The 41379-nt window shown below is 54.7% G+C and carries 39 protein-coding genes, 1 tRNA gene and 3 pseudogenes (1 of these 43 only partly in view); 21 read left to right on the forward strand and 22 right to left on the reverse strand.

What is annotated here, in order from left to right; genetic code table 11:
- Window positions 1-846: the 5' portion of a D-erythronate dehydrogenase gene (denD, locus tag AC2FFF_RS15220; protein ID WP_142634764.1), read on the reverse strand. It extends 123 nt beyond the left edge of the window; the window shows 846 of its 969 coding nt (coding positions 1-846); it begins with the start codon at window positions 844-846; its stop codon lies off the left edge, out of view.
- The gene (locus AC2FFF_RS15225; protein WP_142634762.1) at window positions 843-1727 is read right to left on the reverse strand and encodes an NAD(P)-dependent oxidoreductase; all 885 of its coding nucleotides are present in this window, start codon (window positions 1725-1727) and stop codon (window positions 843-845) included. Before AC2FFF_RS15225 ends, denD begins: the two co-directional genes overlap by 4 nt.
- 190 nt (window positions 1728-1917) lie before the next feature.
- Here AC2FFF_RS15225 and AC2FFF_RS15230 point away from each other — a divergent pair, with 190 nt between their 5' ends.
- From AC2FFF_RS15230 to AC2FFF_RS15250, 5 genes are read left to right on the forward strand one after another with little or no spacing between them, the layout of a single operon-like run.
- Complete coding sequence (locus AC2FFF_RS15230; protein ID WP_142634760.1) at window positions 1918-2676, forward strand: SDR family oxidoreductase; 759 nt, start codon at window positions 1918-1920, stop codon at window positions 2674-2676.
- Window positions 2673-4469, forward strand: coding sequence for an IlvD/Edd family dehydratase (locus AC2FFF_RS15235; RefSeq protein ID WP_496882989.1), 1797 nt, complete (start codon window positions 2673-2675; stop codon window positions 4467-4469). Before AC2FFF_RS15230 ends, AC2FFF_RS15235 begins: the two co-directional genes overlap by 4 nt.
- An 11-nt stretch (window positions 4470-4480) precedes the next feature.
- Window positions 4481-5329, forward strand: a complete 849-nt coding sequence (locus tag AC2FFF_RS15240) for a fumarylacetoacetate hydrolase family protein (RefSeq protein WP_281994835.1) — start codon at window positions 4481-4483, stop codon at window positions 5327-5329.
- Window positions 5322-6245 carry a 2-hydroxyacid dehydrogenase gene (locus AC2FFF_RS15245; protein WP_496751063.1) on the forward strand — a complete coding sequence of 308 codons (924 nt, stop codon included), beginning with the start codon at window positions 5322-5324 and terminating at the stop codon, window positions 6243-6245. The genes AC2FFF_RS15240 and AC2FFF_RS15245 overlap by 8 nt, the downstream gene beginning before the upstream one ends.
- Window positions 6246-6261: 16 nt before the next feature.
- Window positions 6262-6852, forward strand: coding sequence for a LysE family translocator (locus AC2FFF_RS15250; protein WP_271946164.1), 591 nt, complete (start codon window positions 6262-6264; stop codon window positions 6850-6852).
- Between the two features lie 47 nt (window positions 6853-6899).
- Here the strand turns inward: AC2FFF_RS15250 and AC2FFF_RS15255 are convergent, their stop codons facing one another.
- Window positions 6900-7667 carry an SDR family oxidoreductase gene (locus tag AC2FFF_RS15255; RefSeq protein WP_142634750.1) on the reverse strand — a complete coding sequence of 256 codons (768 nt, stop codon included), beginning with the start codon at window positions 7665-7667 and terminating at the stop codon, window positions 6900-6902.
- A 69-nt stretch (window positions 7668-7736) separates the two neighbouring features.
- On the opposite strand from AC2FFF_RS15255, the gene AC2FFF_RS15260 reads away from it, so the two are divergent.
- The 3 genes and pseudogenes from AC2FFF_RS15260 (at window position 7737) to AC2FFF_RS15270 (ending at window position 10385) form a co-directional block, all read left to right on the forward strand.
- Window positions 7737-8795, forward strand: a complete 1059-nt coding sequence (locus AC2FFF_RS15260; RefSeq protein ID WP_496751034.1) for an L-idonate 5-dehydrogenase — start codon at window positions 7737-7739, stop codon at window positions 8793-8795.
- 4 nt (window positions 8796-8799) lie between these two features.
- Window positions 8800-9609 carry a phytanoyl-CoA dioxygenase family protein gene (locus AC2FFF_RS15265; protein WP_246097144.1) on the forward strand — a complete coding sequence of 270 codons (810 nt, stop codon included), beginning with the start codon at window positions 8800-8802 and terminating at the stop codon, window positions 9607-9609.
- A 68-nt stretch (window positions 9610-9677) separates the two neighbouring features.
- Window positions 9678-10385, forward strand: a pseudogene (locus tag AC2FFF_RS15270) (IS6 family transposase).
- A gap of 318 nt (window positions 10386-10703) precedes the next feature.
- Here the strand turns inward: AC2FFF_RS15270 and AC2FFF_RS15275 are convergent.
- On the reverse strand, window positions 10704-11138 hold the full coding sequence (locus AC2FFF_RS15275) for a hypothetical protein (protein WP_271946172.1): 435 nt from the start codon (window positions 11136-11138) through the stop codon (window positions 10704-10706).
- Between the two features lie 181 nt (window positions 11139-11319).
- Between AC2FFF_RS15275 and AC2FFF_RS15280 the strand changes: the two are divergent.
- Window positions 11320-11755 (forward strand): annotated as a pseudogene (locus AC2FFF_RS15280) (transposase); the annotation flags it as partial.
- On the opposite strand, the gene AC2FFF_RS15285 reads toward AC2FFF_RS15280, so the two are convergent.
- The 9 genes from AC2FFF_RS15285 to AC2FFF_RS15325 form a co-directional block, all read right to left on the reverse strand.
- Window positions 11746-12867: a Gfo/Idh/MocA family protein gene (locus AC2FFF_RS15285; RefSeq protein WP_271946175.1), complete on the reverse strand. Its 1122-nt coding sequence runs from the start codon at window positions 12865-12867 to the stop codon at window positions 11746-11748. The pseudogene AC2FFF_RS15280 and the gene AC2FFF_RS15285 overlap by 10 nt on opposite strands.
- Complete coding sequence (locus AC2FFF_RS15290; RefSeq protein WP_281972360.1) at window positions 12864-13940, reverse strand: Gfo/Idh/MocA family protein; 1077 nt, start codon at window positions 13938-13940, stop codon at window positions 12864-12866. The genes AC2FFF_RS15285 and AC2FFF_RS15290 overlap by 4 nt, the downstream gene beginning before the upstream one ends.
- Before the next feature lie 12 nt (window positions 13941-13952).
- The gene (locus AC2FFF_RS15295; RefSeq protein ID WP_281972359.1) at window positions 13953-14960 is read right to left on the reverse strand and encodes an ABC transporter permease; all 1008 of its coding nucleotides are present in this window, start codon (window positions 14958-14960) and stop codon (window positions 13953-13955) included.
- Window positions 14957-15820: an ABC transporter permease gene (locus AC2FFF_RS15300; RefSeq protein ID WP_281972358.1), complete on the reverse strand. Its 864-nt coding sequence runs from the start codon at window positions 15818-15820 to the stop codon at window positions 14957-14959. The genes AC2FFF_RS15295 and AC2FFF_RS15300 overlap by 4 nt, the downstream gene beginning before the upstream one ends.
- Before the next feature lie 74 nt (window positions 15821-15894).
- A complete protein-coding gene (locus tag AC2FFF_RS15305; protein WP_142634736.1) occupies window positions 15895-17379 on the reverse strand; it encodes a sugar ABC transporter ATP-binding protein in 1485 nt (494 codons plus the stop codon).
- 73 nt (window positions 17380-17452) lie between these two features.
- Entirely contained in the window at window positions 17453-18490 is a 1038-nt protein-coding gene (locus tag AC2FFF_RS15310) for an ABC transporter substrate-binding protein (protein WP_142634734.1), read from the reverse strand.
- Window positions 18491-18535: 45 nt separating this feature from the next.
- Window positions 18536-19450 (reverse strand): sugar phosphate isomerase/epimerase family protein, encoded by a 915-nt coding sequence (locus AC2FFF_RS15315; RefSeq protein WP_281972357.1) that lies wholly within the window; start codon window positions 19448-19450, stop codon window positions 18536-18538.
- Window positions 19451-19460: 10 nt separating this feature from the next.
- Window positions 19461-20615, reverse strand: coding sequence for a Gfo/Idh/MocA family protein (locus tag AC2FFF_RS15320; protein ID WP_281972356.1), 1155 nt, complete (start codon window positions 20613-20615; stop codon window positions 19461-19463).
- Between the two features lie 12 nt (window positions 20616-20627).
- On the reverse strand, window positions 20628-21356 hold the full coding sequence (locus tag AC2FFF_RS15325; RefSeq protein ID WP_281972355.1) for an SDR family NAD(P)-dependent oxidoreductase: 729 nt from the start codon (window positions 21354-21356) through the stop codon (window positions 20628-20630).
- A 177-nt stretch (window positions 21357-21533) separates the two neighbouring features.
- On the opposite strand from AC2FFF_RS15325, the gene AC2FFF_RS15330 reads away from it, so the two are divergent.
- The 5 genes and pseudogenes from AC2FFF_RS15330 to AC2FFF_RS15350 all read left to right on the forward strand — a co-directional run bounded on the left by AC2FFF_RS15330 (window position 21534) and on the right by AC2FFF_RS15350 (window position 25832).
- The gene (locus AC2FFF_RS15330) at window positions 21534-22562 is read left to right on the forward strand and encodes a LacI family DNA-binding transcriptional regulator (protein ID WP_281972354.1); all 1029 of its coding nucleotides are present in this window, start codon (window positions 21534-21536) and stop codon (window positions 22560-22562) included.
- 76 nt (window positions 22563-22638) lie between these two features.
- A complete protein-coding gene (locus tag AC2FFF_RS15335; RefSeq protein WP_281972353.1) occupies window positions 22639-23799 on the forward strand; it encodes a fatty acid desaturase family protein in 1161 nt (386 codons plus the stop codon).
- The gene (locus AC2FFF_RS15340; protein WP_281972352.1) at window positions 23799-24110 is read left to right on the forward strand and encodes a MocE family 2Fe-2S type ferredoxin; all 312 of its coding nucleotides are present in this window, start codon (window positions 23799-23801) and stop codon (window positions 24108-24110) included. The genes AC2FFF_RS15335 and AC2FFF_RS15340 overlap by 1 nt, the downstream gene beginning before the upstream one ends.
- Before the next feature lie 22 nt (window positions 24111-24132).
- Window positions 24133-25182, forward strand: coding sequence for a hypothetical protein (locus AC2FFF_RS15345; RefSeq protein ID WP_282021392.1), 1050 nt, complete (start codon window positions 24133-24135; stop codon window positions 25180-25182).
- A 105-nt stretch (window positions 25183-25287) separates the two neighbouring features.
- A pseudogene (locus AC2FFF_RS15350) lies at window positions 25288-25832 on the forward strand (DDE-type integrase/transposase/recombinase).
- A gap of 217 nt (window positions 25833-26049) precedes the next feature.
- Here AC2FFF_RS15350 and AC2FFF_RS15355 read toward each other — a convergent pair.
- From AC2FFF_RS15355 to AC2FFF_RS15390, 8 genes are all read right to left on the reverse strand, one after another.
- On the reverse strand, window positions 26050-27147 hold the full coding sequence (locus tag AC2FFF_RS15355) for a M56 family metallopeptidase (RefSeq protein WP_281972350.1): 1098 nt from the start codon (window positions 27145-27147) through the stop codon (window positions 26050-26052).
- Window positions 27134-27529: a BlaI/MecI/CopY family transcriptional regulator gene (locus tag AC2FFF_RS15360; protein WP_142634715.1), complete on the reverse strand. Its 396-nt coding sequence runs from the start codon at window positions 27527-27529 to the stop codon at window positions 27134-27136. The genes AC2FFF_RS15355 and AC2FFF_RS15360 overlap by 14 nt, the downstream gene beginning before the upstream one ends.
- Window positions 27530-27594: 65 nt before the next feature.
- Window positions 27595-27999 (reverse strand): DUF2160 domain-containing protein, encoded by a 405-nt coding sequence (locus tag AC2FFF_RS15365; RefSeq protein WP_281972348.1) that lies wholly within the window; start codon window positions 27997-27999, stop codon window positions 27595-27597.
- Between the two features lie 8 nt (window positions 28000-28007).
- Window positions 28008-28805: a carbohydrate ABC transporter permease gene (locus AC2FFF_RS15370; RefSeq protein WP_142634711.1), complete on the reverse strand. Its 798-nt coding sequence runs from the start codon at window positions 28803-28805 to the stop codon at window positions 28008-28010.
- The gene (locus AC2FFF_RS15375) at window positions 28802-29665 is read right to left on the reverse strand and encodes a carbohydrate ABC transporter permease (RefSeq protein WP_142634709.1); all 864 of its coding nucleotides are present in this window, start codon (window positions 29663-29665) and stop codon (window positions 28802-28804) included. The genes AC2FFF_RS15370 and AC2FFF_RS15375 overlap by 4 nt, the downstream gene beginning before the upstream one ends.
- Entirely contained in the window at window positions 29662-30738 is a 1077-nt protein-coding gene (locus AC2FFF_RS15380) for an ABC transporter ATP-binding protein (RefSeq protein ID WP_271946215.1), read from the reverse strand. Before AC2FFF_RS15380 ends, AC2FFF_RS15375 begins: the two co-directional genes overlap by 4 nt.
- Window position 30739: 1 nt before the next feature.
- Window positions 30740-31789 carry an ABC transporter ATP-binding protein gene (locus tag AC2FFF_RS15385; protein WP_281972347.1) on the reverse strand — a complete coding sequence of 350 codons (1050 nt, stop codon included), beginning with the start codon at window positions 31787-31789 and terminating at the stop codon, window positions 30740-30742.
- 62 nt (window positions 31790-31851) lie between these two features.
- Window positions 31852-33591, reverse strand: a complete 1740-nt coding sequence (locus AC2FFF_RS15390) for an ABC transporter substrate-binding protein (protein WP_271946219.1) — start codon at window positions 33589-33591, stop codon at window positions 31852-31854.
- A gap of 319 nt (window positions 33592-33910) precedes the next feature.
- Here AC2FFF_RS15390 and AC2FFF_RS15395 point away from each other — a divergent pair, with 319 nt between their 5' ends.
- From AC2FFF_RS15395 to AC2FFF_RS15425, 7 genes are read left to right on the forward strand one after another with little or no spacing between them, the layout of a single operon-like run.
- Window positions 33911-35272: a V-type ATP synthase subunit B gene (locus tag AC2FFF_RS15395; RefSeq protein WP_281972346.1), complete on the forward strand. Its 1362-nt coding sequence runs from the start codon at window positions 33911-33913 to the stop codon at window positions 35270-35272.
- A complete protein-coding gene (locus AC2FFF_RS15400) occupies window positions 35250-35855 on the forward strand; it encodes a V-type ATP synthase subunit D (protein WP_281972345.1) in 606 nt (201 codons plus the stop codon). Before AC2FFF_RS15395 ends, AC2FFF_RS15400 begins: the two co-directional genes overlap by 23 nt.
- The gene (locus AC2FFF_RS15405) at window positions 35852-37648 is read left to right on the forward strand and encodes a V-type ATP synthase subunit I (RefSeq protein ID WP_281972344.1); all 1797 of its coding nucleotides are present in this window, start codon (window positions 35852-35854) and stop codon (window positions 37646-37648) included. The genes AC2FFF_RS15400 and AC2FFF_RS15405 overlap by 4 nt, the downstream gene beginning before the upstream one ends.
- Window positions 37645-38088 carry an ATP synthase subunit C gene (locus AC2FFF_RS15410; RefSeq protein ID WP_281972343.1) on the forward strand — a complete coding sequence of 148 codons (444 nt, stop codon included), beginning with the start codon at window positions 37645-37647 and terminating at the stop codon, window positions 38086-38088. Before AC2FFF_RS15405 ends, AC2FFF_RS15410 begins: the two co-directional genes overlap by 4 nt.
- Window positions 38088-38765, forward strand: a complete 678-nt coding sequence (locus AC2FFF_RS15415; RefSeq protein WP_281972342.1) for a hypothetical protein — start codon at window positions 38088-38090, stop codon at window positions 38763-38765. Before AC2FFF_RS15410 ends, AC2FFF_RS15415 begins: the two co-directional genes overlap by 1 nt.
- 1 nt (window position 38766) lies before the next feature.
- The gene (locus AC2FFF_RS15420) at window positions 38767-39459 is read left to right on the forward strand and encodes a hypothetical protein (protein WP_281972341.1); all 693 of its coding nucleotides are present in this window, start codon (window positions 38767-38769) and stop codon (window positions 39457-39459) included.
- Window positions 39456-41297 carry a V-type ATP synthase subunit A gene (locus AC2FFF_RS15425; protein WP_281972340.1) on the forward strand — a complete coding sequence of 614 codons (1842 nt, stop codon included), beginning with the start codon at window positions 39456-39458 and terminating at the stop codon, window positions 41295-41297. The genes AC2FFF_RS15420 and AC2FFF_RS15425 overlap by 4 nt, the downstream gene beginning before the upstream one ends.
- A gap of 5 nt (window positions 41298-41302) precedes the next feature.
- Here AC2FFF_RS15425 and AC2FFF_RS15430 read toward each other — a convergent pair.
- Window positions 41303-41377: transfer RNA gene (locus AC2FFF_RS15430), tRNA-Glu, on the reverse strand.
- Window positions 41378-41379 lie beyond the last annotated feature (2 nt).

The raw sequence follows: 41379 nt of genomic DNA on the forward strand, positions 1-41379 counted from the left end.
TTCGATTGCCTCGTCGGGTTCTCGCCTGATGAGGCCAACTGCATCTTGACCGGCCACATCGCGCAGCGCTTCGATTTGTTCGGCGACGGTGCAACTTACGCCCGGCATGTTTAATGCGCGTCTGTCATTCAAAAGCTGCGTGTCCAGTGTTGCTGCTTGGGTCAAAAAAGTCGCAGCGGCGCGGGGGCTGGCGTGCCAGTGGCGAACAGTTACGGCAACTGGTAAGACAGCCTCATCCCCATTCAGTGGCTCTCGGATTATACCTGAAAAGAAGGAAGAAGCGGCAGCGTTGGCCTTGCCCGGGCGTACACACAAAGTGGGCAAGCGCAAGGAAATACCGTCGATGTATCCTTTCCTGCTGAAATCCGTGATCATCAACTCAGACGCTGCTTTCTGCGCTCCGTAACTGGTCAAAGGTGCCGAGAGGAACTCATCGCCAATCTTTTCAGGGAACGGTGCTCCGAAAACTGCTATGGACGAGGCAAAAACCAGACGAGGCGTGTACTCGCCTCCTGATGCCGCGTGTTCATCTCTGAGTGCATTCAGCAGTGCCCAGGTCGCCATAAGGTTGACATCCCAGCCCAACGCAAAGTCTTTCTCAGCTTGGCCTGAAACGATAGCTGCAAGGTGGAATATGACGACCGGGCGCTGAGCTGCAACAGACTTGGCGATGCCTGGCGCAGTCAAGTTCCCCACAATTTGCTTACCTGGCGCACTGTCGAGCGGGAACGAGAGATCGAACAGTGAGATTTGGGCTTCTGGTCCAAAAGTTTCTTGGGTCGAAATTCTATGAGCCAGTTTCTGGCCCAGCATTCCTCCACCGCCTAACACAAGGATCCTCGTCACAGCATCCCGTTCCGTTTTTTAAGTTCCAAATACAAGGCCGAATGATCCAGCTCAGCCCCATCCATTTCGTTTATCAAATATTCGAAACGGTCGCGCACAGATTGGGTGCTGGGTAGCTCAACGCGAAGGCTGCGCGCTTCCTCTAGTGTGTTGTCCAAATCCTTTATTTGAAACTTAGACAAACCTCCGGGTACAAAATTTCCGTCAGACATGCGTTCGCCATGTTGTTGCAAAATAATGCTATCCGCAAAGCCCCCCTTCAGCGCGGCCCTCAACGCGGTTGGGTCTGCACCGCCTTGCTGAGCCAGTAGTGTCGCTTCGGCGACAGCAGATATTGTCACAGCGACAATTGTTTGATTGGCCAATTTGCACAATTGACCGGAACCACTTGGGCCAACATGCACAGGCCGGCCTATTGCTGTCAGAACCGGTCGCACGCGCTCCATAACGTCCTTATCACCACCGACCATGATCGCAAGGGTGCCAGCTTCGGCACCTTTGGTGCCACCGGAAACCGGGGCGTCCAGATGCTGCACCCCCATCGAGGATAATTGCGCGGATTGCTCTCTGGCGTGTTCGGGTTTAGCGCTGGACATATCAATCCAGATCATCCCCGGTTTGAGTTGTTCGCGGAAAGCCTCGTCAGAAAGTAGCGCGCCGGTCGCGTACCCATCCGACAGCATGGTTACTATTACGTCTGCACCCGAAACCGCCAGCGGGGCAGTTTCCGCCAATGTCGCGCCTTCTGCCGTCAACGGTTTTGCCTTTTTCAAGCTGCGGTTCCATACGGTTAGCGGAAATTCGGCGCGCAAAATATTCCTCGCCATAGGAGCGCCCATCAGGCCGGTTCCCAATAGAGCTACTTTGAACTGCTTGCTCATAATCCTCTGTCCTTCCGAAGGTGCGCCACGCATGGTTATGGCCAAACCAAAATCTCTGTCATACGCTAACGGCTCTGGGCCCACATGCCAGAAGTCGTTGCAAATCCGCCAAGGTTTCTCTGCTTCTCGCTTGATCTGTGGGACGAAGTAACACTTGTCCAGTCGCCACTTTTAGGGTCGGAAAATATATATGTCAGAGAGACTTAAGGGAAAAAACGTCCTGGTCACAGCCGCCGCGCAAGGGATCGGACTTGCAAGCGTAATTGCGATGGCAAGAGAGGGTGCGAAAGTCTATGCGACGGATATTAACCCTGGAAATTTAAATTTGATTCGCGATCAGAATCACGAAAATCTCGAAATTTTCGAGATGGATGTGACGAATAATGACAGTATTCATCATGGGGTCGCGCGAGCGAAGCCGGACGTTTTGTTCAACTGCGCCGGGTTCGTGCATCACGGAACGATTCTGGATGCGACCGATGAAGAATGGGACTTCGCCATGGACCTTAATGTGCGCTCAATGGTGCGCACGACAAAGGCTGTATTGCCGGGGATGCTAGAGCGCGGAGGAGGCTCGATAATCAATATGTCTTCCGCACTGGGTTCCATAATCGGTGCGCCAAATCGTTGTGTATATGGAACGACAAAGGCTGCTGTTGTTGGGCTGACTAAATCAGTAGCCGTGGACTTCATAACACAAGGAATTCGGTGCAATTGCATTTGTCCGGGAACAGTCGACAGTCCCAGCTGGCGTGACCGCGTAGATGCGTTGGGAGAGCAACTGGGCAGCAGAGAAGAAGCCCTTGCACAATTTGTGGCGCGTCAGCCTATGGGGCGTGTGGCGAAGGCAGAAGAGATTGCCGCATTGGTCGTCTATCTGGCGAGCGATGAAAGTGCATTCACCACAGGACACACGCACATAATTGACGGGGGTTGGTCAGGCCAATGACAAAAGTATCAAAAAACGATTTGCGATCTCGCAAGTGGTTCATGAATTCTGAGAACCTTGAGATGACTGCATTGTATCTGGAAAGATACCTGAATTACGGTTTGACCCGTGAGGAACTGCAATCAGGCAAACCGATCATTGGCATTGCCCAGACCGGCAGTGATTTGAGCCCCTGCAACCGGCATCATATCGAATTGTCCAAACGTGTTCGCGATGGAATCATCGCCGCCGGGGGAACGTGCATCGAAATACCGGTCCATCCGATACAAGAGACCGGTAAACGGCCAACGGCCTCACTCGACCGCAACCTGGCTTATCTGTCCTTGGTTGAGAGTCTATTTGGGTATCCGATTGATGGCGTTGTTCTCAACATTGGTTGCGACAAGACCACGCCCGCACTTCTTATGGCCGCTGCGACTGTCAACATCCCGGCGATCGCCCTGTCGGTCGGCCCCATGCTCAACGGTTGGTGGAAAGGTGAGCGCGCCGGATCAGGAACGGTTATTTGGAAAGCGCGCGAAGACCTTGCGGCTGATGAAATCGACACCGATGAGTTCATGGAGATCGCAGCCGCCGCGGCACCTTCGGTGGGTTATTGCAATACGATGGGGACAGCAACGACCATGAATTCGCTTGCTGAAGCCTTGGGAATGCAATTGCCGGGATCAGCAGCCATACCTGCCCCGTATCGAGAGCGCGGTCAAATCAGTTATGAAACAGGTAGACGCATTGTGGACATGGTCTGGGAGGATTTACGCCCCAGCGATGTGATGACACGTCAGGCTTTTGAGAATGCGATTGTCATAAACTCGGCGATTGGCGGATCGACGAACGCGCCGATTCACCTGAATGCAATCGCCCGGCATCTTGGTATTCCATTGAACAACGATGACTGGCAGAAACTTGGCCACGAAGTTCCTCTGTTGGTTAACATGCAGCCTGCGGGCAAATATCTGGGCGAAGATTACCAGCAGGCCGGGGGTGTTCCCGCCGTTGTCGGAGAGCTTCTTGATGCTGGATTGCTGCCGCATCCCGATGCGATAACGGTGAACGGTAAGACGATGGGCAATAACTGCTCGACGCGCCGGTCTCAGAATAGCGACGTAATCAAGCCTGTCAGTAGCCCGGTTAAGCAACAGGCGGGGTTCATCAATCTCTCGGGCAACTTGTTCGAGAGTGCGATTATGAAGACATCTGTGATCTCACAGGCATTTCGAGAGACCTACCTGTCGAACCCGGATGATCCTAATGCATTCGAGGGCAGGGCGGTTGTGTTTGATGGGCCCGAGGATTTTCACCATCGGATCGATGATCCCGCAGAAAAAATAGACGCAAACTGTATTCTGATTATGCGCGGAGCAGGACCAAGAGGGTACCCAGGTGCCGCAGAGGTCGTGAACATGCGACCACCTGCATATTTGTTGAAACAAGGCATCGAAGCCCTTCCTTGCATCGGTGATGGCCGGCAATCCGGCACATCAGGAAGCCCGTCTATCCTGAATGCTTCACCCGAAGCAGCAGAGGGCGGTGGGTTGGCCTTGGTGCGAACTGGCGACCGACTGCGCATCGATCTAGGTAAAGGCACAGCAGATATGCTGGTTTCGCTTGAAGAACTGCATGAACGCGCTCGCGATCTGGAGGCAAAAGGTGGGTATTCAATGCCGCCCAACCAATCCCCGTGGCAGGAAATATTTCGCGAAAAAGTAGATCGGTTGGATCGCGGTATGACGCTCAAAGGTGCAGAAAACTACCGCGATATTGCGCGAGGCTTCATGCCACGCGACAATCACTAAAAGGAAAAGAAATGAAACTAGTTCGTTACGGAGCCGAGGGCTCGGAAAAGCCTGCCCTGGTCGACTCTGAGGGGCATTTGCGGGATCTGTCCGCTCACATCAATGATATCACCGGCGAGATTTTAGATGACGGAACTCTTGATAGTCTGCGCTCATTAGATCCGAGTAACCTGCCAATTGTGGAGGGTGATCCTCGTATCGCACAGTGTGTCGGTGACATCGGTAAATTTCTTTGCATCGGATTGAACTACTCGGACCATGCTGCAGAAACCGGCGCAGATATTCCCGAGCATCCGATCCTTTTTTTCAAGGCAAACTCAGCCGTCATAGGTGCCTATGACGATGTTGTTATGCCGCGGGGGTCTACACATACCGACTGGGAATGCGAACTAGGGGTCGTCATCGGTAAGACGGCCAAATACGTTTCCAAGGCCGACGCACTCGAATATGTTGCGGGCTATTGCATCGTAAATGACGTGTCGGAAAGGCATTTTCAAACTCAACTGACCGGTCAATGGACCAAAGGAAAATCGTGCGACACATTTGGCCCTACCGGCCCGTGGCTAGTGACCCGGGATGAGGTGCCTGATCCTCAAAGCCTTGGAATGTCACTGGATGTAAACGGTCAGCGCATGCAAACCGGGAATACTGCTACGATGATCTTTTCCGTTACCGAGATCATAGAGCATCTAAGCCAACTATTCACACTGCACCCCGGTGACGTAATTTCAACTGGAACACCGCCCGGTGTTGGAATGGGGATCAAACCGGAGCCAATTTATCTGAAAAAAGGCGACGTCATGGAGCTTCGCATCGATGGGCTTGGTGTTCAGCGGCAAAAGGTTGGTCAAGATGACTGACTTGTTGCAAATCGGAGGGATCACTGAACGGATGCGAGAGCGCCTGTCCGCAGTGTTCGACATTCATCAATTGGACAATTTCAACGCTGAAAGTGTTACGCATATTGTAACGAACGGACATGATGGTGTTCCCCATGACCTGATGACATCACTCAGTAACCTGAAGATGATCAGTGTCTATGGGGTCGGTTACGACGCTGTCGACGCAAATGCTGCGGTTGAGCGTGGGATTGTTGTTACGCACACACCCAATGTTTTGAACAAAGAAGTCGCTACCACCGCCGTTCTGCTGTTTCTGTCATGTTATCGAGAGCTCATACGTGACGATGATTACGTTCGGTCCGGACGGTGGGAAGTTGAAGGTAATGCCCCTTTGACGCGATCAGCGGACAATCAAAAGATAGGCATTCTTGGTCTTGGTCGCATTGGTCAGGCGATCGTTGATAAGTTGGAGCCGTGGGCCCCCGAAATTTCTTATCACACCCGCAATCAAAAGGATGTCCCGTACCCGTATTTCGACAATTTGGTTGAAATGGCAGAACATGTGGACGTCCTCATATGCATCACGCCCGGCGGTCCTTCGACCAACAAGTTGGTCAACGCTGAGGTGCTGCACGCGTTGGGGGCAGGCGGCACTCTGATAAACGTTAGTCGAGGTTCGATCGTCGACGAAACTGCCCTCATTAATGCATTGCAAAACGGTGAGCTCGGGTGGGCAGGGCTTGATGTTTTCGAGGACGAACCGCGTGTTCCAAAAGCATTGCGCGAGCTGTCCAATGTCGTTCTGCTCCCTCACGCTGGTAGCGCGACTATTGAGACGCGTGCAGCTATGGGTGACCTAACTGTCGACAATCTCCTGCAACACCTTAAGGACGGATCGGTGATCACAGCTGTGCCGGAATGCAGAGATCTGTAAAAGGCCAATCTGAACAGTGTTTGAATTTGCCGTTGCGGTTTTCTTTCTGTTGATTACGCCTGGCCCAGGTGTTTTGACAACTGCGGGTATTGGATCAGCATTTGGTTTTCGAGCTGGGCTCGCTTTTGTGGCCGGTTTGATGCTGGGCGGGTTCATCAACATGATGTTGGTTGTTTCTGGAGTCGCTGCAGTAGCTTTGGCTATACCGGTACTTAGAACTTTGCTGCTATTTGCCTCTGTCGGGTATTTGGGATTTCTCGCCTGGCGTATTGCAAGCGCTGGCTCAAAGGTCGGGTTTTCCCCCGCGGTCTCGCCACTTGGGTTTGCGAACGGGCTGACACTTCAGTTCATTAATCCCAAGGCTTACGTGGTCGGCACTGCATTGTTTTCAGGGTTTGCCTTTATGCCCGATGCGCCCGTTTGGGAGGTCGTCATAAAAATCGTAGTATTCAATATGATTTGGGTGCCAGTTCACATGATCTGGCTGGGTGCTGGCGCAAAGCTGGGCAGCCTTGATTTAAGTGAGAGTTCACATCAAAGGATCAACTTTGCGATGGCGGCTTCATTGATGGTTGTTGTGGTGATTGCTTTGGCGTCGGCGCTTTAAACGAAACCTGCGTCAGTCGTACCTAGCAGACGGTTGAAAGACACAAATCAAAGTGACGCCGTTATTCCGCCATCAACGTAGAGAGTATGTCCATTGACGAAACTGGATGCAGGGGAGGCAAGGAATATGGCGGCGCCGACAAGTTCTTCTACATTGCCCCAGCGACCGGCTGGGGTGCGTTTCTCAAGCCATGCACTGAACTCTGGGTCAGCAACCAATGCGGCGTTCAAAGGTGTATCGAAATATCCAGGCGCAATGGCATTGCAGTTTAGACCATATTTAGCCCAATCAGTTGCCATTCCCTTTGTAAGGTTGGTCACGGCGCCTTTTGTCGCCGTGTAAGGCGCAATACCCGGTCTTGCTAATGCGGATTGAACCGAAGCAATGTTAATGATCTTGCCTGACTTTCTTTCAATCATGTGCCGTGCCACAGCCTGACCGACGTGAAAGACGGACGCAACATTTGTCTGTAGTAGGCGCTCGAACGCTTCAGCGGGGAAATCCTGTAACTCCGTCCTGTGTTGCATTCCGGCGTTGTTTATCAGGATGTCTATGGGGCCGACATTGTCTTCAAAGTTGTCCACGGCAGATCGGACACCTTCATGATCGGTTACATCGAACGAAAGTTCACGTACCGAGGCGCCTGTTTCCCTCAACTCGGATGCTGCTGCCGCTAGCTTCGCGGTGTCGCGCCCGTTCAAAACGACCTGAGCACCGGCGGCAGCCAAGCCACGGGCCAACGCAAATCCAATGCCTTGGCTAGAGCCTGTTACTAGTGCGCGTGTTCCCTTTAGGTTGAACATTTCAAGCGTCATGCAAAAACCCCTTGGTTGTCAGCACCGACTATCCGTATCTTTTGGCAATCTGTATAGGGAGTCTGTGCAATGTCTTCGGCCAGTGTTGCTGTTGTTATCCATGCCGCAAAAGATCTGAGGTTGGAAAACCGAGACGTACACGATGTGGGGCCAGACGAAGTCTTGATTGCCATGCGCGCGGGTGGGATTTGCGGATCTGACCTGCATTACTACAACCACGGTGGTTTCGGTGCGATAAAGTTGCGTCAACCGATGGTACTTGGACACGAAGTCGCCGGGGAAATCGTGAAAGTTGGGTCAAGTGTGCAGGGGGTGCACTCAGGTCAACTCGTTGCAGTTTCTCCATCCCGCCCTTGCCAAGCCTGCATTTATTGTCTGAACAGGCAGCAAAACCACTGTCTTGATATGAAGTTCTATGGCAGCGCGATGCCGTTCCCGCATATCCAAGGCGCTTTTCAAAGCAAACTCGTGGCAAAAGCAGGTCAATGTGTTCCGGCAGATGGGTTGAGCCCCGCGCAGGCCGCTATGGCCGAACCTCTGGCGGTCTGTTTGCACGCGATTAAACAAGCTGGGAGCCTCTTAGGTAAAACGGTACTTATCACGGGATGCGGTCCGATCGGCTGCCTCACGATCTTGGCAGCACGTCGTTCAGGGGCGGCCAGAATAGTGGCAACCGATATCTCGGACCAGACCCTCGCTTTGGCGCGTGAATGCGGGGCAGACGATGCCATCAACACTTACGCCGATCCGCAAAAACTGGAGACGTTTGAAAAGGACAAGGGCCAGATTGATGTCCAACTGGAGTGTTCCGGGGCTCAATCTGCTCTGGCTTCTGGAGTCGCATGCTTGCGACCGGGTGGAACATTGGTTCAGCTTGGTCTGGGCGGAGATATGACAGTGCCGATGCAAGCGTTGACTGCAAAAGAGATAGTGCTTCGCGGGTCTTTCCGTTTCCATTCCGAGTTCTCAGTCGCGGTCGAGATGATGCGAAGCGGACTAATAAACGTCGACCAGTTGGTGACGCATACCTTCGAAGTTGGCGAGGTTGTCACTGCCTTTGAGGTCGCGTCTGATCGAAGCCAGTCAATGAAGGTACAGTTAACGTTTCCGGAAAATGACGATGGATAGACGAATGCGTGATACTGCAAAGGCTTATGAAAGAGACGGTTTCGTAGCGCCGCTGGATATCCTGACAGCTTCCGAGGTCCAAACGCTGCGCGATGGTTTTGAGAAAGCAGAGCGCATTCTCAGAGACGACCCGGAGAAACTCAAGCTTCTATATTCTTATCCGGACAGGCTAATACCATCATTCGATGCACTTCTTCGCCATCCGAAGCTGATTGAGGCTGCTTCAACAGTGTTGGGGCCGGACCTCATGGTTTGGAGCGGAGCACTTTTCGTAAAAGAAGCGCGATCATCAAAGATAGTCTCGTGGCACCAAGACTTGACCTATTGGGGTTTGGATGATGCTGAAGAGGTAACCTGTTGGGTTGCGATTTCAGAAGCGTCTGAGCAAAGCGGGTGTATGAGGTTTGTTCCTGGCAGCCATAAAAGCCGTATCGTGCCTCACGTGGACACCTTCAGCGAAAACAACCTGTTGTCACGAGGGCAGGAAATCGCAGTCGATGTGAAGGAAAAAGATGCGGTCGCTGCCGAATTGCGTGCGGGGCAGGCATCCATGCATCACGGGCATCTCTTTCACGCATCAGGGCCCAATAACACAGACGATAGACGCATTGGTGCGGCGTTGCGTTTCATAAAGCCCTCAATGAAACAGCAAAACGGCGTGAAGACTTTGGTTGCGCTAGTCGCAGGCCGAGATGATTATGGGCATTTTTTAGTTGCGCCCTCCCCTCAGGGTTTTTTGCATGAGAACGATTTCGATTTGTGTCAAAGGGATGCAGATCGCAAGAAACAAATACTCTTCGCGGGAGTGAAGTGACACCCCTGGCAGGTCTTGTCAGAAGAACTTTGCTTGAGCGGGGCAGGGCGGTTGCGTGGTTTTTGCACATGACCAAACCTGCCTCTTTTAAAAACTTCAAGACCAGTCCCGATATCATCCGCCTTGCTGTGATGCTGTATATTCGATTTCCGCTCTCGCTTCGGAATGTCGAAGATCTGCTGCATGAACGAGGCATCGACGTGAACCACGAAACTGTCCGGTATTGGTGGAACAGGTTCGGCCCGATGTTTGCTGCTGAGATAAGGCGGAAGCGAGTCCAGCAACTGCGGGCATTTTCGAAATGGAAGTGGCACGTGGACGAAGTTTTTGTGAAGGTGAATGGCAAAAGGTACTACCTCTGGCGGGCCGTAGATCATGAAGGCGAGGTGCTGGAAGCCGTTGTCACCAAGCGCCGAAACAAAGCTGCAGCACTGAAATTCCTCAGGAAACTGATGAAGCGGCACGGTTGCGCCGAAGAGATCGTCACAGATCGCTTCGCTTCCTACAAGGCTGCGCTCAGAGAAATGGGCGCGCTCGAAAAACAACAGACGGGCAGGTGGCTCAACAACCGCGTAGAGAATTCGCATCTTCCGTTTCGACGACGCGAACGCGCGACGCAACGGTTCAGGCGCATGCGAAGTTTACAGAAATTCGCTGCCGTTCATTCTTCCGTCTAAAACCACTTCAACCAAGAAAGATCGCTCACCAGCCGAGACACCTTCAAGCTGACCCGCGCCGCCGCTCTTAGCGAGTGGCGTCAACTTTGTTCCGGATAAGAATTGCGGATCCCGCGGCACACTGAGACTGGTTCGAATTAGTCTGGCAGCACCGCCACTCATACCTGTCTCACTTCAGTTGTGTTCTCTGACCCGGAATTGAGTCGCAATTCCCGCGAGTTGGCGCATGCGCTTTCAATCAGAGACGGAGCAAACCGTACACTCAGAACGCAATTCAGGCCTCAGTCTCAGTGGCGCATTTTGGCGGGGTCGCTTTGGGAGGGATTTCCCTGATACCCGGCAATTTACAGGGAATTTTCGTGAGATGGGTCTGGAACCCAGAGTTTCTCCGCTCAGAAATGTATGTTTTTCAGAGGTCTATGCTGCAAATTCCCAAAAAGGTGGAGCAGGGAATTGTTCCCACGGATCAAGGAGGGCGAACCCTGTATCTGGGAGGCCGGTTCTTGAGGTGTCAAAAGTCGAACGACATTCCTGTTCGGCCCAATCAATTGCGTGGGTAACGCTGACCAGACGCTTGAGTGTGAGTTCGGGCGGCTGGGTGCTGTCGAGAATCGTGGCCTGAATCTTCGGTGAGAGAAAGGCAGTCAGGTCGCAACTCCCGATGAAGCGAGAGAAATCCTGGACTTGAATGGAGGGGACCGCGTCGCGTTTTGAGGATAGGATGACTGACATCAACTCCCATCGAGCAACATTTTTTTGGATTTCTGAAAACCCTAAGGAGATCGAACCATGCGAGTGAGTGTTTTGACATTCAGCGCGCTTCTTACAGGATTTACTGCCGTTCAAGCTCATGCTCAGAACGCGGCTGAGGACATCACCAATCTTTTGCTCAGCAACCGGTCTGGAGACTGCGCGGACTATGCTGGAGTATATTCTGCTTCAGTGGAAGACATCACGCGACAACAACAATTTAGGCCCATTGATTTCCGTTTGGCTGCGTGAATCATCGCGCTCAAATGAGCGGTGCACATGTCTGATCGGGCGCACCAAGGGCGGCATGAACACAAAGTTGCATGCGGTTTGTGACAGATGAGCCCTTTTGCGCTATTGGTTCAAGCACAATGGCGAATGAAGCCCCTGGGATCTGTCTGTCACTGCCGGATAGGTCAGCAACTACATTAGCGCGAGGGCATTGGTCAGCAGCCCGCCGAATGTCGAATGGTTGCTGGGTGAGCGCGGATATGATGCCGATTGGTTCAGAGAAGCGTTGAAAGACAAAGGGATACGCGCGTGCATCCCAGGCCGCAAACAGCGCAAGACAACTGTCCGATACGACAAGTGCCGCTACAAACGTCGCAATCGGATTGAGATCATGTTTGGCAGATTGAAGGACTGGCGACGCGGTTCGACAGGTGTCTCAAGTCTTCCTCTCAGAAATCGCTCTCGCCGCTTTGGTCATCTATTCGCTATGTGTCCTGAGCCTAATGCTTCCTATCTCGACCTCCCTTTTGCGTTTAGACGAAGCAACCGCGGCGAGAACGATGGCCAATGATTTTAGGTTGGTTCTTGCAGATGTTGAGGGCTCTCGGTCGTCTTCAATTGAACAAAGAAGCTCCCCCATGGCGCCACGAAACCCGTCGTTGAACCATTGTCCTTCGAGTGCAGGCCGCGCAATGCCATGCGCTGTCTCAAGTGTCACAGATTGCGTCGACAGATCCGGTCCAACTGATGTCAGGCTACCGGTCGTACCTGCAACGTATGTTGTATCGCGAGGCCCAAAGGGAACGCCCCCGTCAAAAACCAGGCTTGCTTGGCCTTGGTCCAAACGAACCAGAGCCTGCGACATCAGAGGCACTTTGTTGGCCTGGCCGCGTGCAGATGTAGCAGTTGCAAAGACGCTTTCTGCTCTATCTCCGACAAGAGACGCAAGAAAGTCGAACCAGTGAATTCCAAAGTCGTAAAGTATCAGCTGGTCGATTTCGTCAAACGGGGTACCTGCAGTCCAGCTGTGATCCCAGTGAATTGAGATATGGGCCGACAGAACATCACCGATCAATCCGGCTGAAACCGCCTCACGCATCCAGGACAGGTGCGGGGCCCAACGACCGTTCTGGTTTACCGCTAGTTTAACGCCTTGATCATCTGCCAGCTTCACAAGGTCATTACCTAGATCGAGGTCGGTAACAAAAGGCTTCTGGCTGAGCACGTGTTTGCCTGCTTGCAGGGCAGCTCTGATGATTGGCACTCGATGTTCGGGGTGCAGCGTGACATCGACAACGTCGATCTCGCTATCGGCAAGAAGCGCCTCCCAGTCATCTTCGATGCGTGCAGAGGGGCAGTATTCAGCAGCTTTCTCTTCAGCCTTTGAGCGCGTACGGTTCCAGATTGCGGCGACGTCCCAGCCTGCTGTTCGGTAGGCATCAAGATGGCTTGCAGAAATCCCACCCGTACCAATAACCCCGATCCGGGGTTCATAGCGTCGAGGCATTGGTGGAAGATACTGCAGATCCGGCGCATCGATTTCGTGCAGATGAGCAGATTTTAGTGCGTACTGGTCTGAATTGGCACTGTCTGAGGTCATGCGAGTAACCGAAGTGTTCGTTTTTCATATGCCGAGCGGAGCGCTGTATCGACGATCCGTTGCGCTGTCAGGCAAAGTGCTGGATCCAGTGGCCCTTTGACCGGGACTTCTCTGGATATGCAGTCAAGGACATACTCAATCGCATTTCGTTCACCTAACGGTAGCGGAGTCACTGGTATCTCGTGCCGGTCAGGTCGTGTGCGGGTTTGAATCGTTATGTGATCGGCATAATCGGGCGATGAAATGGTGCCGTCTGTGCCCACAAAGACGAATCCGCAAGTTGGTTGAGGTTGCGTTGTCCACGGGTCGGTGAAGGTGCCCCAGCGCGTTTCCATTTTTGAGAGCCCGGTTTCATAACGGCAAACGGCAATGGCGTGTTGATCGACCTCAATCCCCGGTGTCTCATCGACTGTGCATGTCACCTCGATCGGCTCCTCGCCCCCCATATACCAGGTTCCAAGCGTCGCGCCGTAGCCAAGGTAATCCAACAGCGACCCACCGCCCGATGCACGCTTATACCACCATGAGTTCGGTTTCTGACGCTCAACCTCGTCCGGGGTGACTTCGACCTTGTCGGCCAGATGGTACAGAGGTCCGCGATTTCCGTCGTAGAAATGCACTTCGTGCAGGTCGCCGATCATCCCGTCATCAATCAACCGTTTGGCCGTCACATGGCTTTCGACCCATCGCAAAGGCCAGTTGATGATCAACTGCTTGTCGGTCCTATCCATTGCAGCCATCATGCGGCGCGCATCATCAGAAGATGCGGCAAAGGGCTTTTCGACAAAAACATGCAGGTCGTAAGAGGCCAGACGTTCGGTATATTCCGCATGCTGAGCCGTTGCCACACAAAGAATTGCCATGTCGTAGGGTCCCGCAGCCATGCATGTGTCGAAGTCGGTAAAGATCCGATCTTCGGGAACGCTGAAGGCCGTTGCCGCTGCCTTCATCTTGTCCCAATCAGGATCGAATATACCGGCGATTTCAGCGTCTGGATGATCGTGCACCATCCGAAGCAAGTCACCCATATGCATGTGATCGAAACTGATGCCGACGATCCGGAATTTGGCCATTGGAAACTCCCTTTAGCGCGTGCCGGTGATCCTGACGTAGAGTGCGGTAACTGCAAGAATGATCAGCCCAAACAGGGCCGTGCGCGCACCTTCCGGCATTTGCATCAATGTTAGCATAGTATCCAGCACACGCAGAATAAGTGCGCCCACAATCGCACCTGCGAAACTGCCACGACCTCCGAAGATTGATGTGCCGCCGATCACCGCCGCAGCGACAGAGGGTAACAATAAGGGGTTGGCAAGGCTCAGCGAAGTTTGACGGATCATGCCGAGATAGAGCAAGCCAGCCAGCGCAGCGATCAAACTTGAAAGCACGTAGAGCCCCAGATAGACCTGCCATGCTCGGACCCCGGACAGCTTAGCGGCCTGCTCATTAGAGCCTAGGGCGAACAGCAGCCGACCAAATCCTGTATAGCGCATCAGCCACAGGATAAAGAGCGCAAACGGGATGAATACAAAAAGGCCGTTCGGCATTCCAGCGGTGCGGCCGGTTCCGAGCCAGGCAAGGAAGGCGGGAATTTCGGTGCCAGCATTGATAACGAGGCGTTGATAGACCTGAAGACATCCGGTGGCGATTAACCCTGTTCCTAGGGTCATGATCAATGGATGGACCCGGACCAATCCCACGCCGATGCCATTTACAACGCCCACAACTAGGCCAGCTGACAGCGCGATCAATACTGCAGGTGTCACGCCCCAAATCGCACTAAGTGTTGCGCAAACGAAGGCTGACACGGTGGCAACTACCCCGACCGAGAGATCAATTCCTGCGGTTAGCATTGTCAGCACCTGACAAGCCGCAAGCATCGCCAATGGAATTGCGAACTTGATCAGGTTGCCAACCCAAAAGGTTGAAATCAGCCCATCCCGACCTGCTCGGACCGGGGTAACGATACCTGGCCGCAATACTTCCAGCACAGCGATCATCAGGACAAGGAAGACCAATAGCGGAATAATTGGGTTGTCGCGCAGATAACGGCCAAAGCGGACCATCGGTGGATCTATGGTGTCCATGCTCATCGGCGGGCTCCCTTTAGTGAAGCCGCCGTGCCCAACATAACGACGAGAACCATAATTGTGCCTTCGATAATCGTGGTCACGTTTGGATCGACGGCCAGCAATGTCAGGATCGTCCGAATGATCCGCAAAATGAACACCGCGATGATCGGCCCAAGCAGACCGCCTTTGCCACCGCCCAGCACGACACCGCCCAGAACTACGGCCGCGACCGAGGCCATAAGATATGGCCCCGGTACCGGCTCTCCAATCCCGGTCAGCGCAGCGAGGCTTAGACCGCCCATGGCACAAAACAGCCCGCATAGCGCATAGGCTGCTATCTTTGTTCTTCCCACTGAAACACCAGAACGGAAGGCGGCAAGCTCGTCTGATCCGGTGGCGTAAATCGAGAGCCCGAGTTTGGAGCGCCGGATCGGCAACCAGACAACAGCGATGCCAAAGGCAACGATGAGCAATGCCTTAGGCAGCCCGTCGAATAGAAACTGACCGCGTATTGCCTGTTCCAGCCAATCTGCAGTCGCGCCGCCCGGTGTCTCAAGTATCAACAGCGCGACGCCTTCCCAGACAAACAGCATGGCGAGTGTCACAACGATGTCGGGCACGCGCGTTACAACGATCAAAAGACCATTGATCAACCCCATCAAAAACCCGACCCCCAACACGATAAACAAGGCCGGTACACCGGCCATGCGCTCCATCAGAACGGCTGCAGTCACAGCACAGACCGCCATCATAGACGCAACAGACAGGTCGATACCGCCGACAATTACGACGATGGCCATACCGGCGGTTGCGAAAGCAAAGGGCAGGGCGGCGCGGGCAATACTCTCCAGTCCTGACGCACCGAAAGTTGGCTGTATCAATTTTGTGATGGTCAAAAGGACCATGAGAAGAATCGCTAACCCCATGACCCATGCGTGTTTTCGGATGGCCACGCTCACGCCGCGCCCTCCGTCTCGGTCAGGCCATAGGCCGCACGCATCAGTGTTTGTTCATCCGCGTCAGCGGCATCAATCACATCAACCACACGACCGTTGAAGATTACGACCGCGCGGTCACAGGCAAGTGGGATTTCTTCCAACTCGGACGTGTAGAATAGAACCGCCGCTCCTTGATCTGCCAACTCACGGACAAGCGGGTAAATCTGGCGTTTTGTGCGCACATCGATGCCACGGGTCGGATCGAATAGAAGCAGGGTTTCGACACCTGTCGCGAGCCAGCGACCAATGGTGACTTTCTGTTGGTTGCCACCTGAAAGCCTTTGCACCTCGCCCTGCGCGCGTGTGTCGATCTGCAGTTTCTCGACCGCATAAGCGACCCGATCGCGCTCATGCCGCAGTTTTATTGGTCCCCAGTTCTTGAGCCGGGCAGAAAATGGCAGAGCGATGTTTTCTTTAACTGACCTTTGCGCCAGCAGAGCGTCTGAACGATCGCCCGGAACGAAAGTTATCCCGACGGCAATGGCGTCGGCGGGGTGGGCGAAGTTTACGGGCTTTCCATCAACTTCCATCGATCCTGAAGACGGGCGATCAAAGCCCGCCAGAACCTCAAACAGTTCATCCTGCCCCTGACCCTCAAGCGCGACCACCCCTAGGACCTCGCCGGGGAATAAGTCGAACGAAACATCCGAAAAACTGGGCTCAAAAGCCAGTGACTTAATGCTCAGGCGCGGTGTCTTAGCCTGTGGTTTATTTGCTCGAAGGATCTGACGTGTTCCAATGTCAATCTTCTGACCCAGCATCAATTCGACCACGCGTTCTTCTACGCCGGGTTCAATGTCGAGATCTCCGACAGACATGCCATCCCGCAACACAGTGGCCCGATCGCACAGTTCCGAAATCTCGGTGAAACGGTGAGAAACATAGATCACACCCATCCCGTCATTTGCTTTGCGCCTTACGGTCTTCAATACGCGTTCAACCAGATCCGTCGGCAGCGCCGCGGTCATTTCGTCCAGCAAGAGGACATCTGGTTCAACAGCCAGCGCGCGCGCCAGATCAAGGATGCGCAGTGTAGCAAGTGGCAGGTCGCCAATCATTGCCGATAGTTTCAGACCTTCGATACCAAGTTCTGTAACCCAGTTTTGAAACTGATCGACAGGTGTGTCTGTCAGCCGAAGATTGTCGGATACGTCGAGATCAGGAATGAGTGAGGGTTCTTGATAAACCGGCACCAAACCGGAACGGCGCGCCTCGGCGGGGCTTCCGACAAACGCTTGTTTGCCTCTGATCAATACCTGTCCAGTGTCGGGTTTAAGGGCACCGGTAATGATCTTGACGAAAGTGGACTTGCCAGCACCATTTGCGCCCATCAAGGCGACGATCTCGCCTTCGGCAACCGTGAGGTGCGCATTGGTCAACGCCCGTACGGCGCCAAAACTTTTGGCCACGTCAGACGCGTCGAGAAGTGGTGTGCTGCTCATGGAAGTCCTTGAATGCCGAGTGGGTTGGATTTGCCTTCCGCCCAGCTAAAGGCGGAAGGCCAGTCAATTCGGATCAGCCCTCGCCGGGTCCCTTACAGTCGATAATTTGTTCCATCGTGTAATCGGTCCAGCCGGGAACGGTCACTGATACGGGCCACTCTGGGTCAAGGTTAGGATTCTGAGCCGCTGTGATCGTTTCACGGCCTGCGTCCGTCGCATTCTCCCAAAGCACAGGATCTACAAGAACGGTTTTGTTCTCAGGTGCCTTGCCGTTAAGAATGTCGACAGCAAGAGCAATGCCTGCGCCGCCGACTGAGCCAGGATTTGTCACGGCCGCGCCGTTCAATCCCTCAACCTCGGTCAGATATTGAACAAATCCTGCGTTGTCTGCGCCGACGATCGGCACCAAAGGTGCCCCGGATTCGGTGAACGCATCGACGATTACGTTGTCGATGCCGCTGGTCCAGACACCGTCAAACGGGATGCCGGTGGCCAGGTAATCAAAGATCTGTTGCTTACCCTGGTCTTGCTGCCAGCCGGTGAAAACTTCATGCACCACATTGATATCGGGGTGTTCTGCCAACGCGCGTTTAAAGCCGTTGTCGCGGTCAGTATCGGCTGAGACGCCAGCAATGCCTCGCATATAGACAACGTCACCTTTGCCACCGAGCTGTTCAAATAACCACTTGGCGCCAAGATAGGCGTATTCTTCTTGATTGTTCGAAAGAATGTAGGCGCCTTCAGCCGAAACACCGGCATCCACGGCAACAATGACGATATCTTGCGCCATTGCTTTTTCCAGTGCCGAATTCAAAGCATCCGGGTTGGATGGGTTCAGCACGATGGCGTCTACACCCGCTTCGATGAGGTTGTTGATGTCTTCCAGTTGCCCGGCTGAATCAGTGTTGCGATGCGCGACGATCAGGTTTGTCACATCGGCTTCGACCAGAGCTTGGGCACGCATGGCGCAAATCATCTGTTCGCGCCAGCCATTGCCTTGAACGGTGTTGGACACTCCGATTGTGTATTGCTTGTGCCCGTCAGCCATCGCCACAGTTGAAAGAGACGCTGAAACTGCAAGAGCAGCAACACCATAAAGTAGGTTCTTCATTTTAGTTTCCTCCCAGTTTTAGTCATTTCAAATTTGATAATTTCTTCACTTGATGAATGGTGACAGGACATCCCGGGCCAGCAGAAAACCCCGCTTGACCTTTTCGTCAGTCCCTTCGAACAACCTGTCTTCATGTTCGATAATGATCGGACCGTCGTAACCGGCGCGGTACAGGCCGGAAAAGAAACCGGACCAATCCACATCGCCCAGCCCGCAAAGCCGTGGGATTTGCCATCCCATGCCGGTAGACATCACACCGTTGTCATAAAGCCCGTCCTCATCAACCATCACGTCTTTGGCATGGACATGAGCCATGTGAGGACCGAACTCCTTGATGAACCGTGTCTGATCGATGAACTGCCAGATCAGATGTGAAGGATCGAAGTTCATGCCAACCGCATCGCCCCATTCTTCAAAAATCCGCCGCCAGATTCTTGGCGAGTAAGCAATGTTGTGACCCCCGGGCCATTCGTCATAGCTGAAGATCATCGGGCAGTTCTCAAAGCACAGACGCACACCAGAGTTTTGTGCATGCTTCACGATCGGATCGAAAATTTCAGTGGCACGCTCCCAGTTCGCGTCTAGATGCAGAGTGCGATCTCCGCCGACGAATGTGTTGACAACTTTGATGCCCATAACACCGGCGGCGGTGATTACTTTGTTAAGATGTCCAATAACTTCAACCCGATGCTCTTCATCGGCGTGGAGCGGATTGGGATAGTACCCCAGACCCGAAATCTCGACCCCCTGATCGCCGAGTTGCCCAACAATTTCAGTGCCCTGATCCGCAGAAAGGCCATCTACGTTGATGTGGCTGGTTCCCGCATAGCGCCGTTGTTCGCCACCTGACGATGGCCAGCAGGCGACCTCCATCGCCGAAAACCCATTGGAACCGGCCCAGGCCGCCACCTCAGTCAATTGAGAGTTTTCGAATGGTGCAGTCAGTAAGCCCAGTTTCATGTCATCGCCCTCAAATCTCGCTCAAATCGACCCAGCGGCTCTCACTCGCCGACTTCACGACTGCATCGCAGAACTGCATCTCGTAGTGGCCGTCCTCAAATGTGGCCCATGTGCTGCCTTGTTGCCGCCCGCCCGCGATGACGTCGGCATAAACCGCCCGGAAAAAGTTGAAGAATGAATCTGCGAACCCTTCGACATGCCCGGGCGGCAAGGTGGCGGCTGCGATCCCCGGACTGTTCATCAAGGTGAAGTCACGCATCAGGGTCTGGTTGGGCGCGTCACGATGCCCAATGAACAGATGATCAGGAGTTTCACTGTCCCAAGCCGCACTGGCATTTGCTCCGGCGATGTCCCATTGCAACGAGTTCTTTCGACCCATGTTCACCTGGGATGTGCTCATCACGGCCCGCGCTCCGTTCTCATATCGGATAAGGATCATCGCAGCATCGTCGGTGTCGATATGCACAGTTTCGGTTTCGCCGGTTCCGCTGGTAAATGTCTCAACCGGGCCAAGAGGTTTCTGGCGTTCCGGAAGGAAGGTTGTCAGCTCAGCAAAGACAGAGGTCGCCTTCAACCCGGTGACGAAGCTGGTCAGGTCAACCCAGTGCGTTCCGATGTCACCAACTGATCGCAGCGCGCCGCCCATTTCGCTTTCTAGCCGCCAGTTCCAGTCGCTAGGTTTGGCAAGCCAGTCCTGATGGTAGTGCCCGGTAACAAAACGGATATCACCCAGATCCCCGGCCATTACCATGCCGTGGGCTTGTTGGTTCAGCGGATAAAAGCGAATGTTGTAACAAACCGCTGCAACCTTGCCAGAAGCCTTGGCTAGGTCGACCATCTCGGCGCTTTCTACGGACGTCATGGCAAGTGGTTTCTCGCAGATGACGTGTTTGCCCGCAGCTAGGATCGATTTCACTTGCGGATAGTGTGCGTGGTTAGGGGTCGTTACGTGCACTATATCGATGTTTTCATCCGCCAACAGATCCTCCAGAGAGTCATAAGCCCGGGCTACGCTCATTGCCCGCGCTCGTTCCCTTCCGCGCTCTGGCGATGACCCAAGAACACCTCTTACGTCCACGCCCAGACGCCGAAGCGCCTGAACGTGCACTGTTCCTATGAAGCCAGTTCCGATCACCGCAGCGCGGATTTTTGCGAAGTCACTCATCGTGCACTCCTGTCAAACAACCGAATACCCTCCGTCCACGATCACGCAGGCACCGGTCACAAAGGCTGCCGCATCGGATGCGAGAAACAAGGCTGTTCCAGCGATATCTTCTGGGTGACCCCAGCGTGCCAAGGGTGTGCGTGCTTCTACAGCTGTTGAGAAACTGGCGTCTTTTCGGGCTTTCGCCGATTGCTCGGTCACGATGAACCCGGGCGCGATCGCGTTCACCCGAATACCGTCTTTGGCCCACGCAATCGCCAGTGATTTTGTTAGTTGTTCCACGCCGGCTTTTGACGCGCCATAGGCTGGGTTGAGCGGTGAACCAAAGCGCGCATACATGGAGGCAACATTTATGACGCGCCCTTTCGCAACCGAAAGGGCAGGGTGCAGCGCTTCGGCGCAGCGAAAAGACCCTGTTAGATTTACGTCCAGCACGTGGGAAAAGAACTCAGGTGCCATTTCTTCACCGCGTCGAGTCACCGCCGCACAGTTTACCAAGACGTCAATATGGTCGCGTGTGCTTGCGAAATTGTAGACTTCGTCGGTGTCGGTTACATCCAGTTGAATGTAGTCAAACCGGGCGGCGTCCTCTTCGACGCATTGCGGTTCCACACCGGTAATCTCCACTGTGGCACCCGAGTCCTGAAATTCTCTTGCAATAGCGGCACCAATGCCGGCTCGGCTGGCACCGATCACCAGGACCTTTGCCCCGGCAAAGTCGAATGTGACCTTCGAAACCATCAAAGAACCTGGCTTTTGTTGCGTTTGAATTCGGATGCCATCAGTTTCCCTCGTTTGGCGAAATCGTTACTGCAATCGATTACATTATGGGAAAAACCTACTTTCCAAATTGTGTAATCGATTACATAATCGGCATCACATGAGATTCGAGTCAAGCCAGAAATCGACTGCCAAGCAATGAGCAAGATACCCAAACCCGCCACAATACAGGACGTCGCACGTGTTTCGCAGGTGTCGACAGCCACTGTCAGTCGTGTTCTGTCCAATCCCGATCTGGTGTCAAAATCAACACGTGTTGCTGTTTTGGAAGCTATTCGCGAGACGGGATATCGCGTTAATCAGGCAGCCCGAAACCTGCGGATGAAAAGGGCGGGGGCCGTACTGATCCTTGTTCCCAACCTCGGCAAACCTTTCTATTCGGGCATACTTGCCGGTATCAGTGAGGGGTTTGCGGGCTCGGACTATGCAGTTCTGATTGCCGATACCGAAAGCAATCCGCTGCAGGAAGAAACTCTTGCCGGGTACTTTCGAGACGGCCGGATAGATGGCGCAATCTCTTTGGATGGTGGCATTCCTTCGACCGCACTTCAGCAATGCGTCACATACGGCGCGGGCGACCGCATAGTATTTTTGTGTGAATGGGTGGAAGGCGAGGCCTTTCCGGTGATTTCCAGCGACAACGCCGAAGGTGCGCGATTGGCGATCAGGCACCTGCATGATTTGGGCCACAAAAAAATCGCGCATGTTACCGGTCCCGACGGGAATGTTCTGACGACCGCTCGGCGTAAGGGCGTGGTCGAAGAACGGACACGCTTGGGGCTTCCAGCGCGGCCCGAGTGGATTATCAGGGGAGACTTTTCGCTGGAATCCGGACATGAGGCCGCCAGACGAATACTTGCGATGGATGAGCGCCCAACGGCGGTGTTCTGCGCTGCGGATATGGTTGCCTTTGGGTTGATTTCTGGGCTGGTCGCGGGTGGGTTGAAGGTGCCCGGTGACATTTCAGTTGTTGGTTTCGACGATATCGAAATGTCAGGATCCTATGTTCCGGCTCTGACAACAATCCGACAGGACCGACACCAACTGGGACGCCGTGCGGCAGAGGTTTTGCTGGGCCAGTTGGCGAACACTGGTAAAGCGCTTCCAATGAAATCAGCGCTTCCCGTAGAGCTTGTAACACGGGCGAGCTCTGCGCCGCCCAATTAGCGAAGTCAAAATTCAGGCGCCTTTGCTATAGTCTAGGAAGAAGCGGGAGGCGCTGTGAGCGATGGAGACAGGGGAAATGAGTAAGTCGACCACACCCATTGGCTCTGAACTCACTGTTCGGGATTATTCCCTGACTGGTGTAAATACGCGTCAAGCGATAGAAAACGGTCTTTCGGCCGCAGAGTGGTACCACAGCGATGTTCCTCGTAAGAAGCTGAAATCGCTTATGAAGCGCAGGGATGCGCCGGCCATTCGTGACACAGTGATCTGGATCGCTTTGCACTTTGTATTTGCGGCTGGCGGGCTGTACTTCTGGGGCAGCTGGCTTTGCGTGCCATTCTGGTTTGCTTACGGTGTCGTGTATGGTTCGGCCTGCGACAGCCGTTGGCACGAATGCGGACACGGAACAGCCTTTCGAACCCGATGGATGAACGACGTCGTGTACCACATCGCGTCCTTCCAGATTATGCGAAACCCGGTCAATTGGCGCTGGAGCCATGCGCGGCATCACACCGATACACTCATTGTTGGCCGCGATCCGGAAATAGCGTGGATGCACCCGATCAACCTGATCCTGAAGGCGCTTGCATTTGTAGGGATTTTTGAGACCTGGACTTCACTCAAAGTTCTAATGCGAAATGCCATGGGGAACTTGTCGCAAGAAGAGCAGGATTACATTCCGGAAAGCCAATGGCCCAAAGCGGTCCTTTGGGCGCGGATTAACATTGCGATCTACGCCGCTGTTTTGTTGATTTCATTTGTTTTGCTTGTCTCCGGGGCCGCATGGAAATCCCTGATCCCCATACTCTTGATCGGAGGTCCTCGGGTCTATGGGTGTTGGCATTTTGTAATGACGGGGTTGCTTCAGCATGGAGGGCTTGCGGAGAACGTTCTTGATCACCGTTTAAATTCACGTACACTTTATATGAACCCGATAAGCCGTTGGGTTTACTGGAACATGAATTACCATATTGAGCATCACATGTTCCCGATGGTTCCGTATTACTCTCTTCCAGCGCTTCATGATCTGATCAAGGATGATCTGCCGCCGCCGAATACTTCGATTTGGGACGGCTACAAAGAAATGATGGGTTCTGTCATGAAGCAGCGTGTTGACCCGAGTTACGCCATACGAAAGTCTCTCCCACCGACGGCCCGCCCATATCGGGAACATTTTCACTTGGCAGTTCCGGAGAGAAACACGGGGTTAGAAATTGGTGATCGAGGAGGAACGTAATGCCTTGGGTTGACGCATGCGCCGTAGACGATGTTGAGGAAGAAGATCTCATTCGTTGGGACCACGACGGTAGAACCTACTTGATTGTTCGCAGTTTGGACAATGAGTTCTATTGCACCGACGGCCTCTGTACACACGAACAAGTGCACTTATCGGACGGTCTGGTGATGGACAATGAGATAGAGTGCCCCAAGCATAATGGGCTATTCGACTATCGCACGGGCAAAGCTTTGAGGGCGCCCGTATGCGAAGATCTTCGCACCTACAAAACCAGAGTAGGAAATGGTCGCGTCATGGTATTGGTGGAATGATTTTTTGGGCTAGGAGTGGTTTGTGATCGAGCTGTCCGCAACAGGCATCCGGCTTTCATTCGATTTGCAGTTGGGGTTGATCGAGAGTTTCAGTGTGTACGACGGTGACGCTGAGATTTCACCACTACATCGCGCACCTTGGGTCGGCACAGACGAAGTTATGCCCGAAGGTATAGCACCTCATTTGGAAAAACTCGGCGGTGATTTCTTCTGCGCCCCATTCGGGTCAACTGAGGGGACATCGCCGCTGCATGGGTGGCCAGCTAACTCTCGTTGGAGACTAGAAGAAAAGACCGACAGCTATTTGCGCGCTGAGCTCGACAGAACGGTCTATGGAGCTAGGCTGCAAAAAGAGATTACACTGCATCCTGAGCATCCATTCGTCTACCAGCGTCACACTTTCATTGGTGGCGACGGCACGATGCCGGTTGCAAATCACGCAAATGTATCCTTGCCCAATGGTGGGATCATTCAAACCTCTCGAAAGCAGTGTTGGAGAACGCCTAAGGTTGAACAGGAAGTTGATCCGGCATTAGGCTATTCAGCGCTTAGATATCCGGCTGAAAGCCAAACGTTGGCGTCTTTTCCCGGGAAAGACCGCGAAGTGAATCTGTCAAACTACCCATGGTCTCCACAGAGTGAAGACTTTGTTGTTGGATTGGATTCGCCTGAAGAGAAATTGGGTTGGACCGCGGTAACTCGCCCCGTGGAGGGCGACATGTTCCTGTCGCTTAAATCGGCTCAGGCCTTGCCGATGACGATGTTGTGGCATTCGAACGGTGGTCGATATTATGCTCCTTGGTCGAGCCGCCACTTCGCCTGCCTTGGGGTTGAGGAGGGGGCCGCTTCGCCCATCCTAGGAAATGTCGAAAATAGTTTCCCGAACGATCACGGCGTCATTCATCTAAACCCCGATCGCCAAGTTGAGGTTACACATGTAATCGGGGCGCTTCGTTGGTGTAGTGGAGCCAGGGTGATTGCAGTTGAAACTCTGGGAAACCAACTTTTGATCCGAGGTACAGAAAATCAGGAGATTCTTGTGCCATTCGATCCGCAAGCCCTGAACATTTGAACGGGTGGTGCAGGGGAAATTGGCTTGAGACAGGCAGGGCAGTTTCGTAGCTTCGCTTGATGACAAAAACGCTCACTTTTTTGTTGCTTCAAAACCAACCCTGAGATCATTCGTCTAGCAGTGATCGTGTATGTTCGATTCTGGTTGAATAGGTTTGGCCCTATCTGTGCCGCAGAAATTAGCCGAAAACGCATAAATCGGATGCGATGTTTCGCGAACTGGTGGCGGCATTTAAATAAGGTTATTGTTGAAGATCAACGGCAAGCAATATCACCTGTGGCGGGTAGCCGACCATGAAGGCGAGGTGCTGGAAATCTATTTCACGAAGCGCCGTGATCGTGTTGCGGCCCTTTTACACTTGAAGACAGCGATGAAACGATGGGGCCAGTCAGGTTTCGTCGTCACTGACAAGTCGCACTCTTACGACGCGGCGATGAAAGTCATAGGAAATGCCTCAAGGCAAGAAACCGACCGTTGGAAGAACAATCTTGCTGAGTATTCCCATCTTCCGTCGGCGAAAAGAACGTGCGATGCTCTGCTTCCGGCAAATGCGGTGTTTGCAAAAGTTTGCTGCAGACAACACTTCCGTCCATAGTCACTTCAATCATGAACGGCAGCTTTACTCACGCGACAAGTTCAAACTCAGTTGAACTGCCGCCCTTTCGGCGTGGAGCCAATTTAGTTTCGCCTAATTTTCAGCTTTCTGAGGTAGACTGAGACTGGTTCGAATTTGCCTGACAGCACCGCCACTCAGCCTGTTTCGCCAAGCAACCTGCGATTTCTTTCTTCAGCAAACGCGGATTGGCTTCGCTGCAAGAATGTGCGTCGCGCTGCAGATCCTTCGAAAATATTTCCCACGAATAAGGGTCAGTTGCCCTGATTGCGGGCTTCCAACCGTTCAAGGTTCACAACGGTCGACAGCATCAACCTGTCATGGCTCCAGTCGTCTACAGGCTGCAATGACGCAGCGCCTAACGCCAATATCACAGCAAAAGCCGCGCTTAAGGCAAAGAACAGAGGGGGCATTGTGGGTTGGATTGCAGGGGCATCTGCCAGGGCAATCACACGTTGACGCAAGACGCGTTTGGCCTTGCCCCCTTTAACCAATGCTACGTTCAATACACGCGGGCTGCCGCGCATTACTGAATTGGAGCAATAGTTCAGCAGGCAGGACGTGTATTCGACCGCGTTGATTTCACGGCGCGAAACGACGGATTGATCACAGGCCAGCTCGCGCAGCCGATCGAATTGAAACTTGAGAATCAGATATGCCGGGTTCCAGAACAGGAACGGCCGCAAAAGCTCGAACCCCAGTTCCCATTCAACATCGGCAGCCCTTACATGTTGCAGCTCGTGTGCAAGGGCAAACCGCATATCGCTGGGGGTGTTGAGCAGATGGCTGGGCAATACCACATGCCTGCGCCACAAACCGCGAACGGCGAAGGGGACTGTGACCCGGTCGGACAGGCGGATATCGACCTTTTCCGAGCTTCGCCACAGATAGCTGGAGCGAACAATGCCTCGGATTGCCAACCCGTCACGGATAATGCGCAGGATGCAGACCGCAGAATAGAGCGCCATTACCACCAAGATTGCCGATATAATCGGGTTTTCGCCTGAAAGGGTCTGTTCGATCCACCTTTGCCGGGTATTGAGCAGGGCCTCGAACTGGGTGGCGGGCATGGCGATATCGCCACGCAGATAGGCGGCAACCGCAAGATCCCCAATGGCGACCCCGCCTTCAACGGAATACATCGCCATGACCAAACCAGCCCCGATTGCCAAAAGGGGGCTGAGCAGGACGCAAAGACACAGAATTTTCAATGCGCGTAGCTGTGCAACAAACCCGTGTCGCATCTGCGTCATTGAAACCACGTATCTTGCCGCGATCCATACAATCGCTGCTAGGGCAAGAACCAGATTCAGTTCGAGAAATGCGTCGAGAACCGGTTTAACCGCTGTCATTTTGCAGTCTCCTCTCTACCAATGCCCGAATATCCTCAAGATCTGCCTCGCTCAGACCGGCGTCATCTACCAACCGTGCAACCAGCGTGGCTGGTGTGTCATCGAACAAGGTTCGTGACAGGTTCTGCAGTGAGCGCGCCTGATACCTATCCTTTTCCAGAAGCGGCGTATAACTCAGGGTCTTGCCGTTTTTGCGACTTTCTACAAAGCCTTTTTCGTCAAGAATGCGAAGGATTGTTGCCCCTGACGTATAGGCCAGGTTCCGATCCGGTGGCAGCCGGTCCAGTACATCACGCACCGAGCCCTGACCCAGAGCCCAGAGTTCGTTCATGAACTCCAGTTCGACCTCGGTCAGCAGGTTTGTCGTCTTTTTCTTTCGCATTGATCCCAGTGCCGTCATTTTACCTGTGCCTGACAGACAAGCATTCTTTGATGGTTTCGCAAAGCTTAAACTTTCCAGAACACGAAAACGCCCCAGCCGATGGACAGGAACAGCGGTGTCCAGACCGGTTGCCCGACTAGCCCTAACCAGGCCAGAAAAATGTAAGCTGCCCCAAGCAATGTGATGAACAGCCGGTCGCCCAATGTGGTGGTCAAGCCCAGAACGCCGCGCCGTTCAATCCCGTCGCGGAATTTGAACCCTTCCAGCAGACCGATCAGCGCAATGGCTGAAAAGATGCCGACAAATACGGCCAGGGTCGCCGGTGTCCAAGCCATCCAGAAATCCGGCCACAAGGGCGCAGTCCAGGAAAACTCTTTTTCTTCGGGCTGACCTACACTTCCCCACCCGGCCTGTGCTTGCGCCAAGGCCGAACCCGGGATCAGAAAGGGGATCAAAAGCAGTTTACGCATATCGAACCTCATACACGCCCCATCGCGAAACCACGCGCGATGTAGTTGCGGACAAACCAGATGACGATGGCGCCGGGGATGATGGTCAGCGTCCCGGCGGCGGCCAGCAGGCCCAATTCGTACCCGGCGCTGGACGCGGTTCGGGTCATTACGGCAGCGATGGGTTTGGCCTCGACCGCTGTCAGAGTCTTGGCCAACAGCATTTCGACCCATGAGAACATGAAGCAGAAGAATGCCGCGACGCCTACGCCCGCTTTGATATTTGGCAGGAATATCGTGACGAAAAAGCGCGGGAAGGAATACCCGTCCACATAAGCGGTTTCGTCCAACTCCTTGGGGATGCCACGCATGAACCCTTCCAAAATCCACACCGCTAGCGGCACGTTGAACAGCGTATGCGCCAGCGCCACCGCCAGATAGGTGTCAAACAACTGGATTGACGAATAGAGCTGAAAGAACGGCAAGGCGAACACCGCAGCCGGTGCCATCCGGTTGGTCAGCAGCCAGAAGAACAACTGCTTGTCCCCTAGGAACCGATAGCGTGAGAACGCATAGGCCGCTGGCAGGGCGACACAGACGGAAAGCACCGTGTTCAACGTCACATAGGTGATCGAGTTGATGTAGCCCCAATACCACGTCGGGTCTGTGAAGATCGTGATGTAATTTTCCAGCGTAAAGGTCTGCGGGAACAGAGAAAAGCCCGACAGGATCTCGTTCGTGGTCTTGAAGGACATCGCCACTAGCCAATAGATCGGCAGCATCAGGAACGCGATATAGAGGATCGGGATGAGGGAGCGCTTTTTCATTCGGCGTCATCCTTTGTCATCAGAGTGTAGAAGACCCATGAGACCAGCAGTGTGATGGCGAAATAGATCAAGCTCATCGCAGCCGCAGGGCCAAGGTCGAACTGTCCCAGCGCGATCTTTACAAGATCGATCGACAGTAAGGTGGTCGAGTTTCCGGGACCCCCGCCAGTCAAAACGAAGGGTTCGGTGTAGATGTTGAAACTGTCCATGAACCGCAGCAGGATGGCGATTGTCAGAACCGTCTTCATCTTGGGTAACTGGATATACCGGAACACTGACCACGGGCTGGCACCGTCGATCTTGGCCGCCTGATAATAGGCGTCCGGGATCGAAACCAGACCCGCATAGCACAGTAGAACCACCAGCGAAGTCCAGTGCCAGACATCCATGATGATGACAGTGATCCAGGCCGACAGAGGCTGTTGGGTCATGTCATAGTTGATGCCCAAAACGTCATTTAGGAAGTATCCAAGCAGGCCGATCTTGGGCAGCGTAAAGATGTTCCACATCGAGCCCACCACATTCCACGGTATCAGCATCGGCAGGGCCATCAGAACCAGACAGACCGGCACCCAAAAGCCTTTACGCGGCATGGATAGCGCGACGATGATGCCCAAGGGCACCTCGATGATCAGGATCATGAAGGTAAACAGGAACTGTCGCCCAAGTGCGGCCTGAAACCGGTCCGACCGCAGGATCTGTTCGAACCAACCCAGGCCTTCCCAGAAAAACTGATTGTTGCCGAAGGTCTCCTGCACCGAGTAGTTGACCACCGTCATCATTGGCACCAGCGCGTTGAACGCGACCAGTGCCAGAACCGGCAAGACAAAGAACCATGCTCTTTGGTTTATTGTTCTCATTGGGCCCGCTCCTGCGTTGCGATCCAGCCGTCGCGATAGACGCGGGACTGCTCGGGTTTGAATTGCAGAAAGACCATCGAGCCTTGTTCGGGCGCATTGTGTTCGGTGACGGCCTTGATCGGTGTGTTCCCAACCATGGCACTGACCACGTAATGGCGCCCGATATCGGCTACTTTGGTGACATGTGCCGGTATGCCGGATTGGCCGAAGCCTACATATTCCGGGCGTATTCCTAGATCGGTGCGACCACCTTCACCATGGGTCGGACCTTCCAAGACCACCTCATGCCCTTCGAAAATAGCGCGATCGCCCTTGGTCTCGCAGGGCAAGACATTCATGCCGGGCGAGCCGATAAAGTGACCAACGAATGTATGCTGAGGCCGCTCGAACAGTTCAACCGGCGTACCAATCTGAACCACTTCACCATCCTGCATGACCACGACTTCATCAGCAAAAGTCAACGCCTCGGTCTGGTCGTGGGTGACGTAGATCATTGTGGCTTTTACGCGCTGGTGCAGCTCTTTCAACTTGGACCGCAGTTTCCATTTCAGATGCGGGTCGATCACGGTCAGCGGCTCATCAAACATCACCGCATTCACGTCATCGCGCACCAGTCCGCGCCCCATCGAGATTTTTTGCTTGTTGTCCGGGCTCAGGCCAGAGGCTTTGGTGCCCAGCATATCCGCGACATCCAGCATTTCGGCAATCTCATCAACACGCCGCTTGATGGTTGCCGCGTCAACGCCCCGGTTTTTCAGAGGAAAGGCTAGGTTCTCGCCTACGGTCATCGTGTCGTAGATCACTGGAAACTGAAAAACCTGCGCAATGTTGCGCTGATCAGGGGGCAGGGCGGTCACGTCGCGGTCATCAAACAGGATCTGCCCCTCGGAAGGTGTCAGCAGGCCCGAGATGATGTTCAGCAGCGTAGACTTGCCGCAGCCCGAAGGCCCCAGCAGCGCATAGGCCCCACCATCGCGCCAAGTGACATCGATTTCCTTCAGCGCATAATCCTCGGGGCCTTGCGGCGATGGCATATAGCTGTGTCGAAGGTTTGAAAGCTTGATCTGTGCCATGTCAGGCCACCCTTTTGCCGTCTTGGCCGAAATACCGGCAATGAGCCGGATTCATATAGAAACTATGGTCTTCGCCAACCTGATAGGGATGTACGCCCGCCGCCAATGAAACCCATGCGTCGTTCCCATGTTGGAAATGCGCACTGGAGTCAGATCCGGATAGCTCGGTCACGATCACACGCCCGGTCAGTTCTATATCTGCGTCCGACGTGCGGAAGGGCGTCACACGATGCGGGCGTACCGCCACTGTGTATTCACCGTCTGCGATGCCGGTGACGGCCCAGCCACCGCCCCCTGCAAGTTGCGCCTGTGTACCCGAGACGGTGATATGCGCGACGTTGATCGGCGGATCCGAGAACACACGTGCGGCAGCGATGTTTTCCGGATTGCGGTAGATATCAGCGGTTGGCCCAAATTGGGTGACCCGGCCGTCTGCCATCAGAGCGGTATGACCACCGAGCAGCAATGCTTCTTCCGGCTCTGATGTCGCATAGACCACAACGGCCCCGCGTCCGGCAAAAAGATCAGGAAGTTGCTCGCGTAGCTCTTCGCGCAGTTTGTAGTCCAGATTGGCCAGAGGTTCATCAAGGAACACGGCCCGGCTTTCCTTGGCAATCGCGCGGGCCAATGCGGTGCGTTGTTGTTGCCCACCCGACAGCTCGTGCGGGCGGCGCTGCAGCATCGGGCGCAGCTGCAGCAGATCAGCGGCCTCTTCCACGCGGCCTTCGATTTCGCTTTTCGCCATGCCTGCTACGCGCAGGGGCGAGGCAATGTTGTCGAAAACGCTCATATGGGGGTAATTGACGAAAAACTGGTGCACCAGACTAATCTTACGCTTCTGCGTATTCAGCCGAGTCACGTCCTGACCGTCCATCAGGACCTTGCCTGCGGCGATCGGATCCAGTCCGGCCATCATCTTGATCAGTGATGTTTTCCCGGAACCGGTGGCACCCAGTAACACATTGAAATGGCCTGTTTGCAGCGTCAGATTCGTGGGTTTGATATGGATGACGTTGCCGACCCGTTTGGTCGCGTCTTGAAGTTCGATCATCTGGTGTTCTCTGGGGGTATTTGGGGGTAGGCCGGGTCTGAGCCCGGCCTACGAGTTTACGCTTACTGGGACTGCCAGCGCTGAACCAGTTCGTCATAGTTGACGGTCTGGCCTTGCGGCTTTTCGTTCTCCAGCTTGGCTTTTGGCGAACCCGGCTTTTCCAGCCAGAAGGACGCATCCTGCGGCTCGTTCAAGCGCGGACCACAACCGCCGTAGACACCGGCGCTTTCATCCGCGGCCTGCATCCGGCCCATTGTGATGTCCATCTCTTCGGCCAGACGATCCATCGCTTCTTGCGGAGTGAAGGCACCCGAGTTCACGTCACCAATCTGCTGCCACCAGATCTGGGCCAGCTTCGGATAATCCGGCACGTTGATGCCGGTCGGCGACCATGCCACGCGGTCAGGTGAGCGATAGAACTCGACCAGACCACCCAGCTTGGGCGCGCGTTCGGTGAACGACTCGTGGTTGACCGAGCTGTCGCGAATGAAAGTCAGACCCACATGGGACTTCTTCACGTCGACCGTCTTGGATGTCACGAACTGGGCATACAGCCAAGCCGCCTGAGCACGATCCGCAGGGGTCGACTTCAGGAAAGTCCAGGATCCCACGTCCTGATACCCAACCTTCTGACCATCTTCCCAATAGGGGCCATGCGGGCTCGGCGCCATCCGCCAAAGCGGTGTGCCTTCGTCGTCGACGGTGTTGTTGCCTTCGGACTTCGGCTTCACCATGTCGGCGGTAAAGGCGGTGTACCAGAAGATTTGCTGGGCCACGTTGCCTTGGCTAAGCGCCGGCAGCGACTGGTAGAAGTCATAAGACGCGGCACCTGGAGGTGCATAGTTGCGCAGCCATTCGTCCCATTTGCGGATCGCATAGACCGCAGCTGGACCGTTCGCAGCACCGCCGCGCGACACAGATGCGCCAACAGGGTTACAGGTGCCCGCTTCCATGCGGATGCCCCATTCGTCAACGGGGATGCCGTTCGGCTCACCCTTGTCGCCAGCACCAGCCATCGACAGCCAAGCGTCGGTCATACGCCAGCCAAGGTCAGGCGCGCGCTTGCCGTAATCCATGTGGCCATAGATCGCGGTACCGTCGACTTCTTTCACATCGTTGGTAAAGAAATCGGCGATGTCTTCGTAAGCGGACCAGTTGACCGGAACACCCAGATCATAGCCGTACTTCTCTTTGAACGCGGCTTTGTTTGCCTCATCGTCGAACCAATCCTTGCGGAACCAGTAGAGGTTCGCAAACTGCTGATCAGGCAGCTGATACAGCTTGCCATCCGGACCGGTGGTGAACTGAATGCCCATGAAGTCATCCAGATCCAGCGTCGGAGAGGTCGTGCCCGCCCAGTCGCCACCCATCATGTCGGTCAGCGGATACGCCAACTGCAGACGCGAGTGGGTGCCGATCAGGTCACTGTCGTTCACGTAGCCGTCATACAGGTTCCGACCTGTTTGCAGCTGGGTTTGAACGGCTTGAACTACTTCGCCTTCACCCAGAATCTGGTGATTGACCTTGATGCCGGTAATTTCTTCGAACGCCTTGGTCAGAACCTCAGATTCGTAAGAGTGCGTAGGGATGCCTTCGGACAGGACGTTGATTTCCATGCCATTGTAAGGCTGTGCAGCTTCGATGAACCATTGCATCTCGGCCATCTGCTCGTCTTTCGACAGGGTTGATGGCTGGAATTCGTCGTCGATCCAGCGTTGTGCTGCGGCTTCGTCGGCCCAAACGGGACCGTGCCCCGCAATGACGGCAGCCGCCGCCACTGCGGAAAGTAGATGTCTCCGCATCTGTTTCCTCCCAAAGATAATGTGATCCGGCGCAGACCGGATGACGATCAGCATCAGCGATTTGCCTCCTGCGTGTCAAACTAAATTTTTAGTAATTGAGGTGATGGCCGGGAAAAATTTCTGAAAATGAATTGATTTATATCATGTTTTAAAGCACCATTTGCCCATTAATTTCAGTTCGCAGACCCCTTGAATGCAGGGTCGCGCGCATGGTTTTTCGGCAGACGCTGTGATGCGGGTCGATTTGAAAAGCAGACTTTTGTGACCGTTTGCTGAACGATTTGAGTTCAATCAAGTTTTCAGGCTATGAGGATCAGAAATGTCCCGAAGTCTTCTGAAATTTACCCGCGTTCTCGAGATCGTGGGGGATACGCTAAAGATAAAAGTTCCGAGTGACGGGTCCGCTGACGCGACGGTGCGTTTCAACGATCTGGCCGTGATCGAAACCGTCGATGGGCACAGAACGCTGGCACAAGTCATCTTCATCGACCGCGATGTGATAACCTTGCAAGTGTTCTCGGGTACCAAGGGGATTTCGACCGAGGCGACAGCAACGTTCCTTGGTCATCCGATGCAAACCCCGTATTCGGCCAATATTCTGGGCCGGGTGTTTGACGGCGCAGGCGAGGCGATTGACGGCGGCCCAGACTTGTCTGCCGAACCGCGCATCGACATTGGGGGACCAACGGTGAACCCGGTTGAGCGGTCGGTTCCCAACAAGATGATTCGCACGGATGTGCCGATGATCGACGTGTTCAATACGCTGGTCGAAAGCCAGAAGATCCCAATTTTTTCGGTATCCGGCGAGCCGTTCAACGCGTTTCTCAGCCGCATCGGCATTCAGGCGGATGCGGATATTGTTGTGTTTGGCGGGCTAGGGCTGATTTTTGACGACTACCACACGTTCAGAACCTCGTTCGAGGATGCGGGCGTGTTCTCGCGGACCGTGATGTTCGTCAATCAGGCCATGGACCCGTTGGTCGAACGCCTGCTGGTGCCGGATATGGCGCTGGCCGTTGCCGAGAAATTCGCTGTGGAAGAGGGCAAACGTGTTCTGGTCCTCCTGACGGATATGACCGCCTATGCCGATGCGATGAAAGAGGTTGGGATCAGTCAGGAACGCGTCCCATCGCAGCGTGGATATATGGGCGATCTCTACTCGCAACTGGCACGACGGTATGAGAAAGCTTGCGACTATGCCAAGGGTGGATCGGTTACTGTGCTGACTGTCACAACCATGCCCGGGAATGACGTGACGCATCCGGTGCCGGACAACACCGGATATATCACCGAAGGCCAGTTTTACCTGCATTCCGGGGTGATCGACCCGTTCGGCAGTTTGTCGCGCCTCAAGCAGAATGTAATCGGCAAAACCACACGCGAAGACCACGGCCAGATCATGAACACGATGATCCGGTTCTATTCCGAAAGCCGAGATGCCGCGCAGAAACAGGCCATGGCGTTTGACCTATCGGATTATGACAACCAGTTGCTGAAATTCGGCGCTTTGTTCCGCAAACGCTTTATGGACATCAACGTCTCGATCCCGCTGGAGGATGCGCTAGATCTGGGATGGAAGACACTAGCTGAATGCTTTGCCCCCGAGCAGTTGCTGATGAAGCAGGATCTGATCGGCAAATACTTCCCAAAGGATGCACATGGCGCGGTTGCAGCTGAATAAATCGTCGCTTGCGCGCGAGCAGACGCAGCTGAAAAGCTATGAGCGGTTCTTGCCGTCTTTGGACCTGAAGCGTCAGCAACTGATGGCTGAACGGGCCAAGGCACGTAAAAATGTGCAGTACCTGCAGGAGGAGGTGACGCGCTTGGCACGGCAGGTCGGGGAAAAGCTGCCCATGCTGGCGCAACTAGGTGTCGATCTGGAAGGGTTGGTCGAACTAAAGGATTACCGGCTGAAGAAGGTCAACGTGGTTGGCGTTACCATGCCCGATCTGGACCGAATCGAGGTCGCGGTACGTCCGTATTCCCTTTTGGCCAAGCCACATTGGGTGGATGCAGTGGCGCGTTTGTTGCATGACATGATCGAAGCTCGATTGCGCGTGAAAGTGGCCGAAGAAAGGGTCAGGATTTTTGACAAATCAGTGGCCACGATCACCCAGCGCGTCAATCTGTTCGAGAAGGTGTTGATCCCGCGCGCCAGGGCCAACATCAAGAAAATCCGCATCTATCTGAGCGATGAACAGATGCAATCCGTTGTGCGCTCGAAAATCTCCAAACGCAAACATGCGAAGGAGGTTGCGGCATGAGTGTTGCAAGGCTGAAAAAACTGTCTTTGGTCGGCCGCGCCGCGAACAAGGGGGACACTCTGGGCGCGCTGCAGACATTGGGATGCATGCATGTTTTACCTTTGGCACCGCCGCCGGCAGAGCCAGAGCGGATCAACGAGCGTGGAGCCCGAGATGCGTATAAAGCATTGCGGTTTTTGAAGGAATCGTCGGAAACGCGCCGTCAGGTTCGGCGCGATTCTGGTTTTGATATGGACCAGTTCGTCGGTGAAGTCCTGGACTTGATGCAGCGCATAAGGGATATGACCGACCACCGGGATTTTTTGGCCCACCGGATCGCTCAGGTGCGCCCGTGGGGAGATCTGGATTTTCCGCCGAGTGATGTGTTGGCAGGCAACCGGCTTTGGTTCTATCAACTGCCGCTAAAACACCGTGAGGCACTGGCGGAGCTTCAGTTGCCCTGGGCCATCCTGCAAGAGGATCACCGGTTTCTCTACGCCGTTCTGATCGCCCCGGAAGATCCCGAAGACGACATCCTTCCAGTGCCGCGCACCCATACGGGTTCGTTGCCCATTCACGAGCTTGAAGCTCAGCTGGAAGAGGCCGAAATCGCCATTGAGGCGCTGGAAGCCGAGCGTATCGGGCAGACCCGTTTTCTGACGTTGATGCGGCGTAATCTTGCCGCCGCCGAAAGCGCAGCCGAACTGGCCCATGCCACGCAAAAGGTCCGCGACGAAGGCAAAGTGTTTGCCTTGCAGGGTTGGGTGCCCAGCGATCAGGTCGAGGCTGTCCTGGACATGGCCAATTCGCAGAACGCCGCTGTTTTGATCGAAGACCCGGGCCCGAACGAGATGCCTCCGACGCTGCTTGAGCAGCCGGAAAATCGCAGTGCAGCGGTGGACCTTGCCCTGTTCTATCAGGTTCCCGGGTACCGAGAATGGGACCCCAGCATAATCGTGTCCGTCTCGTTTGCGATCTTCTTTGCGATGATCGTTGCGGATGCCGGCTATGGCCTGGTTATCCTGCTGGGGCTGTTGGCCTTCTGGAAACGTCTCGACAATACACCGGCGAAAAGATCGTGGCGGCTTTATGGTTTGATCATCTCGGGCGCGACGGTCCTGTACGGGATTTTGGTTGGAAGCTATTTTGGCGCTTCCCCGGCCTCGGGCACGATTTGGGGGAAACTCAAGCTGTTGGACCTGAACAATTTCGACTCGATGATGATGATTTCAATCGTGGTCGGCGTTCTGCACCTGATATTGGCGAATGCGCTTGCAGCACGCGCGTCTTGGGGGCGGCGCAGTTCCGTTGCCAATCTTGGCTGGATCGCGGTGTTGATCGGCGGGTTCATACTGTGGCTGAGCTATATGAAAGGGGGACCCACAGCAGCGGGTGCTGCGATTATGATCGCAGGCGCTTTGGCGATCCTTCTGTTCACCAGCGAGCGCAAGATTGCCAAACCGTCAGACTGGCTTTGGCGCCTTATAGAAGGGGTACAGGGGTTGGCCGGGGCGATGGGCGCCTTTGGAGATGTTCTTAGCTATATGCGCCTGTTTGCACTGGGATTGGCCTCGGCCTCACTGGCGATCACGTTCAACGATCTGGCGGTCTCGGTGATGCAGTCCCTGAAAGGGCTGGGCCTTCTGTTTGGCGTGCTGATCCTGATCGCCGGGCACATCCTCAATTTCGCGCTCGCCATGATGAGTGGCGTCGTTCACGGATTACGTCTCAATTACATCGAATTCTTTAAATGGGGTCTGCCGGATGAAGGCATCGTCTTTCGCCCGTTCGCCCGCAAGGAGGTTCAGGAATGAATGAGCTTGTACTTACATTGGGCTGGTTGGGAATCTATGCCCCCATGGCGCTGGGCGCCGCAGCAAGCGCGATTGGCTGTTCCATTGCTGGACAGGCCAGTATCGGAGCGATGACGGAAACCGAAGGCGGGTATGGCCGGTTCATCGGCGTGTCGGCCTTTCCCTCGACCATGGTGATCTACGGCATTGTCATCATGTTTACACTGAACCGCGATGTGACGCCTGAAAATGCAGGCGGGCTGTTCGGGATCGGCATTCTGTCGGGCATCGCCCTGATGTATTGCGGCATCTGGCAGGGAAGGGCCTGTGCTGCAGCGATTAACGCAACCAAGGAAAAGCCCGAGATTTTTGGCCTGGCACTTGCGCCGGCTGCAATCATCGAGGGCTTTGGCGTATTTGCCTTTGTCTTTGCTTTGGTCATCAGCGCGGGGATTAGCTGATGGCACAGGACGGGATGATTTCGCATGGGGTGGATGCGCTGATCGACAAGCTGCGCAGCGATGGTGTGGCTGCCGGTCAGGCCGATGCAGACAAGCTGCGCGCTGATGCCAAAGCCGAGGCGGCCAAAATTCTTGCCGATGCCAAGCGCGACGTAGATGAGTATCGGAAAAAGGCCCGTGCCGAGGCGGATAATTATCGCACAGCCGGAGAAGAGGCGCTGAACACAGCGATGCGTGATGCGGTGCTTACAATGAAGGCCGGTCTGACAGATCGATTTCGCAAGGATGTTGAACGGCTGGTCACCCAAGAAATGACTGATCCTGAACTGCTGAAACAAATGGTCCTTGAGGTCGTCGGTCGCGCCGCGTCAGACGCCAGATTGGAAGGGCCTGCGCAAGTCATACTGCCCCCCAGTGTCGCCACTCAGGATGACATCAAACAAAACGCCGATGATATTCAGTCGGGAAAGCTGACGCGTTACGTTCTGGGACTGACGGCTGAAATGCTGAAGGAACAGGTTGAGCTGCACAGCGCGGATGACACCCAGAATGGCATCCGCATCCGGGCTGATGAACAGGGGGTTGTTCTGGATCTGACCGATAAGGCCGTCGCCTCGTTGTTAATGGAACATTTGCAGCCGCGCTTTCGTGCTGTTTTGGAAGGTGTGATCCGGTAACATGTCGGACCCTGACGCCTATATCGCGCTGATCAGCAGCCTGCCGGGCTCGGAACGGTTGTTCATCGCCAAACAACCTCCACTGTCGCGGCTCAGGCTGGACCGGCGCTTGCGGGCGCTGACACCAGCGGATGCGCGGGTTCTGGAGGTAATGGAACACGCTCTGAACTGGAACAACTATGATATGAACGTCTCGGATGCACAGACCATTGAGCGATGCAAAGAAGCGCTCCGGCACATTCCACAACCGACCTTGCGCAAGCTGTTCATGGAACGGATGGATTTGAGGACTGCGGTTGCCGCGCTGCGCCTGCGCAAACAGGGGGGTGCTGCACCTAGTGGCGTCTATGGCATTGGACGCTGGAGCCGACACATTCCAGCCAACTGGGGCGACCCTTCCTTTCGGCTGGAAACCCCAATGCCCTGGATCAAAGAAGCCAAACACTTGCTGGATGTCGATGACCCCCTGGGGCTTGAACGGTTGCTTTTGTCGGTCAGCCATATGCAACTGAAACGCTACGCCGCGCGCCATCTGTTCGATTTCGAAGCCGTGGCGATTTATGTTCTGATCTGGAATATTTTTGATCGCTGGGCGCAAAGCAATGCGCGTGACGCGGCAACGCGCTTTGAGAAACTGGCGCAACACGCCATGGCAAGTGCGATCGACTTGGATTTTGAGGGAGTAAGCGCATGACAGCCCCAACCTCCGCCACGCAGACCTCTACTGCCCGCGTCGTCTCGGTACAGGAAGGGCTGGTACAAATTCAGGCGAACCCTGATGCCACAGGCCATCCCGGACAGCTGGTCAAGAATGAGGTCGTTTTCATTCTGCCCACGCGGCCCGGCCCCGGTGGACGTCAGGAACGTCTGAAAGCCGAAGTGTTACGGGTGCGGGGCGACACTGCCGATGTGCAGGTTTACGAAAGCACTGATGGCGTCGCCGTGGGCGACCCGGTCGAACAATCCGGGCAGCTGCTCTCGGTCGAACTTGGTCCTGGGCTGTTGGGGCAGGTGTTTGACGGCTTGCAGTCGCCTTTGGCCAAAGTGGCGGCAGAATTCGGAATCTTTCTGCCGCGTGGGGCGGACGTTGCGCCGCTGGACACTCAGGCAAAGTGGTCGTTTACCCCATCGGTCAAGGTGGGCGACACGGTCACAGCAGGCGACAGCATCGGGGCGGTGCCCGAGGGGCATTTCATCCATAAGATCATGCTGCCCTTTAATTGGGTTGGGGACTACAAAGTCATTTGGGTTCAGAAGGGTGCGGCCATGATCCATGATATCGTCGCGCGGCTTGAAGATGCACAGGGGGGTGAGCACACGCTGACCCTGTCGCAGAAATGGCCGGTACGGCGGGCTTTGCCGGAAAACGTTCTGAAACGCACCTTGTCCGAGCGGCTCTATCCAACCGAACCTGTCCTGACCTCTCAGCGCCTGATCGACACGTTCTTTCCGATAGCCCGCGGTGGGACGGCCTGTATTCCCGGTCCGTTTGGCGCAGGCAAGACGGTGCTGCAGAACCTGATTGCACGCAACGCCAAGGTGGACATCGTGATCGTGGTGGCCTGTGGTGAACGCGCGGGTGAGGTTGTCGAGACGATTGCGGAATTCCCGAAGATGACCGACCCGACCACTGGCGGCAGTCTGATGGACCGGACGATCATCATCTGCAACACCTCCTCGATGCCCGTAGCCGCGCGCGAGGCGTCTATATTCACCGGGATCACCCTGGGCGAATATTACCGCCAGATGGGGTACGACGTGCTGCTGATTGCGGACAGTACCAGCCGCTGGGCTCAGGCCATGCGCGAGACCTCCGGCAAGCTCGAAGAAATTCCGGGGGAAGAGGGCTTTCCCGCCTATCTCGAAAGCTCGATCAAGGGGTTGTACGAACGCGCCGGAGCGATGAAGACCAATGATGGGGACACCGGCAGCCTGACCCTGATCGGGACCGTGTCACCGGCAGGTGGGAACTTTGATGAACCGGTCACGCAATCGACGCTGTCCACGGTGAAGTGTTTCCTCGGCCTGTCGTCCGAACGCGCCTATAAGCGGTTCTATCCTGCGGTCGATCCGATGCTCAGCTGGTCGCGTTATCTGGAACAGCTCTCGGACTGGTACGACACCAACGCCGAAGCCGGATGGACGGGCAAAGTGCGCGACTTGCTGGCATTGATCGAAAGGGGTGAACAGGTTGACCAGATGATGCAGGTGACCGGCGAGGAAGGGGTCACGATCGAGGATTTTGTGACTCAGCAAAAGGCGCTGTTTGTCGACATGGTCTATCTGCAGCAGGATGCCTTTGACCCGGTGGATGCGTCGGTGCCGCTAGAGCGTCAGAAGATGACGTTCAAACTGGTCTATGGCGTCACTCAATCCACCGCGCAGTTCGCCGACAAGGCCGAGGTACGCCAGGTCTTCACTCAGCTTACGGGATTGATGAAGAACTTCCACTATGCCGCCGAAAACACGCCGGAATTCAAATCCGTCTGGGCGCAAGTACAGGCCCTGTGTCAGGAAAAGTTCGGAGTGTGATGAAGTGGTAGCCCGTAGGGGAATCGAACCCCTCTTTCCAGGTTGAAAACCTGGCGTCCTAACCGATAGACGAACGGGCCAC

The organism is Ruegeria sp. YTSA226 (assembly GCF_059609905.1).

Bases quoted from the DNA above. Each gene is read 5' to 3' on its own strand.
- AC2FFF_RS15225 (WP_142634762.1), bottom strand. From the start codon at position 1,727: ATGAGCAAGCAGTTCAAAGTAGCTCTATTGGGAACCGGCCTGATGGGC.
- AC2FFF_RS15230 (WP_142634760.1), top strand. From the start codon at position 1,918: ATGTCAGAGAGACTTAAGGGAAAAAACGTCCTGGTCACAGCCGCCGCG.
- AC2FFF_RS15235 (WP_496882989.1), top strand. From the start codon at position 2,673: ATGACAAAAGTATCAAAAAACGATTTGCGATCTCGCAAGTGGTTCATG.
- AC2FFF_RS15240 (WP_281994835.1), top strand. From the start codon at position 4,481: ATGAAACTAGTTCGTTACGGAGCCGAGGGCTCGGAAAAGCCTGCCCTG.
- AC2FFF_RS15245 (WP_496751063.1), top strand. From the start codon at position 5,322: ATGACTGACTTGTTGCAAATCGGAGGGATCACTGAACGGATGCGAGAG.
- AC2FFF_RS15255 (WP_142634750.1), bottom strand. From the start codon at position 7,667: ATGACGCTTGAAATGTTCAACCTAAAGGGAACACGCGCACTAGTAACA.
- AC2FFF_RS15260 (WP_496751034.1), top strand. From the start codon at position 7,737: ATGTCTTCGGCCAGTGTTGCTGTTGTTATCCATGCCGCAAAAGATCTG.
- AC2FFF_RS15265 (WP_246097144.1), top strand. From the start codon at position 8,800: ATGCGTGATACTGCAAAGGCTTATGAAAGAGACGGTTTCGTAGCGCCG.
- AC2FFF_RS15275 (WP_271946172.1), bottom strand. From the start codon at position 11,138: ATGAGCTTGAACGGCAGTAAATCCTGTAAGAAGCGCGCTGAATGTCAA.
- AC2FFF_RS15285 (WP_271946175.1), bottom strand. From the start codon at position 12,867: ATGACCTCAGACAGTGCCAATTCAGACCAGTACGCACTAAAATCTGCT.
- AC2FFF_RS15290 (WP_281972360.1), bottom strand. From the start codon at position 13,940: ATGGCCAAATTCCGGATCGTCGGCATCAGTTTCGATCACATGCATATG.
- AC2FFF_RS15295 (WP_281972359.1), bottom strand. From the start codon at position 14,960: ATGAGCATGGACACCATAGATCCACCGATGGTCCGCTTTGGCCGTTAT.
- AC2FFF_RS15305 (WP_142634736.1), bottom strand. From the start codon at position 17,379: ATGAGCAGCACACCACTTCTCGACGCGTCTGACGTGGCCAAAAGTTTT.
- AC2FFF_RS15310 (WP_142634734.1), bottom strand. From the start codon at position 18,490: ATGAAGAACCTACTTTATGGTGTTGCTGCTCTTGCAGTTTCAGCGTCT.
- AC2FFF_RS15315 (WP_281972357.1), bottom strand. From the start codon at position 19,450: ATGAAACTGGGCTTACTGACTGCACCATTCGAAAACTCTCAATTGACT.
- AC2FFF_RS15320 (WP_281972356.1), bottom strand. From the start codon at position 20,615: ATGAGTGACTTCGCAAAAATCCGCGCTGCGGTGATCGGAACTGGCTTC.
- AC2FFF_RS15325 (WP_281972355.1), bottom strand. From the start codon at position 21,356: ATGGTTTCGAAGGTCACATTCGACTTTGCCGGGGCAAAGGTCCTGGTG.
- AC2FFF_RS15330 (WP_281972354.1), top strand. From the start codon at position 21,534: ATGAGCAAGATACCCAAACCCGCCACAATACAGGACGTCGCACGTGTT.
- AC2FFF_RS15335 (WP_281972353.1), top strand. From the start codon at position 22,639: ATGAGTAAGTCGACCACACCCATTGGCTCTGAACTCACTGTTCGGGAT.
- AC2FFF_RS15340 (WP_281972352.1), top strand. From the start codon at position 23,799: ATGCCTTGGGTTGACGCATGCGCCGTAGACGATGTTGAGGAAGAAGAT.
- AC2FFF_RS15355 (WP_281972350.1), bottom strand. From the start codon at position 27,147: ATGACAGCGGTTAAACCGGTTCTCGACGCATTTCTCGAACTGAATCTG.
- AC2FFF_RS15360 (WP_142634715.1), bottom strand. From the start codon at position 27,529: ATGCGAAAGAAAAAGACGACAAACCTGCTGACCGAGGTCGAACTGGAG.
- AC2FFF_RS15365 (WP_281972348.1), bottom strand. From the start codon at position 27,999: ATGCGTAAACTGCTTTTGATCCCCTTTCTGATCCCGGGTTCGGCCTTG.
- AC2FFF_RS15370 (WP_142634711.1), bottom strand. From the start codon at position 28,805: ATGAAAAAGCGCTCCCTCATCCCGATCCTCTATATCGCGTTCCTGATG.
- AC2FFF_RS15375 (WP_142634709.1), bottom strand. From the start codon at position 29,665: ATGAGAACAATAAACCAAAGAGCATGGTTCTTTGTCTTGCCGGTTCTG.
- AC2FFF_RS15380 (WP_271946215.1), bottom strand. From the start codon at position 30,738: ATGGCACAGATCAAGCTTTCAAACCTTCGACACAGCTATATGCCATCG.
- AC2FFF_RS15385 (WP_281972347.1), bottom strand. From the start codon at position 31,789: ATGATCGAACTTCAAGACGCGACCAAACGGGTCGGCAACGTCATCCAT.
- AC2FFF_RS15390 (WP_271946219.1), bottom strand. From the start codon at position 33,591: ATGCGGAGACATCTACTTTCCGCAGTGGCGGCGGCTGCCGTCATTGCG.
- AC2FFF_RS15395 (WP_281972346.1), top strand. From the start codon at position 33,911: ATGTCCCGAAGTCTTCTGAAATTTACCCGCGTTCTCGAGATCGTGGGG.
- AC2FFF_RS15400 (WP_281972345.1), top strand. From the start codon at position 35,250: ATGGCGCGGTTGCAGCTGAATAAATCGTCGCTTGCGCGCGAGCAGACG.
- AC2FFF_RS15405 (WP_281972344.1), top strand. From the start codon at position 35,852: ATGAGTGTTGCAAGGCTGAAAAAACTGTCTTTGGTCGGCCGCGCCGCG.
- AC2FFF_RS15410 (WP_281972343.1), top strand. From the start codon at position 37,645: ATGAATGAGCTTGTACTTACATTGGGCTGGTTGGGAATCTATGCCCCC.
- AC2FFF_RS15415 (WP_281972342.1), top strand. From the start codon at position 38,088: ATGGCACAGGACGGGATGATTTCGCATGGGGTGGATGCGCTGATCGAC.
- AC2FFF_RS15420 (WP_281972341.1), top strand. From the start codon at position 38,767: ATGTCGGACCCTGACGCCTATATCGCGCTGATCAGCAGCCTGCCGGGC.
- AC2FFF_RS15425 (WP_281972340.1), top strand. From the start codon at position 39,456: ATGACAGCCCCAACCTCCGCCACGCAGACCTCTACTGCCCGCGTCGTC.